The organism is Streptomyces sp. NPDC093801 (assembly GCF_040701585.1).
Taxonomy (GTDB): domain Bacteria; phylum Actinomycetota; class Actinomycetes; order Streptomycetales; family Streptomycetaceae; genus Streptomyces.
Genome location: NZ_JBFBDP010000048.1, coordinates 1 through 57,099 on the forward strand (window position 1 = coordinate 1; position 57,099 = coordinate 57,099).

Below are 57,099 nucleotides of genomic sequence, written 5' to 3' on the forward strand. Positions count from 1 at the left end.
AGATCAAGTGGGGCCTGGACTACATGAACGAGCGCTACGGCAGCCCGGTCGGCGCCTGGAACTTCTGGCAGGCCAACCACTGGTACTAAGCCACCAGCGGCACAGCGGTACAAGCAGCACAGCAGACGCATCGGAACGCCCGACGGGAACCTCCCGGCCGGGCGTCCTTGCGTGGAGGGGCCGTTTCAGCGGAACAGGCGGTCACCGGGGGTGGCCATGCGGTGGGTGGCGCCGTGGCGGTCCACCCAGTCGCGGACGAGGCCGACGGCGTTGGCGCACTGCCAGGCGTCGTCGTACTCGCGCACTCCGGTGAAGGCCCCGTAGCCCGCGATGATGCCGTCCACGCGCCCGTCGCCCAGGAGCTTGTCGACGTACCACGGATCGTTGTAGGTCGTGGTCCAGGACAGGGTGGCCGCGAGCCGCCCGGCGTCGCGGTCCCCGGCGCCCTTCTTCAGTTCGGCGCAGGTGTAGTAGGTGGGTTCCGTGCAGTTGCCGAAGCCCTTGGTGATGTCGCTGTCGCCGTAGTCCATCACCCGGTGCCCGGCCGGGAACCCGGAGCCGGACCGGTCGAACGCGCCCTGCACCCGGTCGCGGGTGCCGGTCGTCGTGATGCCCTCCAGCGGGCCGAGCCTGCCTTCCAGGCTCTTCCAGCCCCGGCCGCCGACGTCGGGGGTGCTGCCGCCGTGGTACTCGTAGAACCCGTAGAGCACCTGGATCCCGGCAGCCGTCAGCCGCTGGGCCTTGTCGCGCAGTCCGGCGACGCTGCACCCGCGGTTCTCCTGCTCCCCGCAGTAGTTCGGGTCCTTGACGTCCAGCCAGACGAGCGCCAGCCGGTGTCCCGCGGCGGCCTGGGAGACGATGCGGTCGATCATGCCGTCGAAGCTCGGGCCCAGCCGGTTGTCACCGGCCGAGGAGCAGTCGTGGTAGGCGCGCCATTCGTTCGGGTTCCACCAGGCGCAGACGTCGATCTCGATGCCGTTGGCGCCGTGCTTGAGCGCGGCGTCCACGCCGGCCAGGGTGTCGACGCGGTGCGCGATGGCGTAGACCGGGCGGCGCTGGTCGGCGGCCGCTGCCGGGCTCGCGCCGAGGGCGGTGGTGGCGATGGCGGCGCAGAGGGCGGCGACCAGGGCCGCCAACATCCGCGGGCCGGCACCCCGCCTGGGGTCTGTGGTCAAGGGACGGACTCCTTCGTGTCGGTGTGCTGGGGCAGGTGGTCGGTGTCGTGCGCCACATCGTGGCACGCGGTACGTGCATGATGAATGGAATTCGGCCGGACCCGCCCCGCGGGGCGAGGCGGACGCGTGCGGGACGCGGGGCTCAGCCGTGCGCGGCCGCAGTGACGTCCCAGCGGGTGACGTCGCCCGTCTCCTGGGCGACGTACAGGGTGCCGTCGGGGCCGAAGGCGAGGCCGTGGGGTTCGCACGCGGGGTCCGGCAGGGGGAACTCGGTGAGCCGCCCGTCGGCGGTGACGCGCCCGATCCGCCCGGTCGCCCATTGGGTGAACCAGCAGGCGCCGTCCGGTGCGACCGTCACCGCGTGGGGCCGGCACCGGGCGTCCGGCAGCGGGTGCTCCGTGAACCCCGGCCCGTCCGGGTCCAGGCGGCCGATCCGGCCCGTTCCGATCTCGGCGAACCACAGGGCGCCGTCCGGCCCTGCCGCCAGGCCGACCGGTGCGGCACCGGCCGTGGGCAGCCGGAACAGCCGGGACGCGCCGGTCACGGCGATCCGGGCCAGGGCGTGCTCCTGGTTGAGGGTGCACCACAGTGCGCCGTCGGGGGCGGTGGCGAGGAAGGAGGGGAAGGAGTCGCCGACGGGGAGCGGGTGCTCGGTGACCTCGCCGTCCGGGGTGATGCGGCCGACGGCCCCGGCGTTCAGCAGCGTGAACCAGAGCGCTCCGTCGGGCCCGGCCGTGATCCCGTACGGTCCCGGGGCCGAGCCCGGCAGGGCGTAGGAGCGGGCCCGGCCGCCGGTGGTGATGCGGCCGATCCGGTGGTCGCGGTGGCGGGTGAACCACAGGGCGCCGTCCGGCCCGGCGGTGATCAGGGTCGGGCCGCAGTCGGGCGAGTCCAGCGGGAACTCGTCGATCCGGCCGTCCGGGGCGAGGCGGGCGATGCGTCCGGCGTGCACCAGGGTGCACCAGACGCTGCCGTCGGGGCCGACGGCCAGGGCGTACGGGCCGGAGCCGGCGGTGGGGAGGGCGTAGGTGTGGATCAGGCGGGCGGAGCCGGCGGAGGGCATGCGGAGACCTTTGCGGGGAGGGGGGAAGGGAGGGGGTTCACGCGGAGGGGTTCGCGCCGGGGAGGTCACGCGGAGCGCTTCACGCGGACGCGGCGAGGGCCGGGTCGGGGGCGCGGAGGGCGATCCTGTCGCCCTGCCAGCGGGCGCACAGCCTGCGGTCGTGGCTGACCACGACCACGGCGCCCGCGAACGCGGCGAGCGCCTCCTCCAGTTCCTCGGCCAGTGCGGGGGAGAGGTGGTTGGTCGGCTCGTCCAGCAGCAGTACGCCGACCGGTTCGGTGACCAGCCGGGCCAGGGCCAGACGCTGCCGCTGGCCGGCCGACAGGGCGCCGACCTCGGCGGTGAGCCGTTCCGGGGCGAACAGGCCGAGCGACAGCAGCCGTTCGGCGTGATCTCCGGGAGTGCCCGCGCGGCCTGCGGCGAAGGCCTCGAGGAGGGTCCGGCGGGGATGTGCCACGGCGGTGTGCTGGGCCAGCAGGCCGGTGCGCGCGCGGCGGACGAGCTGCCCGCGGTCGGGGGCGAGGGTGCCGGCCAGGACGCCGAGCAGGGTGCTCTTGCCGGCTCCGTTCGGACCCGTGACCAGGATCCGGCCGCGGGCCGGCACGGTCAGGTCGACGGGCGCCAGCCGGCCCGCCACCGACACGCCGTTCGCCGCGAGGGCCGCGCCGCCCGGGCCGTCGCCGGCGGTGGCCAGGGGCACGGCGGTGAAGCGCAGCGGTTCGGCCGGTGCCGGGACCGGGCGGGCCAGCAGCCGCGCCAGGCGCTCCTCGGCGTTGCGGACCCGGCTCGCCAGGGACTGTTGCACCCGCCCGGCCGCGCGGTCGTACGCCATCTTGTTGCCGTCCTTCGCGGCCCGGCCGGGGGCGACCCGGCGGGCGGTCACGGAGGCGGACTCCCGCAGCCCGTCCACCTCACGGCACCAGTCGGCGTGGGCCCGGGCGCGGCGCTGCCGATCGGCGGCGCGCCCGGCGAGGTAGCCGGCGTAGCCGTTGCCGTAGCGGACCGTGCGGTGCAGGTCGCCGTCGACCTCCAGGAGGGAGGTGGCGACGCGTTCGAGGAACCGCCGGTCGTGGGAGACGGCGACGGTGATGCCGCGGCGGGCGCGGAGGTGGTCCTCCAGTCAGGTCAGGGCGGCGTCGTCGAGGTGGTTGGTCGGTTCGTCCAGGAGCAGGACCCCGGGGGCGGAGGCCAGCAGCGCGGCCAGCCGCAGCCGTACCCGTTCGCCACCGGAGAGCTCGCCGACGGTGCGGTCGCGGGGCAGCCCGGGCAGTCCGAGGCCGTGCAGGGCGCGTTCGGTGCGGGCGTCGGCGTCGTAGCCGCCGCGCAGTTCGAAGGCGGTGAGCAGGTCGGCGTAGGAGCCGAGGACCTCGGCGCCGGTGTCGCCGTCCGCCATGCGCTCCTCGAGCCCGCGCATCCGCTCCTCCAGGGCTCGGAGCGCCGGGAGGGAGCGGTCGACGACCTGCTGAACGGTGAGCCGGGCGGGAAGGGTCTCCTCCTGGGCGAGGTGGCCGATGCCGCCGCCGGCGCGGACGGTGACCGTGCCGCGGTCGGGGCGCTCGATCCCGGCGAGCAGCCGGAGCAGGGTCGACTTGCCCGATCCGTTCTCGCCGACGATCCCGAGGCGGGTGCCGTCGGGGACGGAGCAGTCGACGGAGTCGAGGACGGGGCGGCCCCCGTAGGACATGCAGAGGTCAAGCGCGGTGAGCTGTGCGGTCATGCTGCGGCTCCGGGTGTTCGGCCGAGGGTGGGAGGGCGGAGGGGGAGAAAGGGAGGGAGGTACGGGTGAGAACCATCGGAGGACTCCTTATTGCGACGAATGTTGCGTTAAGATCGTTCCATGGATGCCACCGCACACGCAAGCGAGGATTTCGGCCACGGGGACGATCGGGATCCGGTCGATCGGGATCCGGCGCCGCTGCGGCGCCGGACCGGCGGCCGCAGCGCCCGGGTCCGCGCACAGGTCCTGGCCGCGACGGGCGATCTGCTGGTGGAGGGCGGGTACGACGGGCTGGCCGTCGACGCCGTCGCGGAACGCGCGGGCGTGCACCGCACCACGGTCTACCGGCGCTGGCGCGACGTCGGCGGTCTGCTGGCGGACCTGCTCGACGCCGCGTCGGACGACGCGTGGAGCCCGCCCGACACCGGATCGCTGGAGGGGGACCTCACCGCACTCAACCAGGAGGTCTACGAGGCCCTGGCGGGCGGCGGGACCGGCCTGACCACGGCGCTGATCGCCGCGGGCTTCCGCTCGGCCGAGGCGGCCGGCGCCCTGTCCCGCTTCTGGGAGGACCGCTACGCCCGCTGCGCGGAGGTCGTCACCCGCGCCGCCGCGCGCGGTGAACTCCCGGGCCCGGTGGACGCCCGCGCGCTCCTGGTCACGGCGACGGCCCCGCTCTACCACGAGCTGCTGCTCCTGCGGGCCGCCCCGGACCCGGCCCTTCCCGGCCGGGCCGCGGCGGGCGCCGCGGCGGCGGGGCGGGCGGGCGTCTTCTGCACGGCCGTCCCGCCGAGGGGGTCCACTCCTGCCCGCTGAGCCCCGGGCTCCCGGGAAGCGGGTCCCCGCCCTCCGGGCTGCGGAGGTCAGCCGGCGAACGCCGGGCCGACATGGGCCAGCAGCGGGGCGGCGCCGTCCTCCGCGGCGATCCCGCGCGCGAGTGCGGACGCGCGGCGGCGGTGGGCCGGATCGGACAGGCAGTCCGTGATCGCTGCCCCGAGGGCTGCCGCGGTCAGCTCCCGGAACGGCAGGACGCGGGGTGCGACCCCCAGCTCGACCAGCCGCGACGCCCAGAACGGCTGGTCGGCCATGACCGGGACGGGCACGGCGGGCACGCCCGCCCGCAGCCCGGCCCCGGTGGTGCCCGCCCCGGCGTGGTGGACGACGGCGGCCGTCCGCGGGAACAGCCAGTCGTGCGGGACGTCGCCGATGGCCAGGACGTCGGCGCCGCGCCCGTCCAACCCGGCCCAGCCGGCCTGCACCACCGCCCGCACACCGGCCCGCCGGACCGCCCCGGCCACCAGCTCGCCGAGCCGTTCCCCCTGCCCCACCGCCATGCTGCCGAATCCGAGGAACACCGGGGGCGGGCCCGCCCGGAGGAAGTCGACCAGGTCGGCCGGGGGCTGCCAGCCGTCCGGGCGGGCCGGCCACCAGTAGCCCGCCACCTTCACCCAGGAGGGCCAGTCCGCGGGTCGCGGCACCACCAGCGGGCTGAAGCCGTGGAAGACGGGCCGGACCTCCGGCCGGGTCGCGGGTGCCCCGGCGGGCAGCCCGAGGAGGGCCCGCAGCCGGGTGTCGGCACCCGAGAAGACGTCTTCCGCGCGCCTCACCACCTCCCGGCCCGCGGCGAGGTTGTCCTCCGGCCCCCTCGGGCCGGTGCTGCGCGCGGGGGGAAGGGCGAACCGGCCGGTGGGGTGGGCCGGTACGAGGTAGGTGCCGATCACCGGGACGCCGAGCGCCTCCCCGGCCGTCCGGGCGAGGGGGGCCGGACCGGAGGCCGTGAGCAGCAGGTCGGCCCCGCCGGCCACCACCCCGGCCACCCCGTCGGCGATGCCGTCCGCGTACGCCCTCGTCAGCGCCCGGACCTCGTCCCGTGACGCCGCCCGGGCCCAGTCCCGGATCAGCCCCTGCGGGTCTCCCGGTACCGGCCGGAAGCCGAGACCGCACCCGCCGACGAGCGCGGCGAACGACGGATGGGCGGCCACCGCGACCTCGTGCCCCGCCTCCAGCAACCGCCGCCCCAGCCCGGTGTAGGGGGCGACGTCCCCGCGTGAACCGGTCGTGATGATCACCATGCGCATGGGGTGATTCTCCCGGGCGGCACGGGAGACCCCGCCGGACTGCCACGGGCCGGTGTCTCCGGCGGATACCGCCCGGCCCGGCCGGCCTGCTCGGCCCGCCCGGCCCGGCCGGCCGGCCTGCTTGGCCCGGCCCGCCCGGCCGGACGCAAAGCCGGGCGCAAAGCCGCAGGGCAGGCCGGACGGAAAGCCGCACGCAGGCCGGACGGAAGGTCGCGCGAAGGCCGGACGGAAGGTCGCGCGGAGGCCGGGCGGAAGTCGCGCGGAAAGTCGGGCGGAGGCAGCGCGGAAAGTCGCGCGGAAGTCGCGGGAAAAGGTGCCGTGAACTGTCACCTTTGGCGTGCACCGTGGAGACATGAACCAGGACACCGACACCCAGCACCCCGACCGGAACCGCCCGCTCGCCGGCCGGATCGCCCTCGTCGCCGGGGCCACCCGCGGCGCCGGGCGTGCCCTCGCCGTCGAACTCGGCCGGGCCGGCGCCACGGTCTACGTCACCGGCCGCACCACCCGCGGGCACGTCAGCGAGGTCGGCCGGACCACGGAGACCATCGAGGAGACCGCCGAACTGGTCACGGCCGCCGGAGGCACCGGCATCGCCGTGCCCACCGACCACCTGGACGAGGACCGGGTACGGGCCCTCGTCGCCCGGATCGACCGCGACCACGCACGGCTCGACATCCTCGTCAACGACCTCTGGGGCGGCGAGCACCTCATGGCCCCCTCCATCTTCGGCAAGAAGAGCTGGGAGACCCCCCTCGCCGACGGACTGCGCGTCCTGGAACTCGGGGTGCGCTCGCACGTGATCACCGCCGCGCTCGCCCTCCCGCTCCTGGTCCGCTCGGACGCGCCGCTGCACGTGGAGGTCACCGACGGCACGGCACGCTCCAACCGCCGCTACCGCGAGAACCTCTACTACGACCTCGCGAAGAACGCCCCGATCCGGATCGCCTTCGGTCTGGGCCGGGAACTGGAGGAGTACGGGGGCACGGCGATCGCCGTCACCCCGGGCTTCCTGCGCTCGGAGCAGATGCTCAGCCACTTCGGCGTGACGGAGGACAACTGGCGCGACGCCATCGCCCAGGAGCCGGCCTTCGCCATCGCCGAGTCGCCGCACTACCTCGCCCGCGCGGTCGCCGCCCTCGCCGCCGACCCGGACCGGGCCGCCCGCTGGAACGGGAAGTCCGCCTCCAGCGGCGAGCTCGCCAGGGTCTACGGCGTACGGGACGTGGACGGCAGCCGGCCGGACGCCTGGGCGTACTTCGAGGACGTCGTGTACGGCGGCAGGGACGGCACGCCCGACGACTACCGCTGACCCTCCGGCTCCGCGCCGTACAGGGCGGCACAGGCCTGCGCGTTCTCGCGGAAGCGGGCGCGCAGGCCCGGCGGTCCCAGCACCTCCACGTCCGCACCCAGCCCGGCCAGCTGGGCGAAGGCGACCTCCTCCGACTCCACCGGCAGATCGACCGTCACCCGCCCGGCCGCGTCGGGGGCGGACGCGGACGCCAGCGCGCCCTCCACGCCCGCAGGATCCGCCACGGAGGGCAGGCGCCGCAGACCCGCCTGCGTCAGACGTACCGTGGCGGTCGCGCGCAGCAGCGCCCGGGCGAACCCGGCGGCGTGCTCCTGCCAGTACGCGGCCAGGTCGAACGACGGGTCGCGGACGAAGGGTTCGGCGGCGCCGTGAGCCGGGGACAGCGCCGTGACCCGGTCGACGCGATAGGTGCGCCAGGCGCCGTCCCGTCCCGGCCGCGCCTGCGGGACGCGGCCCACGACGTACCACACCCCCGCCTTCAGGACGAGTCCGTACGGCTCCAGCAGCCGGCCCACCCCGCGCGGCGCCGCGCCGTCCCGGCCGGGCCGCGCGTACTCCAGCTCGACCGTGCGGTCGGACCACACGGCGCGGGCCAGTTCCGGCAGCAGCTCGGGCGCCGACGGCTCGCGGAACCAGGCCGGGGCGTCGAGGTGGAACCGGCGCACCGAGGATTCGGCCGCCGCCCGCAGCGAGGGCAGCAGGGTGGCCGACAGCTTCAGCCGGGCCGTGTCCGCGGGCCCCGACAGCCCGAGGTCGCGCAGCGCCCCGGGCAGACCGGAGAGGTAGAGCGTCTCCGCCTCGCTGGGATGGAGGGAGGTCAGCCGCGTCCGGTGGCCGGGCGCCAGGCGGTAGCCGCCCGTGCGTCCGCGCTCGGACCGGACGGGCACCCCGGCCTCCTGGAGGGCCTGCGCGTCCCGGATCACGGTGCGCTGGGAGACGCCCAGCTCCTGGGCGAGGGCGGCGGCGGTGAGGCCGGGGCTCGACTGGACGAGGAGGGCCATGCGGATCAGGCGGGCGGCACGCATGCCCCAAGGATCAGGCATCCCCCGTCCTCCCCGGTGCCGGCAGCCGGCCCGGTACGGGGTCCACCGCCGGGACGAGGAGGGCCGCCCACCGCGGGGAGACGACGCCGCCGCGTGCCGCGTACCAGGTGGCGAGCGCGCCCACGGGGCCGCAGATCGCCACTGGGTCCCCACCTCCTTCGGGGCTCCGGCCGGCCATGCTCACGTGCGGCCCTCCGCGGCGAGCGTCGTCAGGACCCCGAGGCCCGGTGCCACGACGGGTACCGCCCGGTGGTCTCCTTCAGTCCCGGCCGCCGCCCCGGGAGTCCAGGGCGGTGATCACTGCGCCGCTGCGCAGCGTCGCGGTGAGGGTGGCCGGGGGAGCGGGGGCCGGCGGCGCCGGGACGGCGAGGGTGCGGCCGGGTGTACGGGACCGCAGGGATCCCGTGGCGTCGATCTCCGCCACCTCCCGGCTTCCCGCGGCCAGTTGGTAGGCGCGGCCGGACGGGGCGCGCCAGACCGTCGTCGCGAGGACGTGCTGCCCGAAGCGTCCGCAGGCGGCGGTGGAGCGGGCCCGGGCCACGGCCACCGAGGCACCCGCGGGCGGACGGAGCCGGATCTGGACGTCGCCCTGCCCGGTCCAGCGGGTGGCGCGGGTACAGGACCAGACGGCCCGGCCGGGGGTCTCGGGGAGTTCCGTGACGGCGAAGTCCCACAAGTTGACCGACCGGACCGCCCGCCCGTCCACCGCGTCCAGCGCGCAGGCCTCCTGCGCCCAGCGGGCCAGGGCGGCGGGCCCCGTGGCCTCGCGGGGCTGGCGGGCCGGCGGCGCGTCGGCGCCGTCCGCCGGCGGGGTGTAGGTGAGGTGGACGGGGAGCGGCCCGCCGCGGTCGGCGAGGAGGAAGGCGTGCTTCTCCACGATGCGCGGCGAGGAGGCGACCTCCAGGACGGGACGCGGGCCGCACCTCCCGTCCCCCGCACCGGCGTCCTGCCCCTGCCGGGCCGCGTCCTCGGGCGGGAAGTCGGTCGTGACCGTCCCGTCGGGGCCGATCGGCAGGGGCCGGGCGGCGGTGGCGGGGGCGGAGAGGTCCCGGACCCCGGCGGTGGCGATCCACGGGGCGAGGAGCCGGCGGGCCGTGCCCCCGTCCCGGGTCAGGGTGACGGCGGCCGCCGTCGTGACGTCGGCGCCGTCGGTCCGGGCGATGTCCAGGCTCCGGCGGCGGCCCTGCTCGGTGTAGCGCACGACCCGGTCGGCGTCGAGGAACACGACCACGGCCGTCCCCGGCCGGGGCTCGCCCGCGAACAGCAACTGCGGCGGCTGCCCCGGCGGTTCCGCCGAGGCCGAAGGGGCGACGGTGACGGCCGTGCCGGAGGGCGGTGCGGCCCACGTGCCCAGGGCCCGCGCCAGCAGGGGCCGGTCCCCGGTGCGCGGACCGCGGGCGGGCCAGGCGGTGAAGTCCACCCGGCCGGTGTCGGCCCAGGCCTGCGCGGGCACCCGGACCAGGCGCGCGGGATCGAGGGCGGAGCGGGCCGCGGGTGCTCCGGCGTAGGCGACGGCGAGCCCGGCTTCCGGCCCGGCGACGGTGGCCCGCGTCAGCCCGGCGGCCAGCAGCAGGACGGCGGCGATGCCCCAGGCGGCGCGGACGCGGGTGCGGCGCAGCAGCAGGTCGGTGGGACGGGTGTGGACGTCGGCCGGGTGCAAGATCGTTTCTCTGCCGGGCCGGGACCCGGCGTCGGTGCCCGTGCCCCCGGAAGGCCCCTCCTCCGGCCCCGGTCCGGCACCGGCCGCGAGGGCCGCCCGTACCGCGCCGCCCGGATCACCGGCTCCGGCCTGCGCGAGCACCTCCGCCGCGGTGTCCCCGTCCAGCCCGTCGTAACGGCACAGCACGTGCGCCGCGCGGGCGTACGGGGACAGCCCCGCCAGCCCGCGCGCCGCGTCGTCGAGCCCCTCGGCGGTGGGCCACATCCGCAGCCCCCACACCCACGGCGGGAACGGCCCGCGCCGCCGCCCGGCCGCGCGCCGCACCACCTGGGCCCGCACGGCTGCCAGCGGATCCCCGCCCTGGCGCGCCCGGCGCCCCGCGCCCCGCAGGGAGTGCTGGACGGCACGGTGGGCGCGCAGCAGCCGCGTGTGCCGGTCGAGGTCCTGCGGCAGCACCAGGTAGGCCAGACGCAGCAGTTGGGGGTAGCGCTCGACGATGATCGCCTCAGCCTGGCGCAGCCCGGCTCCGGATCCTTGACGTTGTCCCACGCTGCGGACAACGAAGGAATCATCATTTGGTCACACGCGGGGGCGACGTGGTGGACGACCGTGCCCGGCTGCACGCCACACCGGCGGACGCGTCCCTCCGCGGACGGTGTTGGATGGCGGCATGGCGAGGCGCACGAAGGAGAAGAAGCGACCCTGCTGGGGGATCCCGGAGGGGATCGTCCTGTTGGCGACGCCCGACGGCCGGCGCATCAGCTTCCTCACCAGGGAAGGCGGGATGCTCTGCGGGGGCCTGGACGTGCCCGCCGACACCGACCCGCACGACGCTCGGGCCGCGGCGGCGGTGATGGCGACGGGGCTCGCGCGCGACTTCCACGCCACCGACGTCGAGGTGCACTGGGAGCCGCCCCGGGAACCCTGGTCATGGACCGCCCGAGTCACTCCCGCCACCGGGGCCGGCCCCGCGTCCCCCGACGCCGCAGGCCAGCGCCCGGGCTGAGGTTCCGGGCGGGGCGGGCCGTCACGGGGTGGGCCAGGTGCCGAGGGCGTGGGACAGGCGGTCGCTGTGTTCGCGGGTGATTCCCCGGGCGAGGCGGACTCCGTACCGGGGGCTGCCGGGTTCGTCGCAGGACAGGATGCCGGGGAACTGCTGCCCGGCGCCCGAGAGCGGGGAGGGTGAGGGCAGGGTCCACTCCGCCGGCTCCCACAGGGGGTGGTCGTGCAGGAGGGCCTCCGCGACCCCCTGCGCTCCGGATCCGGGGACGCCCACCTCGACGAGCGCTCCGGCGACCCGCCCGACCGCGTCGGCGGGCAGGTCGCGGTCGCCGAGGGCCGGAAGCAGGAGCAGCAGGCGGACGGACGGAGCCTGGACGCCGGGAGCCCCGGGGTCGGGTGTGCCGGCGATGTGCGTGAGCTCGCGCCAGGACAGGCCGGGGCCGGCCTGGTGCCCGTCGATGGTGGCCAGGTGGCCGTGCCGGTCCCACTCGGGGTGGGAGACGAAGTACTCCGTCCCCGGCTCGTCCTCGAAGTTGCGGCCCACGACGACCACGGTGTGGCCGTCGCCGAACGGGATGCGGAAGACCGGCCAGCGCTCCCGCGCCGTCAGGGCCTCGTACGCCGCGTCCGTGTCGGCTTCGTCGGCGCCGAACCACAGCGGATCCGGCTCGTTGTCCTCGGTCTGGCACATCCACAGCAGGTAGGCGGCCCAGAACCCCGGCAGGGCCGGCAGGTCCTCCGCCGCGACGAGGGGGGCGTCGTCGTATCCGTCGATCAGCACGCGCCCAGGGTCCCACCCGGCACTGACAGCCCCCCACCACCCGGCGCCCGCGGGAAGGATCCGGGCCGGGGCTTCCGCCGGGACCGGTCGCGCCGTCCTACGCCGACGGGCGCGTCCAGGCGCGGACGGCGAGTTTCCCGGTGGTGCCGAGATCGAGCTGCGGCGTCACCATGACCGGATCGGCGCCCTGCCGGGCCCGCACCCTGACGTAGGGGACGTTCACGGGGTCCCCGGAATCGGTGGTGTTGCGCCACATGAGGCCCGATACGGCGCTCTCGCCCGGCTTCAGGACCAGGGGGCGGGCCGGGTCGTCGAACCCGGTGCCGGTGGTGATGCCGCCGCTGCCCTGCACGATCCGGATGCCGGGCACGGGCGCACGGTCCTCGTCCAGCAGCTCCAGCAGCGGGTAGCCGTCGAGCGGGTAGTCGCCCTTCCCGCAGTTCTCCAGGTGCAGGCCCACCACGCGCAGCCCCATCGCGGCGTCGCCCTCGTCCGTGGTGATGCGGATGCCGGACGGCGGGCACTCCCCGGACGCGGGCGGCGCCTCGGCGGCGGGAACCTTCGTCACCCGGGAGACCTTGACCCGGGTCGCCCGGGACGATCCCGGGCCGGGAGCCTGCCGGACCGTGCCGCGCACGGTCGCGCCGGGGCCGACCGCGCGCACGGTCTCGCGGGTGTTGTCCATGACCTCGCCGGCGTCCGTGGTGAAGTCGAAGAGGACCGTGTAGGTCAGGGCCTGGGCACCGCCGTTGGTGACTTCGTAGGCGGCCGAGATCCCGGAGCCGGGAGCGCCTGAGGGGACGGTCACGGAGGTGATCCGGACAGCGTCCTGCGACGGGGCGGTGACGGACGCCCCGGGGGCGCCCGCCTGTTGGGTCCCGCACGCCGTGAGGAGCAGGACCGAGGCGAGGGCCGGCAGAAGGGGAGTGGTTTTCCGCATCGGGTCACTCCACCAGGGCCGCGGGCTGCCGAGCCGTGACCGAAGCCACAATTCCGGTCACAGGGCTGTCACGGCCGCCCTGCCGGGCGGACCGGCCCGGGCGCGGGCTCGTCCCTTGGCCCGAGCGCGCGGCCGGCGCCGGCTCGTAGGCGGGTCCCGGCCCGCCCGGCCGACGGCACGCCAGCAGCGCGGGGCCGGCGGCCGGGGGGCGCGCTCAGTCCCGGCGTCTGACGGGTGCTCCGAGGAGTTCGGTCAGTTCGCCCTCGACGGCGGGGAGGAGCGCGGGCCCCCAGACGGTGAGGGTCTGCTCCCAGGGGTGGCCGAAGGTGCCCAGGCGCAGGTCGTGGGTGACGTGGAGGTAGTAGTCGCCGTTGGGGTAGGTGCCTTTGCCCGGGCGGGGCGGCCGGCCCGGCACGCCGGTGCGGCGGGGGTCGTAGCGGTAGCCGTCGTGCTGCCAGTCCAGCCAGTACACGAACTCCCCGGGCCGGGTGGCGGCGAGCAGCCCGCGCTGGACGACGGCGTCGAGTTCCGCGGGGAGGTCCGGGACGGCCCGGTGGTGGGAGTGCAGGTTCCACACGGCCGACGGGGACGGCTCCGTGATCGCGGGCCGGTAGGTGGTGCCGGGCTTGAAGTCGAAGTCCGCGCAGAAGCGGTCCCACAGCGGCCCGTCGTCGTGGAGCCAGTCGAGGAACCGGGCCGGACGGGTGGCTTCGGGGCGACCCGGCGGGTGCCAGTGGTAGGAGCGCACGGCGGTGGCCTCGGTGAAGCCGGCCTCCAGGAGACTGGCGCGCAGTGGCCCGTCGGCCTCGGCGAGGAGGGGGCGGCCAAGCCGGCTGTCACGGCGCCATCGGTCGGTGCAGGCCCGGACGAAGTCCTCATCGTGACGGGTAAGGCCGCCGACGATGGTGAACGGCTGCTCGTCGGCGTGGGCCCAGCCGGCCGCGGTGGCCAGACCGTCCTCCAGCAGGACCTGGATCAGGACGTCACCCTCGTCCGAGGAGCCGTCCGCGATCATTTCGGCGTAGGGCACCGCGTGCGGGCCGGGCGATCCGACAGCGATCTTCCAGGTCCCGTCGGCCTGGCCCCGCGCCCGGTACACATCGTGCACCCCGTCGCGGGGTTCTCGCTGGTCCTGCGGTCCCGCTCCCGCGAGTGTGCCGGCGATCAATACGGAACGGTCCCAGCCGGGGGTGAAGCCCGCCGCGATCAGAGCCGGGGCCAAGCCCGGCGAATCATGCCCGTACACCTTCCACTCCACCGGCTCGCCGCGCTCGGCGAAGGCCGCCCGCTGCCTGCGCACCAGCTCGGTCACGTCCTCGCCGGGCGCGAGCGGGGCGTGTTCGACCGTGCCGTGCGTCCCGTAGTGCCGGCGCACGACCGGCCCGTCGGACGCGACCACCACGCCGACGGGATGCCACGCGGGGACCCGTCCCCGCAGCCCGTTCCACTTCGCCCACTGCGCGTCCGTCTCCATGCCCGGGAGCCTAGGCCGTGCCTTTCGGATCCGGCCGGGCGGGCCGGTCGTCCGAGAGGCGGGACGCGGTGGCGGCCCCGCATCCCATGTGATCATCTTCATATGCCTCGGCGCCGCCCCTGAGGGCGTACCGTGCTGGTGTGAGCACAGGCGAGACGAATGCACCCGGGACCGCGTTGCTCCTGGCGGCCGCCCCCGTGGGCAAGGGCCGACTGGTCGACGCCGCCCGCGTCCTGTCCACGCTGGCGGCGTGCCCGCCCAGTTCCCTCACGCGCACCGCCGCCGGGACCATCGTGGAGCTGGCCGATCCCACCGACCAGCAGACCGTCCTCACCCGCGTCCGCGCCGCCGCGGCGACCGCGGGCCCCCTCACCCTGCTCCTCGCGGGCCAGCTCCAGCTCGACACCCGGCAGCGCGCGATCCACATGGCCCTCGCCCGAACGACCCCGTCCACCCTGCGCTACACGGGACTTCCGTGGGCGTGGCTGGCGAGCGAGCTCAAGCCGCGCCGTCCGGGGAGCACGACCCTCCTCGTCGACCTCGTCGCGACGGCCGACACCTGGCAGCGGATCGGCGCGGAGGGACTCACCCTCGGCCACGGGATCCCGATCTACGGCCGCATCGCCCCACCGCCGCGCCGTCAGCGGGTCGCGGACCCCGTCTACCTGCAGGCCGTGGCGAGCATCTGGCGGAGCGGTCTGACACCGCCGCTCGCCGAGCTCCACGCGAAGGCCGCAGCCCAAGTCGCCGACCCCGGCGCCCTGTTCCTCACCGCGGAGGCCGACTCCGCCCCGGTCCCGGCGCGCAGGGCGCAGGCCGGCGCGGAGGCGACCGGCGACCCGCTCCCCGCGATCCTCGCCGCCGCACGCGCGGGCCACCACGACCAGGCGGCGTCGCTCGCCGCGCGGTGGGAGGGCTGGGCGGTGCAGAGCTACGGCCCCGGGTCCGCCCAGGCGGTCCAGTGGCTGGAGGTGCGGGCCGACCTGGCCCGCCTCGCGGGCGACGCGGCCGGCAGCTGCGAGCTGTGGATGGCGGCGGTCGACGCACGGCTCACCCGCAGCCAGGCCCCGGACGACCCGGACGTGGAGGCCGCGGTGGACCGGGCCCACCACCAGTGGCAGTCCGTGCGCGACGCGGCGCGGGCCCGCGAACTCGGACCGCGCCTGGTCGCATTGCGCCGCCGGGTCCCGGGGCGGCGGCCGGGCGCGACGCAAGCCGTACAACGCCGGCTCGAACTCCTGCACACCCTGCCGCAGGCCCTGACCGGGGGCCGGTGACCCCACGGCGCCGCCGCCCGTACGGCACGGCCCGCACGGCCACGGCCGGCCCGTTCTTTCCGATTCGGCCAGTGTCAGGCGGTTTCGCGCCCCTCCGGCCGAATGCGGCGTTCGGATCATCGGGCCGATGCTGTGCTGTGGGGGCCGCGTCCGGCGCGGGCGCGCGTTCGCACGCCAGAAACAGGGGGTCTTCAGCGGTGGCTTCTCTGAACTACGACATCCTCACCGACCCGGCGCCGCTCCAGGTACCGGAGGCGGGGGAGGAATCCCGGGGCACGGTCCACATCGTCGTCTCCAATCCGACGTTCAACGACGTGATCTGGCACTCCGTCGAGATACGCGTGCCCGTCGGCGAGGGCGACGGCGACCTGACCGTCGACCCGAAGACGATCGGCGTACGGGTCGAGCAGAACACCGCGACGAGGCCGGGGGAGGACCCGAGCGTCGTCTGGGACGGCAGCACCGGGATCCTCACCGTGACCGCCCGGCCCAACACGTACTTCCAGGAAGCCGGCTCCATGGCCCTGGTGCTGGACGGCTTCCCCGTCTCCGCCCGGCCGGGGCTGGTCCTGCTGCACGTGACGGAGCGGGCCGCGAGCGGTGTCCTGGTGCAGAAGTACCCCGTCACCCTGAGCCTGCTGAAGCAGGAGTCCAGGGTGCCGCGCAACTTCCGTGCCGAGGAGTCCCTCCTGGCCGCCGGGCAGGACGTCCTCTTGCGCTGGGACGGCCCCGACAGCCTCGTCTACCAGATCCAGGGCCCGGACGGCCTGCTGGAGACCGTCCCGCCGAACGGCGGCCAGGGCGGCTGGCAGTGGAGCCCGCAGCCGGGCCAGGAGCCGGAACGGGACGCCACCTACACCCTGCTGGCCAAGGTCCCCGGCTCGCAGCGTCCGGGGTCGTACCTCACCACCACCGTCCATCTGCGCAGCCCCGAGTTCGAGGGCGTGACCGCCACCGGCGGGGTGCGCGCGCCGTGGGTCGGGGGCACGGCCGAGCAGGGCCGGATCACGTTCACCCGGAAGGGCGCCGAGGTGCGTGACGACGCGGGCGCGCCCGGGGCGGTGGTCGCGGCGACGGCGGACGTGGACACCGTGACCGCCGCGTGGGTGCGGGGCCGGGACACCGGCGCCGGGTGGATCCGGTTCCCGTCCGACGGGATCCTCGTCGGCCACGGCGGGGGGAGCGACGCGGGGACCGTCACGGCGGACAAGGTCCGGGCCGCGCACGGTGTGAACACCCCCTGGGTGGGGGACCGCGACGCCGGCAAGGGGTGGCTGGACTTCCCGCAGTCCGGCGTCGACGTGCGCAAGGACGGCGGCGAGGCCTGGGGGACCGTCGCCGCCGACAAGGCGGACCTGAACGGCGTCAACACCAAGTGGGTGCAGGGCCGCTCGTCCGACGACGGCTGGATCGAGTTCCCGCCCGCCGGGATCAACGTGTTCCAGGGCGCGGGAAGCCGCCAGTGGGGGACGGTCGCCGCCGACAAGGCGGACCTGAACGACCTCGTCACCCACCGGGCCCTCGTCAAGGACCGGCTCACCCTCCAGGGCGGCCTGACCGTCTCCGACGTGCTGGAGACGCAGGACGGTCCCCCGCGGCTGATCGTCCACGGCCGGGTCGAGGCGCGCAGCGACCTCGCGGTCGGCGGGGCCCTCTCCGCCGCGGCCGGCCTCACCGTGGGCGGGGAGGCCCTCTTCGAGGGGAAGGTGAACGCCAACGGCCACCTGTCGGTCCGCGGTGCGGGCGGCTGGGTCGTGCACACCGACGACGACAAGGTGTCCCTCAACAGCGACCTGCGCGTCCAGGGGGAGTCGGCCTTCCACGGCAAGGTGAACGCCAACGCGCACCTCTCGGTCCGCGGTGGCGGCGCCTGGGTGGTGCACACCAACGACGGCCAGGTCTCCGTCAACGGCGACCTGCGCGTCCACGGGGCGTTCCGCTCCGACAGCTGACAGGTCCCGGCCCGTCGGCCGGTCCGCCGCACCCCCGGGTCCGGCGGACCGGCCGACGGGGCGAGCGCCGCCCACCGCCGGGGGGATCTTCCTCACACGGCTGGGCGGCCCGATTCCGCGTAGTCTGCGGCCATGACCGCTGATCGAATGAACGTCCAGGAGACCCTGGCGACACTCCTCGCCGGAAACGAGCGCTTCGTCGCCGGTGCCCCCGTGCACCCCAACCAGGACGCGGCCCGCCGTGCGGAGATCGCGCCCGCGCAGACGCCGTTCGCCGTCCTGTTCGGCTGCGCCGACTCCCGGCTGGCCGCCGAGATCATCTTCGACCGGGGCCTGGGCGACCTCTTCGTGGTGCGCACCGCGGGCCACGTCGTCGGCACGGAGGTCCTCGGCAGCATCGAGTACGGCGTGAGCGTGCTGGGCTGCCCGCTCGTCGTGGTCCTCGGCCACGACGCCTGCGGCGCGGTCGCGGCGACGCGGGCGGCGGTGGAGGAGGGCGCCACCGCCGGCGGGTTCGTACGGGACGTGATCGAGCGCGTGACCCCGAGCGTGCTGGCCGCCCGGGCCGCCGGCTACAGCGAGGACGGCGACTTCATCGCCGAGCACATACGGCACACGGTCGACCTGCTGCTGGACCGCTCCCGCCTGCTCGCCGAGCGGGTCGAGACCGGTGAGGTGGCAGTGGTGGGCCTCTCCTACCGCCTCGCCGACGGCACCGCCCAGCTGATCACCGCCCGCGGCCTGGAAGCACCGGCGGGCGCCGCGGGCTGACCCCCCGCCCGGACGGCGGTTCCGGGGGTGCCCGGACCCGGCCCGTCACCCGGACGCACCCCTGCGCGGTACCCGGCGGACCGGGGCCGCGGATCGGCCGCTCCCGGACTCGCATCGATCGCGCATCGTACGATGGGGGCATGTCCGGAGCGGTCCTCGGTGTCTCGACGGGCGCCGTGGCACGGCGCCTGGGAGTCTCGCCGACCACCGTGCGCTCCTGGGAGCAGCGGTACGGGATCGGGCCCGCGGTGCGCGAGGACGGCCGGCACCGGCGGTGGAGGCCCGAGGACGTCGCCATGCTGGAGGAGATGTGCCGGCTCACCTCGTCGGGCATACCGCCCGCCGAGGCGGCCCGGGCCGCGCTGGCCGTGCGCCGCGGGCCCGACGAGGACGTCCGCCCCGGACCGCCGCACACGCCGCCGGAACCGCACGGAGCGCACGCGCCGTCGGGCGGCCCGCGGCGGACCCGTCAGCCCGGCTCGGGCAACGGGCTGCCCCTCGGCGAGGTCCGCCAGGAGTGCCGGGGACTGGCGCGCGCGGCCGTGCGGCTCGACGGGCCCGCCATGGAGGCCCTGCTGCAGCAGGCGCTGGACACCCACGGGCTGGTGACGGCCTGGGACGAGGTGATGGTGCCGACCCTCCACGCCGTGGGCCGCAAATGGGAAGCCACCGACAACCGCTACGTCGAGGTGGAACACCTGCTGTCCTGGCACGTGTCGACCACGCTGAGGCGGGCCGCGGTCACGGCGCCCCGCGCCTCGGCCCACGGCGCCGCCCCCGTCCTGCTGGCCTGCCTGCCCGGGGAGCAGCACACCCTGCCGCTGGAGGCCCTGGCGGCCGGGCTCGCCGAGCGGGGGCTGCCGACGCGGATGTTCGGCGCCGCCGTGCCCGCGGAGGCGCTGCGCGCGGCGGTGTGCCGGTCGGGTCCGGCGGCGGTCGTGCTGTGGTCGCAGTCCCGCTCGACCGCGGACGCCGCCCTGGCCCGGCACATGGCGGCCACGGCCTTCGGCCTGAAGGGGGCGCGGACCGCGCCCCTGGTCCTGCTCGCGGGCCCCGGCTGGTCCGTACGGGCCCTGACCGCGGGCATGGTGCGTCCCCACGGGCTGCGCGAGGCCCTGGACCTCATCGCCGCGCTCTATGCGCGCACCGGTGCCGTGGAGGAGGCCGACGGGCCGGCGCCCGGTACCGGAGGGGGCGTGCCGTCCCGCCCCTGAGGTCACCGCGCCGGGCCGCCCGGCCGCCCGCTTCCGCCGCTCGTCGACCGGCGCGGAGGGCGGGGAAGGAATCCGCTGGTGCGGGCCTGGTAGGCGGCGTACCCCGGGCGGTCCGCCATGTGGGCCTCCAGCAGCCGCTTGCCGCTGCCCTTGACGAGGAGGGCGCTCATGACGAGCGGGGAGACGAGGGTGGCGGCCGCCGTCTGCCAGGTGGCGCAGGCCGTGAGGTAGAGGCCCCACCAGACGAGGAAGTCACCGAAGTAGTTGGGGTGCCGGGTCCACGCCCACAGCCCCCGGTCCATGATGCGTCCCCGGTGCGCCGGATCGGCCTTGAACCGGGCGAGCTGGTGGTCTCCGACCGCTTCGAAGAACAGCCCGCCGGCCCACACGGCGAGGCCCAGGACGGCCGTGGCGTCCAGGGGCTGCGGCAGCAGCACGGCCGCCTGCACGGGGAGGGACACCAGCCAGACCAGGGCGCCCTGGAGGAGGTAGACGGTGCGCAGGGCGTACAGGGCCGGGCTGCCCGGGGCCCGGGCGAGCATGCGGGCGTACCGCGGGTCCTCCCCGTGTCCGCGTCCTCGGCGTGCGATGTGGACCGCGAGGCGCAGACCCCACACGAGGGTGGCGGCGGCCACGGCGGTGCGCCGCGCGGGGTCCCCGTAGGGGGCCGAGAGGAACCAGACGACGACGGCCACGGCCGCGAAGGCCAGCCCCCAGGCGCTGTCGACGATCCGGTGGACGCCCTTGACCATGGCGACGGCGAACGTCAGCAGCATGACGGCCAGCGCCGTGGCGGCCGATGCGGCCAGGACGGTGGCGACGGCTCCGGCGTCGACGGCGGTCACGGCGGCGGCCCCTTCGGGTGGCGGCGTGCGGCCGTCATGCCGGCCCCGGCCCGGTGTGTGCGAGGGCGAGCTGGCGGACGTCGAGGTAGCGGGAGCGGAAGCCGGCCTCGGAGTAGGCGAGGTAGAACTCCCACATCCGGCGGAAGGTCCGGTCGAAGCCGAGGGCGGCGACCGCGGCGGACTCGCGCAGGAAGCCCTCCCGCCACAGCCGGAGCGTCTCGGCGTAGTGGTCGCCGTAGCCGCGGTCCTGGACGATCCGCAGTCCGGCGAGCGCGCTCTCGCGGACGAGGGCCTCCCGGGAGGGGATGAGGCCCCCGGGGAAGACGTACTTGCTGATCCAGGTGTGGGTGCGGGCCGTGTTCAGCATGCGTGCGTGCGGCATGGTGATGGCCTGGAGCGCGACACGTCCGCCGGGGGCCAGCAGGCTCCGCAGGGCGCCGAAGTAGGCGGGCCAGTACGCGGCGCCGACGGCTTCGATCATCTCGACGCTCACGACCGCGTCGTAGACCCCGTCGATCCGGCGGTAGTCGCACAGCTCGACGCGGACCCGGTCGGCGACACCGGCGTCCGCGACGCGCCGCAGGGCGAGGTCGCGCTGCTCCCGCGAGAGGGTGACGGTACGGACGCGGGCGCCGCGCCGGGCGGCGCGGACGGCCAGTTCGCCCCATCCGGTGCCGATCTCCAGGAGGCCGGTGCCCGGTCCGGTCCCGCACAGGTCGAGGAGCCGGTCGATCTTGCGGTGCTGGGCCGCCGGCAGGTCCGCGGCGTCGGCGGGGAGGGAGTCGAACACGGCCGACGAGTAGGTGAGGGTGGGGTCGAGGAAGGCGGCGAAGAGCTCGTTGGACAGGTCGTAGTGGCGCCGGACGTTGCGGCGGGCCCCGCCGGGCGTGTTCAGGTCCGAGGCGGGCCGTCGGTGGTTCCACGCGCGGCGCAGGCGGCGCAGCGCCGGGGGTGCGAGCTCGTCGACGTGGAGGGCGAGGACGGTCAGCACGCCGACCAGGTCGTCGCTGTCCCACTCGCCCGCCATGTAGGACTCGCCGAAGCCGATCAGTCCGTCCGCGCCGATCCGGCGGTGGAACGCCGCGGGGTCGTGCAGCACCAGGACCGGGGCGGGCGCGGCCGTCGCGCGCGGCTGTCCGGGAACCACGGCCGCGCGGCCCGGGGTCCGCACCCGCAGCGGCAGGCGGGCGAGGGCGCGTTCCACGATCCGGCGGGCGACGGCGGTGCGCAGGGCCGAGGCCCGCGGCAGGCGGGCGACGTCCGGCCACGCGGCGGCGTCGACCAGGTGGCGTCCGGTGCGGCTCCGGTCGTGGGGAGGCGGGGGGAGGGTGAGGGTCACGGCGCGTCCTCCTGGACGGGGTGGGCCGGGGGGGCGGGCCGGGGCAGGACCGGAAGGCCCTTGAGGTAGAGGCGGATCCCGTGCCGCCGGATGGCGAGCGACACCCCCAGGGTCGACCAGGGGTGGCGCAGGACGGCGGCGAGCAGACCGCGGGTCCCGGCCGGGCGGCGGATACCGCGGACGGTCGCGGTCAGGGGGCGCGAACCGTCGCCGTGGCAGAGCTGGACGGTCAGGTCCAGCCGGTCGCCGGGCAGCGGCAGCCTCATCCGGTAACCGCCCTCGACGCCGAAGAACGGGGAGACGGGGAAGTCCTTGGCGACCTCGGCACGGTCCTGGCCGTCGGGGCGCAGCAGGTAGCAGTGGCGCTGCCCGTGGGTGTTGTGGACCTCGGCGACGACGCAGACGGGGCGGCCGGCCCGGTCGTGGCACCAGTACAGGGTCAGCGGGTTGAAGACGTGCCCGAGGACGCGTGCGTGGGCCAGCATGACCACCTGCCCGTCCGCGCCGTCCACGCCGTGCGCGGCGAGGTGGGCGTCGAGTGCGGCGCGCAGGCCGGGGGCGTCCCCCGTGAAGTGGTCCCGTGCGTCGAAGCGGGCGAGCGGCCGCAGGACGCGGGGCAGGACCGGGAGCCGGTCCAGGTCGACCAGCCACAGGTAGGTCCGGTGGGCCAGCGCGTACCTGAAGGGCGTCACACGGGTGTGCCGCACCTCGACCGCGTACAGGGCGGGGAGCCGGGACGCCTCCCGGGTCCGGGCCGCGGGGGCGGGGCGGGGGCTCACCAGGCAACCCCGAGGGACCCGGCCGCCTCGACGCCCGAGCGGCACCCGTCCTCGTGGAACCCCCACCCGTGGTAGGCGCCCGCGTAGGCGGTGACCCGGTCGTTCAGGGACGGCAGCAGGCGCTGCGCCGCGACCGACTCGGTGGTGTAGACGGGGTGTTCGTACGTCATCCGGGCCAGGACGGTGGTCTCGTCGATCCGCTCGCCGGGGTTGAGGGTGACGACGTGCGGCTCGCCGTCCGGCAGGCGCTGGAGCCGGTTCATGTCGTAGCTGACCTGGACGGAGCCGGGACGGGCCGAGCAGGAGGGGAGCCAGTAGTTCCACGAGGCCCGGGCGTGCCGGCCGCGGGGCAGCAGCGAGGTGTCACGGTGCAGCACGGCCTGGTTGCGGGAGTAGGTGAAGGCGCCGAGGACGCGGCGCTCCCGCTCGGTGGGGTCGGCCAGCAGGCGCAGGGCCTGGTCGGGATGGACGGCGATCACGACGGCCGCGTGCGCGGACGACTCCCCGTCCTCGGTGAACACGCGGACGCCGTCGGCTCCGCGGACGACCCTGCGGACGGGCGTCGCGGTCCGGACGGAGGCGAGGGGTTTGGCGACCCGCTCCACGTAGGCCCCCGAACCGCCGGTCACGGTCTTCCACCGGGGCGAGCCGGTCACCGACAGCAGGCCGTGGTGGTCGAGGAAGCGGAAGAGGTACGCGGCCGGGTACCGCAGGGCGGTGTCGGGCGCGCAGGACCAGACGGCCGCGACCAGGGGGACGGCGAAGTGGCTGACGAAGTGGGGCGGGAAGCGGTGCTCGCGCAGGAAGCCGCCCAGGGTCGGGGCCGTGTCGCCGGCGGCCAGCAGGCGGCGGGCGGCGCGGTGGAAGCGGGGTACGTCGGCGAGCATCAGCAGGTGGCGGCCGCGCAGCAGGTTCCCGCCGCCGAGCAGCCCGCGCGGGCCCCGGGCGCCGGCGTACTCCAGGCCGCAGCCGTCGCAGCGGACCGACATGCTCATCTCGGAGTCCTGCGTGGCCACGTCCAGTTCACGGAAGAGGCGCAGCAGGCTGGGGTAGGTCCGCTCGTTGTGGACGATGAACCCGGTGTCCACGCCGACCGTCCCGCCGCCCGCCGCAGGAAGCCGGTGGGTGTGCGCGTGGCCGCCGAGGCGCCCGTCGGCCTCGTAGAGGACCACGTCGTGGGTGCGGGACAGGACGTACGCGGCCGTCAGACCGGACACTCCGGCTCCCACCACCGCGATGCCGGGTCGCTCCAACCTCTCCACCCCCTGGTGTCGTGGGGCCCGGGGAACGCTTCCGGCCGGGCCCGGTGTGCGTCGGGCTATGCGGTGCCGCGGCCGGCCGGGACGGGTCCGGTGGCCCCGGCCCCGGTTTCCCCGGCGGCGGAGGCCGCGCGGAGCCTGAGCCGGCGCATGCCCCTGCGGGCGTGGCTCTTGACGGTGCCGAGCGGCATGCCGGTGCGGTCGGCGATCTGGACCTGGGTGAGGTCGGCGTAGTAGGCGAGGGCCAGCACCTCGCGCTGGAGCCGGGGGAGGAGGGAGAGCTCCCGGGCGACCACGATCCGGTCGACCGCCCGCTCGGGGGCCGCGTCCGGGTCGTCCGGGAGGGGGAGGGCGGTCGCGGCGGCCACCACGTCCAGGCGCCGGGCCCGTGCGGCGAGCGCGTCCGCCGTCTTGCGGCGGGTGATCCCCAGGAGCCACGCCGGCAGCGTGCCGCGGTCGGGGCGGAAGCCCGACCGCCCGCGCCACGCCGCGACGAACACCTGCTGGGCGACGTCCTCCGCCTCGCGCCAGTCGCCCAGGGCCCGGTGGGCGTGGGCGTGGACCAGGCGGCTCCAGCGCCGGTGGGCGAGGGGCAGCCACCGTTCGTCGTCCTGGACCAGCAGCGCGGCGATCGCCGTGTCGGGGACCGCCTCGTCGGGGACCGCCCCGTCCGGGACCGCCCCGTCGGAGATCGCCTCGTCCGCTCGGGCGCCCGCCGGGCGGGCGGTGCTCCCGGTGCGAGCCGTCGGTACCGCCATGACGCCTCCTCCTCCGGTCCGCGATGGGTCGCGCCCGCCGGAGCGGGGGTCCCCCGCGCACGGAAGGAGGTGCCTCCGGAGCCGGTGGACGCGACGTGTTCAGCCTCCCGGGATCACGGCCGCCGGATCAACTCGCATCGGTTGCGCATTGAATCGGGCTCTCGGTGGCCGCCTCAGTGGATTCCGCGGGCGTGCCGGAACCGGGCCAGCCCGTCCGTGAGGGCGATCAGGGGATCCGGGTAGTCGAAGGCCGCCCGTTCGAGTCCGGTGAGGCGCCAGGGCTCGTGGACCGCCGCGCCGTCGAGTCCGGCGAGCTCGGGGACCCAGCGCCGGACGTACGCGCCGTCCGGGTCGTAGCGGCGGCCTTGCAGCACCGGGTTGAGGACCCGGTTGGGCCGGGTGTCCGTTCCGGTGCCGGCCACCCATTGCCAGTTGAGCTGGTTGTTGGCCACATCGCCGTCCACCAGCAGGCCCAGGAAGTGGCGGGCGCCCTCGCGCCAGTCGACGTAGAGCGTCTTGGCCAGGAACGAGGCGGCGATCAGCCGGCCGCGGTTGTGCATCCAGCCCTCGTGGGCGAGCTGCCGCATCGCGGCGTCGACCACCGGGTAGCCCGTCCTGCCCTCCTTCCAGGCCCGCAGGTCCTCCTCGGCCTCCCGGCCCCGCCGCCAGCGGTCCTCGCGGCTGCGGTAGTCCCGGCCGGCGCAGTCCGGGCGGGCTGCCAGCACCTGCTGGTGGAAGTCCCGCCAGCACAGCTGGCGGATGAACGCCGCGGCGCCGGGGCCCGCGTGCCCGTGCGCGCGGTACACCGCCTCGCCCGCCGACACCGTTCCGAAGTGCAGGTGGGCCGAGAGCCGGGAGGTGGCGTCCCCCGCGAGGTCGTCGTGCCGCTCCTCGTACTCCCCGACGTGGTGCGACAGCCAGGACCGCAGCAGTGCGCGCCCCTCCCGTTCGCCGCCGGCGGCCAGCCCCGGCGACAGACCGGCCTGCCCCGAACGCTTCGGCAGCTCCTCCGATCGCAGCAGGGCCGGTACGCGCAGCACCGGGGGTGCGGGCCACGGGGTGCGCAGCGGTTCGGTGCTCCAGCGCCGGAAGTAGGGGGTGAAGACGGCGAAGTGGTCGGAGCCCTGGGGCGTGAGGGCGCCGGGAGGCACCACGGTGTTCACCGCGTCGTGGACCAGGAGCCGGCAGCCCTGCGCCTGCAGGGCGCGCCGCAGCCGGGTCTCCCGGGCCCGGGCGAACGCCGTGTACCCGGCCGCCGTGTGCACCTCGACGGCCTCCGCCTCGCGCGCGGCCCGGCACACCTGCGCCACCGTCTCGCCCGTGCGCACGACGAGCCGGCCGCCGCGGCTGCGCAGGGACGCGTCGAGGTCGGTGAGGCAGTCGGCGAGGAAGGCCAGCCGGTTGGGCGCGGCGAAGCCGGCCCGGTCCACGGCCGGGTCGCGCACGAACAGCGGCACGATCTCCCGGCCGCCCTCCAGCGCGGCTCGCAGCGGCGGGTGGTCGTGCACCCGCAGGTCGGAGGTGAACAGGACGACGGCGACGGCCATGGGCCACTCCCGGCGATCGGCCCGCGGCCACGCGCGGGGCGGTGCCGGCAGGACAGGACGACTGACGCAGTGCATTCCGTCCTGCGCCGCCCGGCGGATGCACCTGCGTGCCTCCTCGCGCCGACCGGAGCCCCCGCCCAGCCCGCCCGCAGTGCCTGCTCAGCCCGCCCGGGGTCCGGGCGGAGGCTGGGCGGGAGAGAGCCGGGACCCGAGGCGCAGACGCAGCTCCCGGGCGGCCAGGCGCTGGTCCGGGGGGCAGTCGGCGTCCTCCAGGACGCCGAGGAGGACCACGATGGCCCGCGCCTCGTCCGCCGTCACCAGTTTGAGGCGGGTCTCGGCCGTGGCGTCGAGGAGCACGTCCAGGAAGTCTTCGTCCATGCCGTCACAACGCCCGGCCGCCCCGACGGTCACCGAGGGGCGGCCGGGGCGGCTCACCCGCCGGCGGGGCTGAGGTGCCGTTCGTAGGCCTGGAAGCCGTCGCGGACACCGAGGACGACCTCGCCCAGGACCAGGTAGCCCTCGCTGATGAGCGGGGTGTCGCGCAGGGCCTCGACGAGGAAGTAGTACGCGCCCAGGTCGTCGGTCTCCAGTACGGCGAAGTCGGAGAAGCGGCCGTTGAAGGCCTCGGCGTCGAAGAAGCGGGCCGTGATCCGGTCCGCGTGCCGGGCGAAGAGCGGCTCGATGTGCGTGCTGCGCATGCGGTTGCGCTCGTCCCTGGTCAGCGCCAGCCAGCGCGGCGTGAGCGTGTAGGTCAGCACGATGCCGTAGGTCATGGGTCCCCCTGAAGGCCGGGTGTTTACGCCGTTAACTTTCACGGCAAGCTAAAGTGACACCTGTTAACTTTGTCAAGTGGAGGAAGGGCCCGCGGAGATGACGGACACCCCGGAGACCGCCACGGGCAGGCGCCGCCACCGCGTGCGCGAGGAAGCCCTGGCCGACGCGATGCGCATCGCCCGCCGCCTGCTGGTCGAGGAAGGGGCCGCCGCGGTGACGGTGCGCGCCGTCGCCCGGGAGATGGGCCTGACCGCGCCGGGCCTCTACCGCTACTACGCCGGGCACCGGGAACTGGTCCAGGCCCTGGTCTGCGACCTCTACGGCGAACTCGCCACCACCCTGGCGGCGGCCCGCGAGCGGCAGCCGTCCGACGAGCCGGACCGGCGGCTGCGGGAGGTCGCGCGCGAACTGCGCCGGTGGGCGCTGGCCCACCCGCAGGAGTTCACCCTGCTGTTCGCCAAGCCCGTCGCGGACGCCGGCACGGCACCCGAGGACGCCGCGCACGACTCCGGCTGGCGCTTCGGGTCCGTGCTGCTGGACCTCATGGTGCAGATGTGGCGCCGCGGCGGCGTCCGGGCGCCGGCGGACCTGGACCCGGCCTGGGCGGCGCAGTTGGAGGAGGTGCGCGAACACCTGGCGGGCGAGCCCGTGCCGCTGGAGGTGATCTACGTCTTCGTCGCCTGCTGGGCCCGGCTGTACGGGGCGGTCGCGGTCGAGGTCTTCGGACACCTCGACTTCGCCCTCACCGACCCGGAGCCCCTCTTCGACCACACCGTCACCGACGTCCTCACCACCCTCGGGGCCCCGCACCCGGTCTGAACCGCAGCACCGCCCCATCGGTCCGGGCCGACTGCCGAACGAGACGGGGAGGTCGCCCCGGCCCCACGGGCGACCGGAACGCTTCGAACCGGCGACGGCCGCCGGACCGGTTTCACTGCTGCGGCCGACGAGTTGGCTGCGCGCACCGACTGCCCGACGCGTGCGAGCGGGCGAACGCCATGGTGATCCGGCCCTCCGCCGAAGGGCGGAGGGCCGGAACCCGGCCGGTCTGGCTCGGCCGGGTCAACGACCCAGGCGTCGCCGCCGACATCACCGCCCGGGTGCGTGACGGCGGCCCCTCCCGGGCGAGCGCTCGTGGCTGTCGTCGTGGTGGTCGGTCGCGTCGGTCCCGCTGTGGGCGCGGGCCCGGCGGTGGGCTCGGTAGCGCTCGCGGAGGTAGGGGATGCCGTGCCTGACGGCGAGGGCCACGAGTACCGGATAGGTGTGCGGCCGGGTGAGCGCGTCGAGGGCGCTGTTGGTGACGGCCTCGAGCGGAACGTGCCGCAGGACTTCGTACAGGCCCGCGAGACCCGCTCCCGGCAGGGCGATGAAGGCACCCGTGGCGGCCGCTCGTCCCAGGCGGGTGCGTCCGCTGTCCGACTGGGTCTTGACCGTCGATGCCGGCCGGGCCAGCAGCCGGCCGGCCTCCGCCGCCGGAACCTGGAAGGCGAGGTGGGTCAGGACGGCCTCCTGCTGGGAGCGGGGAATCCGGGAGAGCGCCGAGTACAGCGCGATCTTGTCGACGACCGCCTGGGCGGGATCCGGGGTGACGGCCCGGCCGAGAACCTCCGGGACGACAGAGGGGACATGGCCGACCGTGATGGTGAAGCCGTCCTCGGTCACGATGCGGTGGGCCTCGCACATCCTGTAGATCTCGCGGCGGGCGGTGGTCCAGATCGCACGCTCGGGCCGGTCCCAGGACCGGAAGTGCCGATACGCGATGAGCATCGTCTCCTGGGCGATGTCGTCGGCGGCCTGCCGGAAGTCCTGGTGCCGGGGCAGCAGCCCTTTCAGCCTGTCCAGACAGAACCTGCGCAGCCGTGGGTGGTAGAGCAGGAAGAAGCGGTCCCAGTCGTCGTAGTGGCGCAGGCACCGGTCGCACCAGCGGGACGGGTCGAGGTACTCCGCCGCGGCGCCGCCGGCGGGCCCCCGGGAGTCCGGCAGGTCGACGGGGGCGGCGCACCCCAGGCAGGGGGTCGCCACGGGCATCAGGTCGGTCATCTCTGTTCTCCTCACGACCGCCGCAGGTGGGCCGGTCGCTGCACGTGAGGCAAGCAGACCCGGTTTTGGACGGGGTCGGAGAGAAGAGCTTCGAAAAATCTCGGTCGACGGCCCTCCCCGTGCTCCACGGTCTCCGGCTGCGGCGCGCCGGCCCGCAGCGAGGCCGGCGCCGGCGGCGTCCGGCGCGAGGAGTCGGAGCGGAGGGGGGCGGGGCTGAGGGGGTGTGGGTGGTCCGCACCCTGATGGCTGTCGTGTCTGTTCTGCCCTGGTCTACGGGGATTCGGTAGCGTGATCCGGCGTACGCGCGCGACGACAGGAGGGGCACGCCGGTGCCGGGTTCCCAGCGCAGCAGGCGGAAGGCTTCGCGCGGCGCCGAGGCGCTGGACGCGCGGCTGCCGCTGGCCGAGATCGCCCGCGGCACGCTGCGCAAGGTCTTCCCGGACCACTGGTCGTTCCTGCTCGGCGAGCTCGCCCTCTACAGCTTCGTCGTCCTGCTGCTGACCGGCGTGTACCTGTCCTTCTTCTTCGACCCGTCGATGAGCGAGAGCGTGTACCGCGGGTCGTACGCGCCCCTGCGCGGCGTGCGGATGTCGCAGGCCTACCTGTCCACCCTCCGCATCAGCTTCGACGTCCGCGGCGGACTCCTGATCCGGCAGGTCCACCACTGGGCGGCGATCGTCTTCCTCGCCGCCATCGGGGCGCACCTGCTGCGCGTCTTCCTCACCGGAGCCTTCCGACGCCCCCGCGAGCTCAACTGGACCATCGGCGTCACCCTGTTCGCCCTCGCCACGCTGGAGGGTTTCGCGGGCTACTCCCTCCCCGACGACCTGCTGTCCGGCACCGGCCTGCGCATCGCCCAGGGCATCGCGCTCTCGGTCCCGGTGGCCGGCACGTACCTGGCCCTCTTCGCCTTCGGCGGGGAGTACCCGGGCGCGGACATCGTCCCCCGCCTCTACCCCGTGCACATCCTGCTGGTCCCCGGACTGCTGCTGGGCCTGGTCACCGCGCACCTGCTGCTGGTCGTGCACCTCAAGCACACCCACTGGCCGGGGCCCGGCCGGACCGGCCGCAACGCCGTCGGCCTGCCCTTCTTCCCCCAGTACCTGGCCAAGTCGGGCGGGCTGTTCCTCCTCGTGTCCGGCCTGCTCGCCGCCCTCGCGGCCGTCGCGCAGGTCAATCCCGTCTGGGTGTACGGCCCCTACCGCCCCGACCTGGTCTCCACGGGCTCCCAGCCGGACTGGTACATCGGCTTCCTGGAGGGGTCGCTGCGGCTGATGCCCGGGGTCGAGACCCGGCTGTGGGGGCACACGGTGGCGTGGAACCCCTTCGTGGCGGCCGTCCTGCTGCCCGGCGCGCTCTTCACCGCGCTGTACGCCTACCCCTTCTTCGAACGCTGGATCACCGGCGACGGCGGCGAGCGGCACCTGTGCGACCGCCCCCGCGACCGCCCCGTCCGCACGGCCTTCGGCGCGGCGGCCCTCGCCTGGTACGCCGTCCTGCTGCTGGCAGGGGCCCAGGACATCCTCGCGTACGTCTTCGCCGTCCCCCTGCCGGCCCTGACGTGGACCCTGCGCGCGGCGTTCTTCGCGGTGCCGGCGGGGGTCTTCTGGCTCACCCGGCGGCTGTGCCTGGCCCTGCAGGACCGGGAACGCGAGCTGCTGACCGAGGGCGGGGAGACGGGCCTGGTGCGCCAGGGCGCCGAGGGCGGCTTCCACCCCGAGCACCGGGCCCTGCCGGACGGGCGGCGGTACAGGATGCTCGTGGGGGAGCGGCCCCGGCCCCTGGAGGACGACCGCGACCCGACCCGCTCCCTGCCCCGCCGGCTGCTGATGCGGGTACGGGCGGCCGTCAGCTCCTGGTACTACCGCGACCAGGTCCCCTACCCGGTGACCCCCGAGCAGCGCAGGGAGATCGCCGGGGTGACGGCCGGCCCGGACCGCCCGGAGGGGGCCGCGGCGAAGTCCCCGTGACACCACCCGGAACCGGCGCGCTACTCCGGATGGCCGAGGTTCTGGAAGGCGAAGCCGAGGACCCCCGGCACCAGCACCCCGAAGCCGATCAGGAACAGCCACAGCCCCTGGACCACGCCCAGTGCCGAGAGGGCGGCGCCGGCGGCCGTCAGGACGGGGAAGTAGCTCCGGTCGGGGAAGAAGATCCGGCGGCCGGCGGCCTCCGGCACCTCGGCGTCCCCACGGTCCTCGGGCCGCTCCCCGCCCCGCCGGTACTGCCGCCACAGGAAGGCGGCGACCAGGCCGGACATCACGAAGGACACGCACAGCGCGGAGCTGCCCGCGGGGTCGTCGGACAACCAGCGGTAGACGGCGGTGGTGGCCCCGAAGAACAGGGCCGTCCCCGTGAACAGCCAGGCCTCACCCTTCACCGGCCACCTCCGGGTGGTGCAGGTCGAAGGCCGGGGACTCCGAGCGGATCCGCGGCACGGTGTGGAAGTTGTGGCGGGGAGGCGGGCAGCTCGTCGCCCATTCCAGGGAGCGGCCCCAGCCCCAGGGGTCGTCGACCGTCACCCGCTCGCCCTGGCGCCCGGTCTTCCAGACGTTGTAGAGGAACGGCAGCGTGGACAGGCCCAGCAGGAAGGCGCCGATGGTGGAGACGGTGTTGAGGAGGGTGAACCCGTCGGAGGCCAGGTAGTCGGCGTACCGGCGCGGCATGCCCTGCTCGCCCAGCCAGTGCTGGACCAGGAAGGTCAGCTGGAAGCCGGGGAAGAGGGTCCAGAAGTGCAGCCGGCCCAGACGCTCGTCCAGCATCCGGCCGGTCAGCTTGGGCCACCAGAAGTAGAGACCGCCGAAGGTGGCGAAGACGATCGTGCCGAAGAGGACGTAGTGGAGGTGGGCGACGACGAAGTAGCTGTCGGTCAGGTGGAAGTCCAGCGGCGGCGAGGCGATCAGCACCCCGGTCAGGCCGCCCAGCAGGAAGGTGACGAGGAAGCCGACGGACCACAGCATCGGCGTCTCGAAGGAGAGGGAGCCGTTCCACATCGTGCCGATCCAGTTGAAGAACTTCACTCCCGTCGGCACGGCGATCAGGAACGACAGCAGGGAGAAGAACGGCAGCAGGACGGCGCCCGTCGCGAACATGTGGTGCGCCCACACGGTCGCGGACAGGCCGGTGATGGCGATGGTCGCCCCGATCAGGGACACGTAGCCGAACATGGGCTTGCGGCTGAAGACGGGCACGATCTCGCTGACCACGCCGAAGAACGGCAGGGCCACGATGTAGACCTCCGGATGGCCGAAGAACCAGAACAGGTGCTGCCACAGCAGCGCGCCGCCGTTCGCCGCGTCGAAGACGTGCGCGCCGAACTTCCGGTCCGCCTCCAGCGCCAGCAGGGCCGCTGTGAACACCGGGAACGCCAGCAGGGCCAGGATGGACGTGAACAGCACGTTCCAGGTGAAGATCGGCATCCGGAACAGGGTCATGCCCGGAGCGCGCAGGCACACGATCGTGGTGATGAAGTTGACCGCGCCGAGGATCGTGCTGAGACCCGCCACGGCGAGCCCCATCGCCCACAGGTCGGGTCCCGTCCCGGGGGAGTACACGGCGCCGTTGAGCGGCGCGTACGCGAACCAGCCGAAGGCCGCCGCGCCGTCGGAGGTCAGGAACCCCGAGACCACCATCAGGCCGCCGAACAGGTAGACCCAGTAGGTGAAGGCGTTCATCCGGGGGAACGCGACGTCCGGGGCGCCGATCTGCAACGGCATCAGCGCGTTGGCGAATCCGGTGAAGGTCGGTGTCGCGAACAGCAGCATCATGATCGTCGCGTGGACGGTGAACAGCTCGTTGTACTGCTGGTTCGAGACGATCTGCAGCCCCGGGCGGGCCAGCTCGGCCCGCATCACCAGGGCCAGCGCCCCGGCGAAGAGGAAGAAGCAGAAGGCGGTCACCAGGTAGAGGTTGCCGATCACCTTGTGGTCGGTGGTCGACAGCCAGCGCAGCACCGCGGATCCCTGCCGGACGCGGTGTCCGGTCCGTTCCGCCGTCTCCGGGGGGAGCGGGGGGTCCAGCGCCGTCATCGGGGTCCTCCAGGGCGTCGCGCCTTCGCAGCCCCACGGCCGCGGAGCCCCGTCGCCGTGCCTGCACCCCCTTCGACTACCGGCCCCCCGCCCGGCCGCCCGCCCGACGCGCCGGTGCCCGCCCGCCCCCGGCCCCGGTGTCCCCCGACCGGGGGACAGGGGGACGGGGTCCGGGGGTCCGGCCGCGTGGCGGCTCGGGCCGCGTCCGGCGCCCGCGCGCGGGCCGGTACCGGCCGCTCCACCGGGCCGCCGCCGACGGCGCCACCGGGGGAACGGCGATCACGGCGCCGCACCTCGGCCGCGTCGCCCGGCGCCACCGCACCGGCGGGGGGCCTTTCGGCCGGGGCCGTGCATGCACGGGAGTTACGGGGGCATGCGAGGGCGCGGAGGTGATGACCATGGTTCCCCTGCTCCTCGTTCTTCTGCTCGCCCTGGTCCTGTTCGGAGCCGGCTTCGCACTGAAGGTCCTCTGGTGGGTGGCGCTCGCCGTGCTGGTGCTCTGGCTCCTCGGGTTCGTCGCCCGGCCGAGGACCGGCGGCGGGCGTTGGTACCGGTGGTAGCCGCGGCCGGTCCGCAATGAGGCTCCGGTGGGGCCCGCACCGTGGGGGTGCGGGCCCCACCGCCGTGTCCGCCCGCCGCTTCCTGATCTCGTGGTGACCGGTCGCCTGTGACACCGGCGCCGGCCGCGGCCACCAGCGGTACCTACGCCGGCCGCCGGTCCTCGGCCCGGCGATGACCCCGAGGACCCGTCTGTGCTCTGCGCTGACCGGTGGAGGGCCCACGACCACCCAACCGGCGGCGGATGGAACCCGCCGCCCCCTCTCCCGGTCTTCCGGGAGGTCTAGTACTGCCGGGGCGGGCAGAGCGCGTCGCCCCACGCGGTCGTCACGGGGCAGTCCTTGCCGGGGTCGATCCATCCGGGAAGTTCCACGTCAGCACTGACGCGGAACCTGGCGCCGGGCCCGTCCGAGGCGGCAGCTCCGCCCCATCCGATGCCCGCGGCCAGTACGAGGGCCACCAGGGCCCGGGTCGTGTTTCCCCGCATGTGAGTCAACTCCTGTTGTCACCCGGCAGTGGTCAGTCCGCCGGTGTCGTGCTGCTCGCCGGCCGCTTGTCCCGCGGCCGTGATCACCACTGTGCCGACCACGCGCCCCCCGCGGCAGTCCCCCCAGGCATCATCTGTGTGCCGTGCACCTTGAGGAGGGGGTCCAGCGTCGTCACCGGCCCCACGCCGCACGAGGCGCCTCCCGGACCGTGAACCGGACGATCCTCGCCCTGCTCGCTCAAGGCATCGGGACACACCGGCAGGCGCCGCCTCGGCATCGCACAGCCGCTTCGAAGCCGGCCTCATCGCCCCCCCCCACGCCGGCGTTCAGGGAACACGGCTCCACTGGATCGCCAGGGCCTGACACCCGTCACGAAACCCGCCGGCCGCGTGACGAATCTCCGCCGGGCGCCGCGCCGCGGGCCCCGGTGGGCAGCCGGCGCAGACGCCGGCGCAATCGGCCCGACCAAGCTCTACGCCAGTGACCCGTCACCCACGGGACGCCGGGCGGCGGAGACGGCGGCGTTCGCGGGTCGCCGGGGCTGGGGTCCGGTCCGCTTGCGGTCGCCGGCCGCCGCAAGGGCGGTGCCCAGGAGGCGGAGGGCACGGGCCTCGGCGGTACGCCAGCCGAGCCGGCGAGTCGCGGCGACCGCGCGCTCGCCGCAGTCCACGGCGTCCGGCAAGCGGTTGCCGGCCAGTTGTGCGGCTGTTTCCGACACCAGGTTCATCGCCTCCATCGCGGGGGATCCGTACCCGCACTCCGAGTGCGGCGCTCTGCCGGTGCCGGGCCACCGCCTCGTCGGTGCGGCCGAGATGACGGGCGGTGAGTCCCAGGTTGTAGAGGGCGTACGCCTCGCCGCCCCGGTCCCCCGCGTCGACGGCTGATGCGAGGGTGGTCCGGCTGACCTCGGAGGCCTCGTCGCGCCGGCTGAGGCGCAGCAACGTGCTGACGCTGCCCGCGCGCGCGTGGCGGGCGGCCCAGGCGCTGCCGTAGGCCTCGCCGGCGGCGACCGCCTTCCGGTGCAGGGCCTCTGCCCGGTGCCAGTCCGCCCGGTACTGGCACAGGAGGGCCCGCCGGTTGAGGACCGCGGCGTGCACCGCGTCGTCCCCCACCGCCTGCGCCGCGTGTTCGCTGGTGTCCAGCATCCGGTCCGCCTCGTCCAGCAGCCCGAGCTGGGCCAGCGCGCTGGCGAGCACGTAGCCGGCGCGGCCCGCTGCGCGCAGGTGTCCCTGGTCCTGGGCGGTCTGCAGCATCGTACGGAGCGGGTCGACGGACCGGGCCCAGAGGTGGGAATCCTCCAGGAGGGGTTCGACGGCGAGCGCGAGATCGGCGGCCGTGGCGACGGCCGACGGGGCGGCTTCGAGGATCTGCGCGGCGACCGTGAGCGCGTCGTCGTGTTCGGGGTCGAGCAGCCGCCGCCGGCTGTCGGGGCGTCCGGGGTGGCCGCCGGGGGGCAGCAGGCCCGGTACGTGGTGTCCCGGGCGTTCGGCGGCGTGGACGGTGCGGGCGTCGGCGAGCAGGTGGTCGAGGAAGCGGGTCAGGGCCGCCGCCCGTTCTTCGGGGCGGTCGTCGTCGCGGGAGCGCTCGGCCGCGAACGTCCGCAGCAGGGGGTAGTGGAGGTAGACCCCGGGGGCGGGCGACGCCAGGAGACCGAGCCCGGTCATCCGTTCCAGGAACTGCCCGGTGCGCGCTGGTGACAGCCCGCCGAGGGCGGCTGCGCCCGCGACGTCCCTGGTACCCGGGCCCGAGAGCGCCAGCAGCCGGAACAGCCGGGCCTCTTCGTCGTCGAGCAGGTCATAGCTGGGCCGGACGCACGCCGTGATGCCGTCCTGGGTTCCGGCCGGCGCGGGGAACACGGAGAACGGGGGCAGCGCGGGAAAGGCGGGGTGGCAGCCGTTGAGCAGGCGGACGAAGTCGGAGAGGGACCACGAGGGCCGGGCCGCGAGCCGCGCGCCGGCCAGGCGCAGGGCCAAGGGCAGCCCACCGCACCGCTCGGCCAGAGCCGCCGCCTGTGCGGGCTCGGCGGCGACGCGCTCGGCACCCGCGACGGTGCCGAGCACGGCCAGCGCTTCGGGGGCCGTCAGGGGTTCCAGGCGGACGCGGCGCACGGTCTGCAGCCCGTCCAGGGCCGCACGGCCGGTGACGATCACTGCGCAGGTCGGAGAACCCGGGAGCAGCGCCTCGACCTGGGCGGTGTCGCGGGCGTCGTCCAGGAGCAGCAGGATCCGCCGGTCGGCCACGGTCGTGCGGAAGAGCGCGGCCCGCTCCTGCGGTCCGTCCGGGATCTCCTGCTCGTCCAGCCCGAGCGCCTGGAGGAAGCCGGCCAGGACCGTGCCGGGGTCCGCGGAGTCGGCGGAGGTGCCGCGCAGGCCCGCGTACAGCTGCCCGTCCGGGAAGCGGTCCCGCAGTCGCCGGGCGACATGGACGGCCAGTGCGCTCTTCCCGACGCCCCCGGTGCCGGTGACCGTGGCGACGGCGACGGATTCGGGGGGAGGGGCCGTCAGCGTGCCGAGGAGGTCCTCCACCGCCTGGGTGCGGCCGACGAGGCGGTCCGGTGCGAAGGGGAGCTGGGCCGGTGTGGGCCGCGCGGTGCGGTCGGGGCGGCCGGGTGCCTCGCGGGGCGCGTCGCCGGGTGCGGTGGGTTCGCCGGCGGCGGGGGGCGTCCCGGGGATCCGGTGGGGACGCACGGCCTGCTCGTCCTGCACCGTCCGGACGCCGGGGCCGCTGTGGGCCAGCGCGAGCCCGGCCAGTTCGCGCAGCCTCCCGTGCAGGGGGTGTTCCGCGCAAAGCCTGGTCAGTTCGGGAACGAGCCGGGCGTGGCGCCCCAGCCGCAGGTCGAGCTCGATGCGTTCCAGCAGCACCGACAGCCGCAGTTCCGACAGGCGTTCGCGGTGGATCGCGGCGTGCGGGCCCGGGAGCCCCGCCAGCGGGGGCCCCTGCCACAGGTCGAGCGCCCGGGCCAGCAGCCCGGCCGCCTCGCCGGGCTTTCGCCCGGCGGTGCACGCGCGGGCCTCGGCGACCAGCCGGTCGAACGCATCGAGGTCCAGCGTGCCCGGAGCGGTGTGCAGGAGGTATCCCTGGCCGTGGGTTGCGATCCGGGGACCGAGCGTGCGCCGGAGCCGGTAGACGTGCGACCTGACCGTGCCCACCGCCGTGCGCGGCAGCTCTTCTCCCCACAGGCCTTCCACGATCTCGTCGAGGTCCACGACGGCGTTGCGCCGCAGGAGGAGCATCGCGAGCAGCGCCCGCTGCTGCGGCGATCCCAGGGGAAGGGGTGCGTCGCCCCGCCGGACCCGGACCGCTCCGAGCACGGAGAAGAACGGTTCGGGCTCAGCGCTGCTCACGGCGGGCTCCCTCCTCGCGGCGGTGTGTCCGTCCGTCCGTGGGGCCCGGGAGGGAGCGGGTGGTCGGGGCGGGCCCGGTCGGGATGTACGCGGCGGTCGTGCGCACGGTGTCACCTCCGTTGAAGGGCAGACGGGTTTCCAGGGCCCGGCGGTCCGGTGGGGGAACCGGACCGCCGGGCCTGGAACGACCTTGCCAGGGCGGCCCGATGCGCGACTGCACTCTCAAAGGATCATGTGAATGCCATGCACTTTTAGGAGGCATGCGGTGACGGGCGTCCTGGCTCGGCCGGGTCGGGTCGACGCCCGGCGCCGCGGAACCGCATGCAGCCGGATTCCGCCTTCCGGGGTCCGGTTCCCCGCGTGCCGCGGACAGGTGTGAGGGAAGGCCGCAGGTGCGGCGGGAGGGGGGAGGAGAAGGTGAGCGTCGGGGCGGGCGGAGAGCACCTGGCGGGCGGGTGATCGTGACGAAACTCCGGCAGGCGTCACGAAAACAGTGACGGCCGTCGGCTGCCGGTCCTTCAGGGGCGTGCGGGCAGGCTGTAGGTGCCCGCGGCGGGAGTTTCCAGGACACCCGCGTCCACGAGTGCCTCGGCGATGAGGGCCGCGTCCGCGGGGCCGGTGCCCAGCACGGCCGCGAGGGCGTCGACGGAGGACGGGCCGGGTCCGGAACGGGTGATCCGGCGGGCGGCGAGGGCCAGTTCGGGCAGCAGGTCCTCCTGGCCCCGGGGGTCGCTGTCCGGTTCGCCGTCGTCCGCGCCGCGGGACGGGTCTGCGGCGGGCGGCGCGGTGAGCTCGATGTGCGTCACGGCCGGCAGGGCGGGTGCGAGGACGCGGGAGCGGGTGGTGAGGACCACGGCACTGCCGGGCGTGCCGGGCAGCAGCGGCGCGACCTGCGCCGCGTCGCGGGCGCCGTCGAGGACCACGAGGACGCGCCGGACCGCGAGGGCCGACCGGTAGAGCGCGGCCCGCTGCTCCGGGTCGGCGGGAATGCCGGCGGCCGGGACCCCAAGGGCGTGCAGGAGGTGGGCGAGGAGCGGGCCGGGGCCGCCCGGGACCGGGTTCCAGGTCCGCAGGTCGGCGACGAGCCGACCGTCGGGGAAGCGGGCGGCCACGCCGTCCGCGATCCGTGCAGCCAGTTCCGTTTTGCCCGCCCCGTCGGGCCCGGTGATCACGAGGACTTGGACGGTGCCGCGGTCCGCCCCCTCGGTGAGGGCGTGCTCCGCCTCGGCGAGGGCGCGTGCCGACCCGTCCGGGAGCGCCGCCGTTCGCGCGGGTGGCCGGGCAGGGGCGCGGGGCGGGCGGGGCACGAGGGCTGGCGGGTCCTGGGCGAGCAGGCGGGGGACGAGGGGTGGCGGGTCCTGGGCGAGCAGGCGGGCGTGCAGTGCCGTCAGTTCCGGGCAGGGGGCGACGCCGAGTTCCTCGTCCAGGACGCGGTGCGTGTCGGCGAACACGGTGAACGCCTCCGCCTGCCGGCCGCAGCCGTGCAGGGCGCGCATGAGGAGGGCCCGCAGTTCCTCGTCGAGCGGGAACTCCCGTGTGAGGGCCGACAGATCGGGGATCACGGTGTGGTGCAGGCCGAGGCGCAGGGCGCATACGGTGTGCCGCTTGCGTGCGGTCGTGCGCAGGACGGAGAGCCGGGTGCGTTCCCCTTCCGCGAACGGGCCGGGCACACCGGCCAGGGCCTCCCCCGACCACAGGGCCAGCGCGCCGCCCAGCAGGGCGTGTTCGGCGGCGGTGTCGCCGCGTTCGCGGGCCTGCCGGGCGGCCTGGGCCTGCTGCTCGAACCGCCGGGCGTCGACCGATTCCGGCGGGGTGTGCAGCGTGTAGCCGTGCTCGTCACCCCGCAGGATCCGGGCCGGCTCCCGGGCGGTGCGGCCGGGTTCGAGCAGGGTGCGCAGCGCCCATGCGTAGGTGCGCAGGTTCCCGGGCGCGCTGGCCGGGGCGTCGTTCCCCCAGACGGCGGCGACGAGTTCGGCGACCGTGACGGGGCGGCGCCGGCGCAGGAGCAGGGTGCTCAGGACCGCCTGCTGGAGCGGCGGGCCGGGACGGACCGGGGCACCGCCGGGCGGGACCACCCGGACCGGCCCGAGCAGCCGGAAGAGGGGTGCGTCGTCGCCGTCGGGCGCGCCGGCAACTGCGTCCCCTGCCCGCATCCGGACTCCTCGGAGGTGTCGAGCGATCTGACAGCGTGTACGACGGTGGGGCGGTGGCCTGTCCGGACGGGGGACCCGGGCAGGCCACCGGCACCTCAGTTCTTCCAGTAGGTGGTGACGCCCACCGCCTGCTTCGTGGCCTTGTTCCAGCCAACCACAACCCCGAGCGTGCGCCCGTTCACCGGCTCCTCGTAGTACCAGGTGCCCTCGTCGACCTGGCACCAGGCGTTGGCCGCGCCCGTACGGACGACATACTCGATCTGCTCCTTGGTGACGACTCGTTCGTTCATCCGGTCCTGGATGTGCTTCGACCACGCGTCGATGGAGGTCGGGGCGTACGCGCGGCCGCATTCGTTCTTGAGCGGGGGGCAGCCCTGGCCGTCGTCGCGGCAGCGCATCGGCGAGATCGGCGAGTCCACCAGGGACGCGGCCCGTGCCGGCGCCACGGACTGGATCCGGGCCTGGGACGGGGCGGGCGCCGCCTGGGCCGGGATCGCGGTGAGTGCCGCCGCGGAGGCGGCGAGGGCGACGAGCGCGAGCCGGAAGCGCTGCGAGTTGATCATGGGGGGCTTCTTTCCTTGTTCCGTGACGTGCGGCCCTGCGGCTGCCTGCAACGAATGTCGCCGGTGCCCGTCCATGCGTGATGAGCAGCCGATCGTCGGCTGTGATCAGCCGCGATGGCCGTCCGTCCATCGCACGAGGACCGGCCCGCCGCACAGTTGTGGCCATGACCGACGAACCGACCCGCCGCATCGAGGAACCGCCGGCGGACCGCGAGTGGACCGCTCACCGGGGCGGGTCACCAGCGGATTCCGGCAGGGGGAAGCGATGAACCTGGAACAGATGTACGCGTTCTGCTTGGCCGACCCGGTGTTCTTCGACGTGCCGCAGCGCCTCCGGGACGAGGCCGAACGCTGGACGCCGCCGCAGGTGGGCGACGCGACCCTGGTGCAGGACGACGCCGACGTCTGGGTGCGGGTGTTCTTCGGCCGCACGCTGCCGCTGCAAGGATGGAAGATCCACGTATCGGCGGACGTCCCGGCCGCCCAGGAAGTCCTGGACAGGACCGCCGCCGTCTGCGCCTCCCACCGCGTCGCCTTCAAGTACCTGCGCAGCGGCCGGCTGCTGGCTGCCTTCAACTCCAAGTACGCCCACCGCGGTTCCTCGGGGAAGTTCATCGCCGTCTACCCGGCGGACGAGGCGGAGCTGAAGACGCTGCTGGACGCCCTCACGGACGCACTGGACGGGCAGCGGGGCCCGTACATCCTGTCCGACCTGCGCTGGAGCGAGCGCAGCCCGGTGTTCCTGCGGTACGGGGCGTTCGCCGCGCGGTGGGCCCAGGACGGGGGCGACGCTCCCGTCCTGGCCATCGCCCGGCCGGACGGAACGCCCGTGCCCGATCCGCGGACCGCGGCGTTCACCCCGCCGCAGTGGGCTCCTGTGCCCGGTTTCGTCCGTGAGCGCATCGAACGGTTCAGCGTGCTCAGCCGCGTCGACCTGCCCTACGAGATCGTGCGGCCGCTGCACTTCTCCAACGGGGGCGGGGTCTACCTGGCCAAGGACCCCGGGAGCGGCGACCTGGTCGTGCTGAAGGAGGCGCGGCCCCTGGCCGGGCTCGACGCGCAGGGACGCGACGCCGTCGCCCGGCTGCGGCACGAGCACCGCATGCTCACCGCGCTGGCCGGGACCGGTCTCGTACCGCGGGTGCTGGGCTACGAGACCCACTGGGAACACGACTTCCTCGTGCAGGAGTACATCGACGGCGACGCGCTGGCCAAGGCGGGCGTGCTGCGCCTGCCGCTGGTGCGGCCCGGGGCGACACCGCAGACCTACGCGGAGTACACCCAATGGTCGCTGTCGGTCCTCGACCAGGTCGCCGCGGCGGTCGCCGACGTCCACCGGGCCGGAGTCGTCTTCGGCGATCTGCACCCGAACAACGTCATCGTGCGCCCCGACGACACCATCACCTTCATCGACCTGGAAGCCGCCCACCCCATCGGCGAGCAGCGCACCGGTCTTCTGGGCGCGCCCGGATTCGCGGCACCCGCCCACATCACGGGCACCGACGTCGACACCTACAGCCTGGCCGCCCTGCGCCTGGGCCAGTTCATCCCGCTGACGGCCCTGTCCGGCCCGGATCCGGCCAAGCCCGGCCAGCTCGCACGGTGGGCGCACGAACTCTTCCCCCTGCCGGCCGGCTACGCCCATGACGCCGCAGCCGCCATGGCGGCGATCACGGGTACCGCCGCACCGGCACCACCCGGCCCCGGACCGGTCGGCAAGGACGGGGAGGACTGGGAGCACAACCGGGCGGAGCTCGTCGCGGCGCTCACCGCCTGCGCCACTCTCCACCGGGACGACCGGCTCTTCCCCAATGATCCCGACGGAGCGCGGGAGGGCGGCGGAACCAACCTGTCCCACGGCGCAGCCGGCGTCCTGTACGCCCTGCACGCCACGGGCCACGCCGTCGACCCCGCGTGGACCGGCTGGCTCACCGCCACGACGCTGCGGGACATCGACCGCGCACCCGTCGGCCTCTTCAACGGCTCCTGCGGGGTGGCCACCGTCCTCGACCTCCTGGGACGGCACGAGGAGGCCACCGAGATCCTGGGCCGGGCCCTCGGCCGTACCGGCGAACCGACGAGCCTCGGCCTGCTGACCGGACTGCCCGGCACGGGGCTGACCGCGCTCGGCTTCCACGCCCGTCACGGGGACAGCGGCCACCTCGACCATGCCCGCCGCATCGCCGACCGCGTCGCGGAACGCATCGAAGCCACACTCGGCCACCCGGCCGGCAAGAAACCCGGCGCGGGCCTCACCACAGGAGCGGCCGGAGCCGCACTGTTCCTCGTCCGCATGCACGAACGCACCGGCGAGCCCGGATACCTCGACCTCGCCGAGAGGGCACTGCGCCGCGACCTCGCCCAGTGCGCCGACGTCGAAGGCTCCCTGCAGGTCGACGACGGCTGGCGGTCCGTTCTCTACCTCGGCACCGGATCCACCGGCATCGGACTCGCCCTGGCGGCCTTCCTGAAGCACCGCAGCGGCACGGGCCTCACCGAGGCCCTCGCCTCGATCCGGCTGGCGGCGCGCGGCCAGTTCACCGTCTTCCCCGGCCTGCTCGACGGCCGCGCCGGACTGCTGTACTTCCTGACGGCCGCCGGCCACGGCACCGACGACGACGCCGCGCTCCAGGGGCACCTGCGCGACCTGTGGCGGCACGCCGTACCCCACGGTGACGGCCTCGCCTTCCCCGGCAGGCACCTGGTCCGGCTGTCGATGGACCTCGCCACCGGGTCGGCGGGAGTGCTCCTGGCGATGGACGGCGCCCACCGCCGTACCGACCACCTCCTGCCCCTGCTCGGCGGGCCGGCACCGGCCACCGCCGCCTGAAGCCTGCTGCACCGATCCCGGTCCAGCGAACCCCCCACCGCCGGAAGGAGGTGAACACCATGTCCGTCCTCAACCTCCAGCAGCTGGAGATCGCCGAGGAGGAAGGCGCCGCACTGCTCGCCAGCGCCATCAGCTACGCGTGCCACGGCACCGCCGCCTGAGCCGTCTCCCGCCTCCGGCGGGAGCGCCCGGCCCTGCACTGACGGTCAGGAGGTGAACACCATGTCCGTCCTCAACCTCCAGCAGCTGGAGATCGCCGAAGAGGAAGGCGGCCTCCTGCTCCTGAGCACCGCCAGCTACCAGTGCATCACCGCCGGCCGCTGAACCACCTGCGGCACACCCGCCCGTACGAGCACCGAAAGGAGGTGAACACCATGTCCGTCCTCAACCTCCAGCAGCTGGAGATCGCCGAGGAGGAAGGCGGCCTGCTCCTCATGAGCAGCGCCAGCTTCCAGTGCCACAACACCAGCTTCCACTAAGCCACGGGCAGCACACCTGCCCGCACGCGCACGGAAAGGAGGTGAACACCATGTCCGTCCTCAACCTTCAGCAGCTGGAGATCGCCGAGGAGGAAGGCGGCCTGCTCCTCATGAGCAGCGCCAGCTTCCAGTGCCACAACACCAGCTTCCACTGAACCACGGGTGACACACCCGTCCGGCTGTGGTGGTGACGATCCGTTCGCGGATCAGAACGGTCTGCGGGGCAGCGGCCCCGCAGACCGTTCCGTCATGTCACGCGGCCGTTGCGACTGCGCGGAAGCAGCGAAGCCGACCTGCCGATCGCGACAACTCCACCGAGACGTACGGCATGAGGGACGGGGCACCCGCGCGAGGACAGCGGCGGATCCGTAAGCGATCATCTGTGTGCCATGCACTTTTTTTGGAGGCACGCACATGGAGACGGGCTTGGACGCGGGCGTGCCCGAGGTCGACAACGCGGCGATCGTGCTGTACCGGTGGATACTCGTGCAGGGCGGACTTTCGTCATCGACCGTGGCGAGGGCCGCGGCCGAGACCGGTCTGACGGAGGAGGAGTGCCGCGCCGCGGTCGCCACGCTCACCGGTACCTGTCTCGTGCAGGCCGACGGCGAGGGATGGCAGGCCGTCAGCCCACAGGCGGCGGGGGCGCGGCTGCTGTCCGAACCGGAAGCCGCGCTGCGCGCACAGGAGGAGATGCTGCGGGCGCGCCGGGACGAACTCCAACGACGGCGTGATGCGCTCACCGGCCTCATCCCCGTCTACCTCCAGGCCCGACAGCATTCCTTCCCCCAGGGCACGATCGACCACCTCCCCGACCAGTTCGCGGTACGCGCGCTCCTCACCGACGTCATCGACAGCTGCCGCGCCGAAGTGCTCGTGTCCAAGCACGGCGGCTCCTTCCCACAGGCCGCGCTGCGCGAGGCGCTGCCACGTGACCTGGCACTGCTGGAGCGGGGCATACGGATGTGCAGTCTCTACCAGCACGCCACCCGCTTCGACCCAGCGACACGGGCACATGCCGAGCGCCTGGTCGCAGCGGGAGCGGAGATCCGCACGCTGCCCGAGGCGCTCCCCCAGATGATCATCGTCGACAGGGAGCTGGGCTTCCTGCCGTCCCGGTCCGGCGGGGCGCTGCTGATCCGGGAGCCGGACCTGCTCGGCTATCTCCTGGACGTCTTCCACCGGGACTGGGAGTACGCGACGCCGTTCGCGACGGGCCCGCAGGCCGCGCACGACATCTCGGAGACGGTCAAAGAGAGCATCCTGACGCTCCTGGCCAAAGGCCTGAAGGACGATTCGATCGCGCGACGCCTGGGCATATCGCTACGGACCTGCCGCCGCCACGTCGCGGAGCTGCTGATCGCGCTGGGCGCGAACAGCCGCTTCCAGGCCGGGGTGATAGCCCAACAGCAGGGTCTCGCGGGGACGCGCGGGCCGATTCAGGAGCAGGCGGCATCGGCGCCGAGCGCCCCTTCCACGTCGGCACGGAGGCCCACACGCCTTCCGGATCCGACCGGGCCGGACAGTCCGCTCCGCTGCGTCGGCTGCGGTGCACCGCTCCCCGTGGCCGTGGGCCGCCGCCTGAAACAGGGTCGGCCGGCCCGGCACTGCTCGGCTTCCTGCCGGGCGCGGGCCTACCGGGCCCGCCGCAAGCCGGGGGCCGGCGGCAACGGGCCCGGCACCGGCACGTGACGAACTCTCCATGAAACCGTTCTGGGCCGCAGCCCTCCCGTAGGACTTCGGGACCGGCAATCCCCATCGCCGCCTCCCGGCCCTGGCCCGAGCTCCAGAAGGTGCTGCTCCCCGTGCTTCAGGACGAGCCGGCCGCAGCCGGCTTCATCCCGTCGACTCTGCTCCCCCTCGGGCGTTCCGCCTCTCCTGGGGCACCGACGCCGCCCCTGCCCCAGTTCCCCGTCGGTCAGGATCTCACCGCGTCGGTCCTGACCGACTCGGAGGGCCGGGCCGAGAGGCTGACCGGTCTGCGCCATCCGCCCCGGCCGGGGAGTCAGGCGGCCGGGCCGACCGTGATGCGCTGGTCCGGGTCGGTGGTGTCGTGGACCGTGTACGTGGCCGAGATGGCGGCCGAGGTGATCGAGGTGGGGCAGAAGAAGCCGCCCTCCAGCTTGATCGGCACGGGCGCCGCGGCCAGTCCCAGGGCCGGGGCCGCGACCCCGGCATCCCAGAGGGCCGGGAGGAGGGCGGCGGAACCGGGGGCGGCCGTGACGGCGCAGGAGAGCAGCCCGCTGGTCCGCAGGACGAAGCCGCCCGCCGGCATGGACAGCCGGCCGGTGGTGCCCGCGGCCGCGTACTGGAGCTGTACCTCCCAGGGCCCGCGGTCCTCGTTCGTCTCCACCGCCACGCGCAGCCCCGGCGCGTCGGTGCTGCACTCCTTGAAGACCGGCGGTTTGATCCGCAGCGAGACAGGGCCGGAGGGACGGGCCGCGGCGGAGCCGGAGGGGACCGTGTTGCCCGACGAGGAGGAGCGGGCGCAGGTGACGGTGATCGGCCCGGCCTCGAAGGTCACGGGCCGGTCGGCGACGGCGTCGAACCGGTGCCCGGTGGGAGCCATCGACGTGCCTCCCGGGCCGGCGGCCGAGGCGGCCGTGGGCGCGGGGACGAGCACGCCGCCCAGGGCCAGGCAGACGAGGGGGACCAGCCGAACCTTCCTGATCATTTCCATGGCCCGAGCGTACGGATTCCCGCTCGCCCCGACGCAGGGCCGAACGGCCCGTCCCGCCGGGGAGGTTGGTCCCCGCCGCCGGGACCCTCGGGTCCCGGGCGGGGCGGCGATCCGCGTCCGGCCCGGGGGAGCCGCGGCCCGGCGCGCCGGACGGTGCCGGGCCTTCCCGCCCCCTCGCGCGCGGGAAGGCCCGCCGGTCAGGCGGCCTCCTGGCGTCCGGGCGCCTTCCGCGTCCGCACGCCGCCGAGGACGAGCGCCAGCCCCACGACGGCGATGCCGAGGTAGGCGCCGGACGGAAGGTCGACGAGCTTGTGGAGCCAGCCCCACTCCGCGCCGAAGAAGGTTTGTGAGACGAAGCCGACGAGCCCCTGGGCCCCTACGACGTAGCCGATGCTTTCGACGGTGTATCCGATGGTTGTTCGCACGGACCCACCCTCCTACGGCGCCGCCGCGAGTTCGTCCTCCGCAGGGCCGAAAGCGCGGTAGGCCGAAGGATGCAGTCGCCCACCGGGACCGGCGGCCGACGCCGGGGCATAAGCCCTGGTGCTGGACGGCAGCAGGACTCTCTATTGGCCACGGGAGCCTGCGGCCACCAGGGTGGAACACATGCGAAACGTGACGAACCCTCAAGACGGGCGGACCGCCCTCAAGGCGGTCGTAGCCGCCGAACGCCGCCGGCTGGCCGACCTCTTCGACGGCCTGCGCGAGGACGAGTGGAACGCCCCCAGCCTCTGTGACGGCTGGTCGGTCCGCGAGGTCGTCGCGCACATGTCCATGGGCTTCCGGCTCTCCCTGCCCGCCACCCTGGCCGAACTGGTCAAGGCCCGCGGGAACCTCCACCGCATGACCGACCGCGTCGCCCGCCGGGACGCGGCCGCCCACCCCACCGCCGGGCTCAGCGGCTTCCTGCGGGACAACGCCGACCATCCGTGGACCCCGCCGGTCGGCGGGCTCACGTCGGCCCTCGGGCACGACGTGGTCCACGGGCTGGACGTCACCACCGCCCTCGGGATCGACCGGCGGGTCCCCGAGGACCGCCTGTCCGTCCTGCTCGACGCCGTCGGACCCGGCGGCCTGCGGTTCTTCGGCGTCGACCTCACCGGAGTACGGCTCTGTGCCGAGGACGCCGACTGGTCCTACGGCACCGGGACCCCGGTGTACGGAGCCGCCCAGGACCTCCTCCTCGTCACCTTCGGCCGCCGCCTGCCGCCCGGCCGCCTCCACGGCGACGCCGCCGACCGCTTCACCCGCCGGTGACCGCCGTGCGCACCCGTCTCCTCCAGGCGCTCTCGCTCTTCTCCACGGGCCTGCTGGCCGGGGCCTTCGGCTACGGCGCCGCCAACCTCGTCCCGACGTTCAACGCCGTGCCGATCGACATGAGGCTCGACTTCCACACCGCGCTGATGAGGATGAACGGCATCACCATGCAGGCCACCATGGCGGTCTCGGCCCTCAGCACCCTCGCCCTGGCCGCCTCGCTGCGCGGCCGGGCCCGCGCGCTGGCCGGCGCGGCGGGGCTGCTGACGGTCTCCTCCTTCCTCGTCACCCGGTTCGGGAACGTCCCGATCAACGGCCGCATCAAACAGTGGGCCGCCACCGCACCACCGCCCGGCCACGCGGACGTCCTGCGCCGCTGGGAGCTCTTCAACGACGCCCGCACCGCGACCGCCGCCCTCGCCTTCGCGCTCCTCGTCCTCCTCGCGCTCGACCTCGCCGGAGGAGGTGTGGACCGAACCGTTCGCCGAATACCGAAACGATGAGGCACCCTGGAGCCATGGACCACGCACCTGCTTCCGGGCCGGCGGACTCTCCGGCCCCCGCCGCGCGCCTCGCCGCGCTCGCCGCCGCCCTGGCCGACGAGACCCGGGCCGCCATCTGCATGACCCTGCTGGAGGGGCGCGCCTGGACCGCGGGCGAGCTGGCCCGGATCACCGGGGTCGCCCCGTCCACCGTCAGCGGGCACCTGGCCCGGCTCCTCGATGCGGGGATCTGTGTGACGGAACGGCAGGGGCGGCACAGCTACGTGCGCATCGCCGACGCCGCCACGGCCCGCCTGGTCGACGAGCTTGCCTCCTATGCCGTCCCCGGCCGGGACGCGGCGCACGCCGTACCGGTCGTCGCCGCGCCCGACCCGCTGGTGCGGGCCCGGACCTGCTACGACCACTTCGCCGGGCGGCTCGGCATGGCGGTGACGGACGCGATGGAACGCGGGGGCCTGCTGCACACGGAGGCCGTCTTCGCGCTGACCGCGGAAGGGCTCGACTGGTGCCGCCGGGCGGGCGTCGACGTGGCGGGCGCGGGGCGCAGGCCGCTCGTGAGCTCCTGCCTGGACTGGACCGAACGCCGCCGCCACCTGGGCGGCCTGGTCGGGGCCAGGCTGTGCGCGCGGGCCCTGGAGGAGGCGTGGGTGGTGCGCCCCGAGGGGGGCGGGCGGGGCCTGCTGGTGACGGGCGCGGGGGAGGAGGCCTTCGGCGCACTGCTGGGACTCTCCCCGGCGGCGTGGAGCTAGCGGACGCTCCGCAGGATCGGGCTCGGGATCGGGATCGGGCTCGGGATCGGCACCGGTCCCTTGTTGCAGCAGAAATATTTCGGTGACCGCCGAAGTATTTGGGGATAGGGTGGGAGACATGAAGCCCCTCCCGCGCACCCTCCCGCCCGGATTCCTCACCCTCGGCGCCGTCTGCTGCACGGTGTTCGCCTGGGCGTCGGCCTTCGTCTCCATCCGCAGCGCCGGAGCCGCCTACTCGCCGGGCGCGCTCGCCCTCGGCAGGCTCCTCGCCGCCTCGCTGGCCCTCGTGACGCTCCTGCTCCTGCGTCGTGAGGGCCTGCCCCCGCGCGGTGCCCGGCGAGGCGTCCTGCTGTCCGGACTCGTGTGGTTCGGCGGCTACACGGTCGCGCTGAACTGGGGCGAACGCCTCGTCGACGCCGGCACCGCCTCCCTGCTCGTGAACACCGGGCCGATCCTGATGGCGCTCCTCGCCGCCCGCCTGCTCGGCGAGGCCCTGCCGCCGCGGCTGCTGACGGGCATGGCCGTCTCCTTCGCCGGCGCGGTGGTCGTCGGCCTGTCGATGTCGTCCGGCGGCGACGGCTCCACCTCCGTGCTCGGGGTGGCACTGTGCCTGCTCGGGGCGGTGGCGTACGCGACGGGCGTCGTCGCGCAGAAGCCCGCGCTCTCCTTCGGGACACCGTTGCAGATCACCGCGTACAGCTGCCTCGTCGGCACCGCGGCCTGCCTGCCGTTCACCGGCCGGCTGGTGTCGGAGATCCCGCGGGCCCCGCTGTCGGCCACCCTGAACATGGTCTACCTGGGCGTGGTCCCGACCGCCCTCGCCTTCACCACCTGGACCTACGCCCTCGCCCGCATGCCGGCCGGGAAGCTCGGCGCGACCACCTACGCCGTGCCGGCCGTCGTCGTCCTGCTGAGCTGGATCCTCCTGGGTGAGGTCCCGGCCCGGCTCACCCTCCTCGGTGGCCTGCTCTGCCTGGCCGGGGTGGCGGTCTCCCGCCACCGCCCCCGCACCCAGGAGCCCCCCGCCACCCCGGCGAGCGGCCCCGCCCCCGCACCAGGACGCTAGGCCCCGGCCGGCGCCGGCCGGTTACGCGGGGCGGGGGATGTACGCCAGGCCGTGGGCGCCGGGTTCGGCGAGCTTGGCGATGTCCAGCCGGGCCAGGCGTTCCAGGGTTTCCAGGTCGACGACGTCGACGGTGGAGGAGACGACGCAGGACACGTAGCCGAGCCGGCCGTCGGGGGAGGAGGTGATGGTCAGCGGGAAGAGCCCGACCTCGACCTCGCCCAGCCGCTTGCGGGTGTCGGCGTCGAACACCGTGAGGAGGCCCGGTGCGTGGCGTCCGAGCTGCGCCCCCGGCTCGGCCGTCATGCGCAGCTCGCCCGCGAGGAGCCTGCCCGTGGACGTCAGGTGGACCGGCAGGACGACGTTCTCCGTGGGGAGGGTGTCGACGACGGACGCCGTCCGGGCGTCGATGACCCGGATCCCGGTGGCCGGCCGCTCCTCGGCGCTGCCGGAGAAGTTGCCGTACGGCGCGGCGACGAAGGCGTGCGTGCCGTCGGCGGAGACGGCGAGACCCTCGCTGCCCGGCACCTCGACCTTCGCGGTGAGGACGCCCCGTTCGAGGTCCACGACGGACACGAACGGCGCCTCCTTGTTGGTGGCGAAGCCCGTCCGTCCCGCCGGATCGATCGCGAACCAGTGCGGGCCGGGCGCGTCGGTGTCGATCCTGCCCAGGGGCAGGCGGGAGGCGGTGTCGATCACCACGACGCCGCCGGGCCGGTCCTCGCCGCTCTCGACGCTGACGTAGAGCCGCCCGCGGGCGGTGTCCAACGCCAGGCCGTGCGGACCGTGTTCCGGTGCGAGGTCGACGATGTCGACGATGCGGCGGCTGTCGGGATCGATGACGGCGAGCTCGGTGCGGCGGCCGCCGTTCGCGTGGTAGTAGCCCGAGTGGTACGTCAGCGTGCACCACAGCAGCCGCTGCGTCGGGTCGTAGCACAACTCGTGCGGCTCGGCGGGGACGAGGACGTCGCCGAGGTGCCGGTCGGAGGCGGCGTCGAAGAACGAGACCGTCGGTCCGCTCTGGCTGACGACGGCGAGCACGTCGCCTTCTCGACCGGCGCGGGGGGACTGCTGCACAGCGGCTCCTTGAACGGGGCGGAGTGGGGATGCCGCGCGTTTTCGCGGGCATGTCCACTGTCCGGTGCCGGGGGGTGGTGCAGCAATGCAAAGATTGACACCTAATCATTGCCGTATACGTAACAACGCAGTTCAGGAGATGGGTGTTGATGGATCTCAACCTGCTGCGCGTGCTGGACGCCCTGCTCCAGGAGAACAGCGTGACCCGTGCCGCGGAGCGCCTGGGCACCTCCCCGGCGGCGGTCAGCCGGACCCTGGCGCGGCTGCGCCGCACCGTCGGCGACCCGCTGCTGGTCCGGGCCGGGCAGAGGCTGGTCCCCACTCCGCGCGCCGTGGAACTCCGTGAGGAGGTGGGGGTGTTGCTGCGCAGCTGTGACGACGTGCTGCGGCCCGGCGCGGGGTTCGACGCCGTGCACCTCCAGCGGACCTTCACCGTGCAGGCCGCCGACCTGCTGCTGGTGGGGCTGGCCGGGAGCCTGATCGAGCGGATCCACGCGGTGGCCCCGCAGGTGGACGTGGTCTTCCTGCCGGAGGCGCTGGAGGGCGGTCCCGGATTGCGGCAGGGATGGGTGGACGTCGAGCTGGGGGTCCTCGGACACCTGGACCCGGAGATCCGGACCCGGCCGCTGGCCCGGATGCCGCTGGTGGGGATCGCCCGCAGCGGTCATCCCCTCTTCGACGGGCCGGTCGACGCCCGCCGTTTCGCCGAGGCCGACCACATCGGCATCTCCCGTCTCGGTAAACGCCTCGGGCCCATCGACAGCGCCCTGGCGGAGCTCGGGCTGCGCCGCCGGACCGCGGTCGTCGTACCCAGCCACACGAGCGCGATGATGCTCGCCCGGGACAGCGACCTCGTCGCGCTCAGCCTGGCCGGCTGGCTCCCCGACACCATCGCGGCCATGGGCCTGCGGACGTTCCCCGTCCCGCTGGACCTGGAACCCCTGGACCTGGGGATGGCCTGGCACCCCCGCAACTCGGCCGACCCGGGGCACCGCTGGTTCCGCGAACACCTCGCGGCCGCCGTCACGGCCCCGGCAGGGGAGGGACCGGCAGCCGCCCGAACCTGACGGCCGCTCCTCCGGCCGTCCCCCCGCCGGACCGCAGGGCCGTCCGGCGGGAGGGTGTCCGGGTCCGACGACCGAGGCCGTTCGCGCGGCCGCACGCTTCGATACGGTGATCCAGCGCCCCGACGGCCAGAGGCGGACGACGCGTGCACCTGGACCGGGCGCCCCTGGGAGAGCGGCACGGCCACCACCGCATGGGCGGTGAGCGGTCCGGCGGGCGGAGGTCAGCGGCCGGCCAGGGCGTCGGCGGCGGCTTCGTCCAGGACCCCGAGGTAGCGGGTGCGGAGTGTGATCCCGGGGTCGGTGCCGCCCGGCGCCCGTTCCAGGGCCACGGCCGCCGCGTGCTCCGGCCCCACCGGCACGTCCCGGACCGTCCACCCGGACGGCCGGGCCGGCGCTCCGATGCCGGGGTCGCCCAGGTAGTCCAGGTTCGGGTTGCGGCCCACCCCCGTGCCGAGCCCTTTGAGGTAGGCCTCCTTGCGGGCCCACAGCCGGGCGAAGACGGCGGGCCGCAGGGCGGGCTGCGCGGCGTGGATCGCCCGCTGCTCGGCCGGATGCAGGGCCTCGGCCACGGTCGTCGCCCGGTGCGGCGCCGGCAGCGCCTCCACGTCCACGCCGACCGGCCGCCCGGCCACCCCGATCAGGACCAGGCCGCCCGTGTGGGACAAGGAGAAGTGCGGCGCGCCGGGTCGGTCCAGGGCCGGGCGCCCGTGGGGTCCGCCGCAGCAGGGGCACGAGCGGGACACGAACCGCAATTCCGCCGGAGCGACGCCCTCGTACGCGCTGAGCACCCGGCGCAGCGCGAGGTGCGCGGCCACGTAGCGGCTCCGGTCGAGGGGGAACACGAAAGCGGCGACCCGGGCGCGCTCCTGCGCGTCCAGCGGGGACCGGTCGAGGACCACGGAGCGCAGCCCGGAGTCCGGGACGTGGAACAACCACAGGTCCAGCGAGTCCCCGGCCGGCCGGGAGCGGGGCCCCGGCCAGGGGGCGGGCGGCCAGCCCGGCGGCGGGCAGGACGGCTCCAGGTGGGACAGCACGCAACACTCCGGTGGGTTCGGCGGCCAAATCCTGTCCCGGCACGATAACCCAGCCCCGGGAAACGGGAATTGATGGCCGGATATCGGCTGAACCGTTCCGCTGGACCCCTGCCCCGCGCCTTGCGCGCCGCGGGGATAAGGGAATTCGGGTGCGAGGAAAGGCTGAAATCCATGCGGTTCTCCGCCGGCGGGCGGCCCGCGGTGGCATGTGCCTCGGCCAAGGTCCAGTCCATTCTGGCTCAAATCGAGTGGATCGTCCGCAAGTTGCCACGGCACATCCCTTACGATCTTGGTCACGCAGGGACATTCCGGCGTCGTATCGCCGGATGACCAGAGGCGGTCCCACGAAGGAAGAGGGAAATGCAGTGGTGTTCACCGCTGGAATGGCGCGGGGCCCGGTGCCGGCCCCGGACGCCCCCACCCCTGAACTCGAAACCTTGCTGCGCCACGCCGCCGCGGCCCGTGCGGGCACCGCGCGGGCCGTCCTCGTCAGGGGCCCCGCCGGAATCGGCAGGACCCGCCTGCTGACCCTCGCGCGGCGGCACCTGGAGGCCGACGGCTGGGCCGTGCGCCACACAGCGGGTCCGCAGGACGGCCCGTCCCGCACCCGTGCGGTGGACGTTCTGCTGCCGCCCGGGCCCGGGTCCCCGCTCCCCGCCGCCGGCCTCCGCGACCTCCACCACGACCGGCACGTCCACCACCGGGCGCTGGGCCTGCTCGGCGCCGGCCCCCTGGCCCTGGTGGTCGACGACGCGCAGTGGTGCGACGAAACCTCCCTGCGCTCGGCCGAGTTCATCCTGCGCCACGCCGCCGCCCGGCCCCTCCTCCTGGTCCTCGCGCAGCGCACCGACGCCCCCGGCCCCGGTACCCCCGTACTCGCCGAGATCCTGGCCCGGGGCCGCTGCGCCGTGCTGGAACCCTCCCCGCTCGCCGACGCCGCCATCGCGCACCTGGCGGCCCGGATCCACGGCGGGCCGGCGGACGAACGGTTCGTCCGGCGCTGCGCGGAGCTCACCGGCGGCAACCCGCTGCTCGTGGACCGGCTGCTCACCTCCCTGCGCGCCCTCGGCATCCCGCCCGTCGGGGACGCCGTACACCGGCTGGACGCCGTCCACCAGTGCGTGCTGGCCTCACGGGTCCCCGAGCTGCTGGCCGCGGGCCCGTCCCGCACCCGGCAGGTGGCCACCGCCCTCGCGGTCCTCGGCCGGGCCGCCCCCGACCTGCTCGCGACGCTCTGCGGACTGGACGTCCGGGCCGTGGAATCCGCGCTGGCGGCACTGTGCCGGATCGAGGCCGTGGCGCCCGGCTCCCCGCCGCACATGCGCGAGGGCGTCCGCACCGGGGTGCTGGCCGCCCTGCCCGAACGCGACCTGCGCGACCTGCGGATCCGGGCCGCCCGGGTCCTCAGCGACGCCGGCCGGCCCGCCCCGGAGGTCGCCGAGCAGCTCGCCCCGCTGGACCGGATCGACGAACCGTGGATGTTCGCCGTCCTGCGCGACGCCGCCGCAGAGGCGCCCACCCGGGCGACCGTCAGGGCAGCCGGCCGCTGGCTGCGCGGCGAGGCGGGCCGCGCCCTCACCGACGCCGAACGCGGCGGCCTCCACCTGGAACTGGCCCGCGCCGCCAGCCGTACCGTCGTCACCCCCGCCCACGCCCTCTGGCACCTGCGCCGGGCCCTGGCCCTCACCCCCGACGTGCGCGGACAGGCCCCCGTGGCCGTGCAGTACGCCATGATGGCGCTCGGCACGCGCCGGGCTCCCGAAGGCCTGCGGTTACTGGAGCGGGTGCTGGCCGGCCTGGCCGGCTCCACGGCCGCCGGCGCCGGCCCCGCCGGCCGGGACCTGCGCACGACCGTCGAGTCCGCCCTGCTGGCCACCGCCGTCAACGACCGGACGGCGCTGCCCGCCGCCCGCGCCCGGGCCGCCGCCCTGCCCGTACCGACCGGGCACGGTCCGGCCGACCGGCGCCTGCTCGCGGCGCTCAGCGCCTTCGCCGCCCTGGACGGGGGATCGGCGGCCCGCGCCGCCGCCCTCGCCCGCCAGGCCCTGCGCGGCGACGAACCCGGCACCGCCGGCTGGGGGGTGTTCTGCTCCTCCGCCGTCCTCGCGCTCGCCGACTGCGTGGACGAGGCCCTCGCCGCCCTGGACCGGGTGCTGTCGCCGGCCGAGGAGCACCCCCCGCTGTGGCCCCGGCGCGCCGCGCTCGCCGGGCGTTCCCTGATCCTGTACGGCATCGGCGACGTCGCCGCCGCAGCACGGGACGCCCGGGCCGCGACGGAGGTCACCGGCCCGGCCGGGGCGCCGCCCCTCGCCCACCTCGCACTGAGCTCCGTCCTGCTCTCCCAGGGGGAGGCGGCCCGGGCCGGCGCCGTGCTCGACGGACTCGCCCGCACCGCACGTCACCTGGACCGCAGCGTCTGGGAACGGCACCTCTTCCTGTACACCTCCGGGGAGGTCCGCCGGGAGCGGGGCGACCTCGAAGGGGCGCTCGACCTGTGGCGGCGGTGCGGGCGCAGCCAGGAGGAGGCGGGCATCGCCAACCCGGTCCTGGCCCCCTGGTGGCTGCCGACCGCCACCACGCTGGGCCGGCTGGGCCGGGGCGCCGAGGCCGCCGGGCTCGTCGAGGAGGCCCGGGAGCGCACCCGCAGCTGGGGAACCCCGCGCGCCGTGGGGCTGGGGCTGGTCGCGGCGGCCTCCGTCGTCGGGGGCCGGGACCGGGCGGAGCTGCTGGCCGAGGCGGTGGAGACCCTGGCCGCCTCGCCGGCCCGACTGGAACTGGCCAGGGCCGAGTACAAGCTGGGGCGCGAGCTGCTCGCCCTCGGCGACGCGCGCGCGGCGCGCGGCCACCTGCGCCAGGCCATCGAACTCGCCACCCGCTGCGGCTCCCACGCGCTGACGGCCACCGCCCGCGAGGCGCTGGTCACCGCGGGCGGACGGATGCCGCAGCTGGCCGCGGCCCCCGTGGACTCGCTGACCCCCAGCGAGCGCCGGATCGCCACCCTCGCCCAGCGCGGCCTCAGCAACAAGAAGATCGCGGAGGCGCTGTTCATCACCCCGCGGACAGTGGAGATGCACCTGACCAACGTCTACCGCAAGCTCGACGTCCGGGGCCGCGGCGACCTGCCGCGCGGCCTCGGCTCCCGCGCCCGCCCCGCCGTCCGCTCCGCCGTGCCCCGCCCGGCCGACGGCGTGACGGCCGCGCCCTAGGGCCTGTCGTCGAACTCCCGTCGTCGCCCGGAGGGCGGCCCTGCGGCGTCATGGAGGTCCCCCCTGCCCGAGCGAAGCCGAGGGCTCGGGGGAGCGTGCTCCCGGTGCGCCGGACGCAAGGCCCCGTACCGGACGTACCCGGTCTCGTGCCCGGTGCGGCGAGAGCGCCGGGTACGTGGTCATGCGCCCGGCCTTCCGGGCGACGACGGGGACTTCGACGACGGGGCTTGAGGCGACGCCGGCTTCGGCCGCGGGCCCTGACGGCGCGTCCGGGACGGCTCCCGGACGGGGACGCCGCCCGCCCGCCCGGCGGGGCCGGGGACACAGGGGCCGCCGGCCCCCGCGGAGCGCCGCACGGGCCCGGCGGGGGAGCCCCACCGACACGACATCCAGGAGGACGGACAGCCATGCCACGGACGACAGCCGCCCCGCCGGACCCCGCAGCAGCCCCGCCCGGCCCGCACCCCGGCCCCGGCGGTCCGGCGGTGCCCGTCGGACGGGACCCCGAGGACCGGCTGCTGCGGGACCTGCTGGCCGACCTGCGGCGGGGCCGGCCCGCGCTCGTCGAGGTCCAGGGGCCGCCCGGCATCGGACGCAGCACGCTGCTGGACCACGCGGCGGCCCTCGCCGAGCAGGCCGGAGTACGGGTCGTCGCGGCGGCCGCCTCGCCCGCGGAGACCTGCCTGCCCCACGGGATCGCCGCCCAGCTCCACGCCCAGCTGCTCCCCGGGACCGCCGCACGGGACCTCCCGCCCGGCCCCGCCCGTCCCGGCGGTGAACGGGCCCGCCCGCCCGCCGACCTCTGCGCCCCCTTCCTGGCCGCCGCCCGCAGCCACCCCCTGCTGCTCGTCGTCGACGACACCCAGTGGGCCGACCCCCCGTCGCTGCGCCTGCTGCGGGCACTGGCCCGGCGGCTGGCCGGGGTACCGCTGATGCTGCTCACCTCCCGCAACAGCGCCGCCCGGCCGGACCCCCACGACCGGATCGAGCCCTGCCCGCTGGCCGACGGGCGCTCCGTGGCCCGGTACGCCCTCGACCTGCCCCCGCTGCCCGCCGCAGCCGTCCGCAGGGTCCTGCACGCCACCTGGCCCGACGCCGTCGACGCGGCCTTCCACCAGGAGGCCGCCCGGTGCCTCGACGGCAACCCCGCCCTCCTGCGCTCGGTCGTCGCCCGGTTCGCACGGCACGGCTGGACCCCCCGCACCGGCCACCTCGACCAG

The 57,099-nt window shown here is 75.1% G+C and carries 50 protein-coding genes and 2 pseudogenes (1 of these 52 only partly in view); 23 read left to right on the plus strand and 29 right to left on the minus strand.

What is annotated here, in order from left to right; genetic code table 11:
* Positions 1-89 (plus strand): annotated as a pseudogene (locus AB0469_RS36650) (lytic transglycosylase domain-containing protein); the annotation flags it as partial.
* A gap of 96 nt (positions 90-185) precedes the next feature.
* Here AB0469_RS36650 and AB0469_RS36655 read toward each other — a convergent pair.
* The 3 genes and pseudogenes from AB0469_RS36655 to AB0469_RS36665 all read right to left on the minus strand — a co-directional run bounded on the left by AB0469_RS36655 (position 186) and on the right by AB0469_RS36665 (position 3,955).
* Positions 186-1,175, minus strand: a complete 990-nt coding sequence (locus tag AB0469_RS36655) for a phospholipase (RefSeq protein WP_366455890.1) — start codon at positions 1,173-1,175, stop codon at positions 186-188.
* A gap of 142 nt (positions 1,176-1,317) precedes the next feature.
* The gene (locus AB0469_RS36660; RefSeq protein ID WP_366455891.1) at positions 1,318-2,238 is read right to left on the minus strand and encodes a virginiamycin B lyase; all 921 of its coding nucleotides are present in this window, start codon (positions 2,236-2,238) and stop codon (positions 1,318-1,320) included.
* 79 nt (positions 2,239-2,317) lie between these two features.
* Positions 2,318-3,955: pseudogene (locus AB0469_RS36665) on the minus strand (ATP-binding cassette domain-containing protein).
* A gap of 120 nt (positions 3,956-4,075) precedes the next feature.
* Between AB0469_RS36665 and AB0469_RS36670 the strand changes: the two are divergent.
* Entirely contained in the window at positions 4,076-4,771 is a 696-nt protein-coding gene (locus AB0469_RS36670; protein WP_366455892.1) for a TetR/AcrR family transcriptional regulator, read from the plus strand.
* 47 nt (positions 4,772-4,818) lie between these two features.
* Here the strand turns inward: AB0469_RS36670 and AB0469_RS36675 are convergent, their stop codons facing one another.
* On the minus strand, positions 4,819-6,033 hold the full coding sequence (locus tag AB0469_RS36675; protein WP_366455893.1) for a glycosyltransferase: 1,215 nt from the start codon (positions 6,031-6,033) through the stop codon (positions 4,819-4,821).
* 352 nt (positions 6,034-6,385) lie between these two features.
* Between AB0469_RS36675 and AB0469_RS36680 the strand changes: the two genes are divergently transcribed.
* Entirely contained in the window at positions 6,386-7,345 is a 960-nt protein-coding gene (locus AB0469_RS36680) for an SDR family oxidoreductase (protein ID WP_366455894.1), read from the plus strand.
* On the opposite strand, the gene AB0469_RS36685 is transcribed toward AB0469_RS36680, so the two are convergent.
* The 3 genes from AB0469_RS36685 to AB0469_RS36695 all read right to left on the minus strand — a co-directional run bounded on the left by AB0469_RS36685 (position 7,336) and on the right by AB0469_RS36695 (position 10,597).
* Positions 7,336-8,370 (minus strand): WYL domain-containing protein, encoded by a 1,035-nt coding sequence (locus AB0469_RS36685; RefSeq protein ID WP_366455895.1) that lies wholly within the window; start codon positions 8,368-8,370, stop codon positions 7,336-7,338. The two genes, AB0469_RS36680 and AB0469_RS36685, sit on opposite strands and share 10 nt — an antisense overlap.
* 10 nt (positions 8,371-8,380) lie before the next feature.
* Positions 8,381-8,530, minus strand: a complete 150-nt coding sequence (locus AB0469_RS36690) for a hypothetical protein (RefSeq protein ID WP_366455897.1) — start codon at positions 8,528-8,530, stop codon at positions 8,381-8,383.
* A gap of 117 nt (positions 8,531-8,647) precedes the next feature.
* Positions 8,648-10,597, minus strand: coding sequence for a hypothetical protein (locus AB0469_RS36695; RefSeq protein WP_366455898.1), 1,950 nt, complete (start codon positions 10,595-10,597; stop codon positions 8,648-8,650).
* A gap of 121 nt (positions 10,598-10,718) precedes the next feature.
* On the opposite strand from AB0469_RS36695, the gene AB0469_RS36700 reads away from it, so the two are divergent.
* A complete protein-coding gene (locus AB0469_RS36700) occupies positions 10,719-11,054 on the plus strand; it encodes a hypothetical protein (protein WP_366455899.1) in 336 nt (111 codons plus the stop codon).
* A gap of 21 nt (positions 11,055-11,075) precedes the next feature.
* On the opposite strand, the gene AB0469_RS36705 is transcribed toward AB0469_RS36700, so the two are convergent.
* The 3 genes from AB0469_RS36705 to AB0469_RS36715 form a co-directional block, all read right to left on the minus strand.
* The gene (locus tag AB0469_RS36705; RefSeq protein ID WP_366455900.1) at positions 11,076-11,831 is read right to left on the minus strand and encodes a hypothetical protein; all 756 of its coding nucleotides are present in this window, start codon (positions 11,829-11,831) and stop codon (positions 11,076-11,078) included.
* Positions 11,832-11,928: 97 nt separating this feature from the next.
* Positions 11,929-12,771, minus strand: coding sequence for a DUF4232 domain-containing protein (locus AB0469_RS36710; RefSeq protein ID WP_366455901.1), 843 nt, complete (start codon positions 12,769-12,771; stop codon positions 11,929-11,931).
* Between the two features lie 214 nt (positions 12,772-12,985).
* Positions 12,986-14,245, minus strand: coding sequence for a DUF2716 domain-containing protein (locus AB0469_RS36715; protein ID WP_366455902.1), 1,260 nt, complete (start codon positions 14,243-14,245; stop codon positions 12,986-12,988).
* 140 nt (positions 14,246-14,385) lie between these two features.
* On the opposite strand from AB0469_RS36715, the gene AB0469_RS36720 reads away from it, so the two are divergent.
* The 4 genes from AB0469_RS36720 (at position 14,386) to AB0469_RS36735 (ending at position 19,459) form a co-directional block, all read left to right on the plus strand.
* Positions 14,386-15,522 carry a hypothetical protein gene (locus AB0469_RS36720; RefSeq protein ID WP_366455903.1) on the plus strand — a complete coding sequence of 379 codons (1,137 nt, stop codon included), beginning with the start codon at positions 14,386-14,388 and terminating at the stop codon, positions 15,520-15,522.
* Positions 15,523-15,719: 197 nt separating this feature from the next.
* On the plus strand, positions 15,720-17,474 hold the full coding sequence (locus AB0469_RS36725) for a hypothetical protein (RefSeq protein WP_366455904.1): 1,755 nt from the start codon (positions 15,720-15,722) through the stop codon (positions 17,472-17,474).
* Positions 17,475-17,606: 132 nt separating this feature from the next.
* On the plus strand, positions 17,607-18,245 hold the full coding sequence (locus AB0469_RS36730) for a carbonic anhydrase (protein ID WP_366455905.1): 639 nt from the start codon (positions 17,607-17,609) through the stop codon (positions 18,243-18,245).
* A 140-nt stretch (positions 18,246-18,385) separates the two neighbouring features.
* Complete coding sequence (locus AB0469_RS36735) at positions 18,386-19,459, plus strand: MerR family transcriptional regulator (RefSeq protein WP_366455906.1); 1,074 nt, start codon at positions 18,386-18,388, stop codon at positions 19,457-19,459.
* 2 nt (positions 19,460-19,461) lie between these two features.
* On the opposite strand, the gene AB0469_RS36740 is transcribed toward AB0469_RS36735, so the two are convergent.
* From AB0469_RS36740 to AB0469_RS36775, 8 genes are all read right to left on the minus strand, one after another.
* Positions 19,462-20,304 (minus strand): DUF1295 domain-containing protein, encoded by an 843-nt coding sequence (locus AB0469_RS36740; RefSeq protein WP_366455907.1) that lies wholly within the window; start codon positions 20,302-20,304, stop codon positions 19,462-19,464.
* 34 nt (positions 20,305-20,338) lie between these two features.
* A complete protein-coding gene (locus tag AB0469_RS36745) occupies positions 20,339-21,643 on the minus strand; it encodes a cyclopropane-fatty-acyl-phospholipid synthase family protein (protein ID WP_366455908.1) in 1,305 nt (434 codons plus the stop codon).
* Positions 21,640-22,425: a DUF1365 domain-containing protein gene (locus AB0469_RS36750; protein WP_366455944.1), complete on the minus strand. Its 786-nt coding sequence runs from the start codon at positions 22,423-22,425 to the stop codon at positions 21,640-21,642. The genes AB0469_RS36745 and AB0469_RS36750 overlap by 4 nt, the downstream gene beginning before the upstream one ends.
* Positions 22,419-23,675 (minus strand): FAD-dependent oxidoreductase, encoded by a 1,257-nt coding sequence (locus tag AB0469_RS36755; protein WP_366455909.1) that lies wholly within the window; start codon positions 23,673-23,675, stop codon positions 22,419-22,421. The genes AB0469_RS36750 and AB0469_RS36755 overlap by 7 nt, the downstream gene beginning before the upstream one ends.
* A gap of 65 nt (positions 23,676-23,740) precedes the next feature.
* On the minus strand, positions 23,741-24,439 hold the full coding sequence (locus tag AB0469_RS36760) for a sigma-70 family RNA polymerase sigma factor (RefSeq protein ID WP_366455911.1): 699 nt from the start codon (positions 24,437-24,439) through the stop codon (positions 23,741-23,743).
* A 173-nt stretch (positions 24,440-24,612) separates the two neighbouring features.
* On the minus strand, positions 24,613-25,986 hold the full coding sequence (locus AB0469_RS36765) for a deoxyribodipyrimidine photo-lyase (RefSeq protein ID WP_366455912.1): 1,374 nt from the start codon (positions 25,984-25,986) through the stop codon (positions 24,613-24,615).
* Between the two features lie 159 nt (positions 25,987-26,145).
* Entirely contained in the window at positions 26,146-26,364 is a 219-nt protein-coding gene (locus AB0469_RS36770; RefSeq protein ID WP_366455914.1) for a hypothetical protein, read from the minus strand.
* Between the two features lie 53 nt (positions 26,365-26,417).
* A complete protein-coding gene (locus AB0469_RS36775) occupies positions 26,418-26,801 on the minus strand; it encodes a darcynin family protein (protein WP_366455916.1) in 384 nt (127 codons plus the stop codon).
* 34 nt (positions 26,802-26,835) lie between these two features.
* Here AB0469_RS36775 and AB0469_RS36780 point away from each other — a divergent pair, with 34 nt between their 5' ends.
* Positions 26,836-27,579: a TetR-like C-terminal domain-containing protein gene (locus AB0469_RS36780; RefSeq protein ID WP_366455917.1), complete on the plus strand. Its 744-nt coding sequence runs from the start codon at positions 26,836-26,838 to the stop codon at positions 27,577-27,579.
* A gap of 270 nt (positions 27,580-27,849) precedes the next feature.
* On the opposite strand, the gene AB0469_RS36785 is transcribed toward AB0469_RS36780, so the two are convergent.
* The gene (locus AB0469_RS36785) at positions 27,850-28,800 is read right to left on the minus strand and encodes a sigma-70 family RNA polymerase sigma factor (protein WP_366455918.1); all 951 of its coding nucleotides are present in this window, start codon (positions 28,798-28,800) and stop codon (positions 27,850-27,852) included.
* A 329-nt stretch (positions 28,801-29,129) separates the two neighbouring features.
* Here AB0469_RS36785 and AB0469_RS36790 point away from each other — a divergent pair, with 329 nt between their 5' ends.
* Positions 29,130-30,770, plus strand: coding sequence for a ubiquinol-cytochrome c reductase cytochrome b subunit (locus AB0469_RS36790; RefSeq protein WP_366455920.1), 1,641 nt, complete (start codon positions 29,130-29,132; stop codon positions 30,768-30,770).
* A gap of 20 nt (positions 30,771-30,790) precedes the next feature.
* On the opposite strand, the gene AB0469_RS36795 is transcribed toward AB0469_RS36790, so the two are convergent.
* Positions 30,791-31,180: a cytochrome c oxidase subunit 4 gene (locus AB0469_RS36795; RefSeq protein WP_366455922.1), complete on the minus strand. Its 390-nt coding sequence runs from the start codon at positions 31,178-31,180 to the stop codon at positions 30,791-30,793.
* Entirely contained in the window at positions 31,170-32,828 is a 1,659-nt protein-coding gene (ctaD, locus tag AB0469_RS36800; RefSeq protein ID WP_366455923.1) for a cytochrome c oxidase subunit I, read from the minus strand. Before ctaD ends, AB0469_RS36795 begins: the two co-directional genes overlap by 11 nt.
* Before the next feature lie 398 nt (positions 32,829-33,226).
* Here ctaD and AB0469_RS36805 point away from each other — a divergent pair, with 398 nt between their 5' ends.
* Complete coding sequence (locus tag AB0469_RS36805; protein ID WP_366455945.1) at positions 33,227-33,388, plus strand: hydrophobic protein; 162 nt, start codon at positions 33,227-33,229, stop codon at positions 33,386-33,388.
* A gap of 281 nt (positions 33,389-33,669) precedes the next feature.
* Here the strand turns inward: AB0469_RS36805 and AB0469_RS36810 are convergent, their stop codons facing one another.
* From AB0469_RS36810 to AB0469_RS36825, 4 genes are all read right to left on the minus strand, one after another.
* Positions 33,670-33,873: a hypothetical protein gene (locus AB0469_RS36810; protein ID WP_366455924.1), complete on the minus strand. Its 204-nt coding sequence runs from the start codon at positions 33,871-33,873 to the stop codon at positions 33,670-33,672.
* 489 nt (positions 33,874-34,362) lie between these two features.
* Complete coding sequence (locus AB0469_RS36815) at positions 34,363-37,218, minus strand: BTAD domain-containing putative transcriptional regulator (RefSeq protein ID WP_366455925.1); 2,856 nt, start codon at positions 37,216-37,218, stop codon at positions 34,363-34,365.
* A 518-nt stretch (positions 37,219-37,736) separates the two neighbouring features.
* A complete protein-coding gene (locus AB0469_RS36820; RefSeq protein ID WP_366455927.1) occupies positions 37,737-39,371 on the minus strand; it encodes a BTAD domain-containing putative transcriptional regulator in 1,635 nt (544 codons plus the stop codon).
* 95 nt (positions 39,372-39,466) lie between these two features.
* Entirely contained in the window at positions 39,467-39,934 is a 468-nt protein-coding gene (locus tag AB0469_RS36825) for a DUF4258 domain-containing protein (protein WP_366455928.1), read from the minus strand.
* 265 nt (positions 39,935-40,199) lie between these two features.
* On the opposite strand from AB0469_RS36825, the gene lanKC reads away from it, so the two are divergent.
* The 5 genes from lanKC to AB0469_RS36850 all read left to right on the plus strand — a co-directional run bounded on the left by lanKC (position 40,200) and on the right by AB0469_RS36850 (position 44,935).
* Positions 40,200-42,764 (plus strand): class III lanthionine synthetase LanKC, encoded by a 2,565-nt coding sequence (gene lanKC / locus AB0469_RS36830; RefSeq protein ID WP_366455929.1) that lies wholly within the window; start codon positions 40,200-40,202, stop codon positions 42,762-42,764.
* A 59-nt stretch (positions 42,765-42,823) separates the two neighbouring features.
* On the plus strand, positions 42,824-42,925 hold the full coding sequence (locus AB0469_RS36835) for a class III lanthipeptide (RefSeq protein ID WP_266844955.1): 102 nt from the start codon (positions 42,824-42,826) through the stop codon (positions 42,923-42,925).
* 213 nt (positions 42,926-43,138) lie between these two features.
* Positions 43,139-43,243: a class III lanthipeptide gene (locus AB0469_RS36840; protein WP_366455930.1), complete on the plus strand. Its 105-nt coding sequence runs from the start codon at positions 43,139-43,141 to the stop codon at positions 43,241-43,243.
* A gap of 50 nt (positions 43,244-43,293) precedes the next feature.
* Positions 43,294-43,398, plus strand: coding sequence for a class III lanthipeptide (locus AB0469_RS36845; protein WP_366455930.1), 105 nt, complete (start codon positions 43,294-43,296; stop codon positions 43,396-43,398).
* 271 nt (positions 43,399-43,669) lie between these two features.
* Positions 43,670-44,935: a helix-turn-helix transcriptional regulator gene (locus AB0469_RS36850; RefSeq protein ID WP_366455931.1), complete on the plus strand. Its 1,266-nt coding sequence runs from the start codon at positions 43,670-43,672 to the stop codon at positions 44,933-44,935.
* A 313-nt stretch (positions 44,936-45,248) separates the two neighbouring features.
* On the opposite strand, the gene AB0469_RS36855 is transcribed toward AB0469_RS36850, so the two are convergent.
* Both AB0469_RS36855 and AB0469_RS36860 read right to left on the minus strand, forming a co-directional pair.
* The gene (locus tag AB0469_RS36855; RefSeq protein WP_366455932.1) at positions 45,249-45,923 is read right to left on the minus strand and encodes a hypothetical protein; all 675 of its coding nucleotides are present in this window, start codon (positions 45,921-45,923) and stop codon (positions 45,249-45,251) included.
* A gap of 197 nt (positions 45,924-46,120) precedes the next feature.
* On the minus strand, positions 46,121-46,348 hold the full coding sequence (locus AB0469_RS36860) for a hypothetical protein (RefSeq protein WP_366455933.1): 228 nt from the start codon (positions 46,346-46,348) through the stop codon (positions 46,121-46,123).
* A gap of 181 nt (positions 46,349-46,529) precedes the next feature.
* On the opposite strand from AB0469_RS36860, the gene AB0469_RS36865 reads away from it, so the two are divergent.
* The 4 genes from AB0469_RS36865 to AB0469_RS36880 all read left to right on the plus strand — a co-directional run bounded on the left by AB0469_RS36865 (position 46,530) and on the right by AB0469_RS36880 (position 49,498).
* Positions 46,530-47,180, plus strand: a complete 651-nt coding sequence (locus AB0469_RS36865; RefSeq protein WP_366455934.1) for a maleylpyruvate isomerase family mycothiol-dependent enzyme — start codon at positions 46,530-46,532, stop codon at positions 47,178-47,180.
* A 5-nt stretch (positions 47,181-47,185) separates the two neighbouring features.
* A complete protein-coding gene (locus AB0469_RS36870) occupies positions 47,186-47,683 on the plus strand; it encodes an anthrone oxygenase family protein (RefSeq protein WP_366455935.1) in 498 nt (165 codons plus the stop codon).
* 14 nt (positions 47,684-47,697) lie between these two features.
* A complete protein-coding gene (locus AB0469_RS36875) occupies positions 47,698-48,432 on the plus strand; it encodes a helix-turn-helix domain-containing protein (protein WP_366455936.1) in 735 nt (244 codons plus the stop codon).
* A gap of 118 nt (positions 48,433-48,550) precedes the next feature.
* Positions 48,551-49,498: a DMT family transporter gene (locus AB0469_RS36880; protein WP_366455937.1), complete on the plus strand. Its 948-nt coding sequence runs from the start codon at positions 48,551-48,553 to the stop codon at positions 49,496-49,498.
* Between the two features lie 21 nt (positions 49,499-49,519).
* Here the strand turns inward: AB0469_RS36880 and AB0469_RS36885 are convergent, their stop codons facing one another.
* Positions 49,520-50,572 carry a YncE family protein gene (locus AB0469_RS36885; RefSeq protein WP_366455938.1) on the minus strand — a complete coding sequence of 351 codons (1,053 nt, stop codon included), beginning with the start codon at positions 50,570-50,572 and terminating at the stop codon, positions 49,520-49,522.
* A gap of 149 nt (positions 50,573-50,721) precedes the next feature.
* Between AB0469_RS36885 and AB0469_RS36890 the strand changes: the two genes are divergently transcribed.
* Positions 50,722-51,639: a LysR family transcriptional regulator gene (locus AB0469_RS36890; RefSeq protein WP_366455940.1), complete on the plus strand. Its 918-nt coding sequence runs from the start codon at positions 50,722-50,724 to the stop codon at positions 51,637-51,639.
* 221 nt (positions 51,640-51,860) lie between these two features.
* On the opposite strand, the gene AB0469_RS36895 is transcribed toward AB0469_RS36890, so the two are convergent.
* Positions 51,861-52,673 (minus strand): 4'-phosphopantetheinyl transferase superfamily protein, encoded by an 813-nt coding sequence (locus AB0469_RS36895; protein WP_366455941.1) that lies wholly within the window; start codon positions 52,671-52,673, stop codon positions 51,861-51,863.
* Between the two features lie 368 nt (positions 52,674-53,041).
* Between AB0469_RS36895 and AB0469_RS36900 the strand changes: the two genes are divergently transcribed.
* Together AB0469_RS36900 and AB0469_RS36905 are read left to right on the plus strand one after the other, a co-directional pair.
* Positions 53,042-55,879, plus strand: a complete 2,838-nt coding sequence (locus tag AB0469_RS36900) for a LuxR C-terminal-related transcriptional regulator (RefSeq protein WP_366455942.1) — start codon at positions 53,042-53,044, stop codon at positions 55,877-55,879.
* Positions 55,880-56,286: 407 nt separating this feature from the next.
* The coding region annotated (locus tag AB0469_RS36905; RefSeq protein ID WP_366455943.1) for an AAA family ATPase crosses the window boundary (this coding region is incomplete at its 3' end): on the plus strand, positions 56,287-57,099 show 813 of its 1,466 nt. 653 nt of the annotated region lie beyond the right edge of the window.

Coding starts and splice junctions, on each gene's coding strand:
- AB0469_RS36875 (WP_366455936.1), top strand. CDS start 47,698: ATGGACCACGCACCTGCTTCCGGGCCGGCGGACTCTCCGGCCCCCGCC.
- AB0469_RS36785 (WP_366455918.1), bottom strand. CDS start 28,800: ATGACCGACCTGATGCCCGTGGCGACCCCCTGCCTGGGGTGCGCCGCC.
- AB0469_RS36835 (WP_266844955.1), top strand. CDS start 42,824: ATGTCCGTCCTCAACCTCCAGCAGCTGGAGATCGCCGAGGAGGAAGGC.
- AB0469_RS36820 (WP_366455927.1), bottom strand. CDS start 39,371: ATGCGGGCAGGGGACGCAGTTGCCGGCGCGCCCGACGGCGACGACGCA.
- AB0469_RS36770 (WP_366455914.1), bottom strand. CDS start 26,364: ATGGACGAAGACTTCCTGGACGTGCTCCTCGACGCCACGGCCGAGACC.
- AB0469_RS36710 (WP_366455901.1), bottom strand. CDS start 12,771: ATGCGGAAAACCACTCCCCTTCTGCCGGCCCTCGCCTCGGTCCTGCTC.
- AB0469_RS36805 (WP_366455945.1), top strand. CDS start 33,227: ATGGTTCCCCTGCTCCTCGTTCTTCTGCTCGCCCTGGTCCTGTTCGGA.
- AB0469_RS36680 (WP_366455894.1), top strand. CDS start 6,386: ATGAACCAGGACACCGACACCCAGCACCCCGACCGGAACCGCCCGCTC.
- AB0469_RS36670 (WP_366455892.1), top strand. CDS start 4,076: ATGGATGCCACCGCACACGCAAGCGAGGATTTCGGCCACGGGGACGAT.
- AB0469_RS36700 (WP_366455899.1), top strand. CDS start 10,719: ATGGCGAGGCGCACGAAGGAGAAGAAGCGACCCTGCTGGGGGATCCCG.
- AB0469_RS36660 (WP_366455891.1), bottom strand. CDS start 2,238: ATGCCCTCCGCCGGCTCCGCCCGCCTGATCCACACCTACGCCCTCCCC.
- AB0469_RS36890 (WP_366455940.1), top strand. CDS start 50,722: ATGGATCTCAACCTGCTGCGCGTGCTGGACGCCCTGCTCCAGGAGAAC.
- ctaD (WP_366455923.1), bottom strand. CDS start 32,828: ATGACGGCGCTGGACCCCCCGCTCCCCCCGGAGACGGCGGAACGGACC.
- AB0469_RS36685 (WP_366455895.1), bottom strand. CDS start 8,370: ATGCGTGCCGCCCGCCTGATCCGCATGGCCCTCCTCGTCCAGTCGAGC.
- AB0469_RS36855 (WP_366455932.1), bottom strand. CDS start 45,923: ATGGAAATGATCAGGAAGGTTCGGCTGGTCCCCCTCGTCTGCCTGGCC.
- AB0469_RS36845 (WP_366455930.1), top strand. CDS start 43,294: ATGTCCGTCCTCAACCTTCAGCAGCTGGAGATCGCCGAGGAGGAAGGC.
- AB0469_RS36840 (WP_366455930.1), top strand. CDS start 43,139: ATGTCCGTCCTCAACCTCCAGCAGCTGGAGATCGCCGAGGAGGAAGGC.
- AB0469_RS36730 (WP_366455905.1), top strand. CDS start 17,607: ATGACCGCTGATCGAATGAACGTCCAGGAGACCCTGGCGACACTCCTC.
- AB0469_RS36735 (WP_366455906.1), top strand. CDS start 18,386: ATGTCCGGAGCGGTCCTCGGTGTCTCGACGGGCGCCGTGGCACGGCGC.
- AB0469_RS36880 (WP_366455937.1), top strand. CDS start 48,551: ATGAAGCCCCTCCCGCGCACCCTCCCGCCCGGATTCCTCACCCTCGGC.
- AB0469_RS36810 (WP_366455924.1), bottom strand. CDS start 33,873: ATGCGGGGAAACACGACCCGGGCCCTGGTGGCCCTCGTACTGGCCGCG.
- AB0469_RS36825 (WP_366455928.1), bottom strand. CDS start 39,934: ATGATCAACTCGCAGCGCTTCCGGCTCGCGCTCGTCGCCCTCGCCGCC.
- lanKC (WP_366455929.1), top strand. CDS start 40,200: ATGAACCTGGAACAGATGTACGCGTTCTGCTTGGCCGACCCGGTGTTC.
- AB0469_RS36715 (WP_366455902.1), bottom strand. CDS start 14,245: ATGGAGACGGACGCGCAGTGGGCGAAGTGGAACGGGCTGCGGGGACGG.
- AB0469_RS36675 (WP_366455893.1), bottom strand. CDS start 6,033: ATGCGCATGGTGATCATCACGACCGGTTCACGCGGGGACGTCGCCCCC.
- AB0469_RS36765 (WP_366455912.1), bottom strand. CDS start 25,986: ATGGCCGTCGCCGTCGTCCTGTTCACCTCCGACCTGCGGGTGCACGAC.
- AB0469_RS36760 (WP_366455911.1), bottom strand. CDS start 24,439: ATGGCGGTACCGACGGCTCGCACCGGGAGCACCGCCCGCCCGGCGGGC.
- AB0469_RS36865 (WP_366455934.1), top strand. CDS start 46,530: ATGCGAAACGTGACGAACCCTCAAGACGGGCGGACCGCCCTCAAGGCG.